Origin of the sequence: Paraburkholderia caffeinilytica (assembly GCF_046030355.1) — a bacterium.
GTDB classification, from domain to species: Bacteria; Pseudomonadota; Gammaproteobacteria; order Burkholderiales; family Burkholderiaceae; genus Paraburkholderia; species Paraburkholderia caffeinilytica_B.
On sequence record NZ_JAQQCQ010000024.1, the window covers coordinates 57,672 to 114,601 of the forward strand.

Here is a 56,930-nt window from a genome sequence, read left to right on the forward strand (position 1 = left end):
AACTTCACGCACGAAGACTGGATTCGCGCGCTGGAGAGCAACATGCTCACGCCGATCGAACTGATCCGCGCGACCGTCGACGGGATGAGCGAGCGCGGCTTTGGGCGCATCGTCAACATCACGAGCTCGGCGGTCAAGGCGCCGATCGACGTGCTCGGCCTGTCCAATGGTGCGCGCTCGGGGCTGACCGGCTTCATTGCGGGACTCGCGCGCAGCAAGGTGGCGGCCTCGGGCGTGACGATCAACAACTTGCTGCCGGGTCTGTTCGACACCGATCGCATCGCCACCACCTTCACGGCGCAAGCCAAGGCGCAAAACATTTCCGTCGACGATGCGCGCAAGCAGCGCATGAAGACGATCCCCGCCGGCCGTTTCGGCAATCGCGACGAATTCGGCCGCGCCTGTGCGTTTCTGTGCAGCGTGCATGCCGGCTATATCACCGGCCAGAACTGGCTGATCGACGGCGGCAGTTATCCCGGTACGTTCTGAGCGGGCACGCTCTGACGCACCCGCATCCTCTTCATTACAACAACGACAATCACAACGGTTTCAGGAGTCTTACGTCATGACCACCCGCATTGCGCTGATTGCGCACGATCACAAGAAAGACGACATCGTCAAACTGGCCGGCGAATACGTCGATACGCTCAGCCGCTGCGAGATCGTCGCGACCGGCACGACGGGCACGCGCATTGGCGATGCGCATGGCCTGAAGGTTGAGCGCATGTTGTCCGGCCCGCACGGCGGCGATCTGCAGATCGGCGCGCAGCTCGCGGAAGGGCGGGTGGACATGGTGATTTTCCTGCGCGACCCGATGACGCCGCAGCCGCACGAACCGGATATCAACGCGCTGGTGCGTGCCTGCGACGTTCACAACATTCCGTGCGCCACCAATATTTCGACCGCGCGCATGATTCTCGACGTGCTGACCTTGCGTCTCACGCAGCAGGTCTGAACCCACGCGCTGGCGCTTCACGATCAAGCTAAGCTGAATGAATCACACATCAAGGAGACATTGATGGTCAAAGCAATCCGATTCGATAAAACCGGCGGCCCGGAGGTCATGAAATGGGTCGACGTCGAAGTAGGCGAGCCAGGTGCGGGCGAGATTCGCATCAGGCAGACAGCGGTCGGCCTGAACTATATCGACGTGTATTTCCGCACGGGTTTGTATCCGCTGCCGTTGCCCGGCGGTCTCGGCATGGAAGCGGCCGGTGAAGTGACGGCGGTCGGCGCGGGCGTGACCGGTCTCAAAGCGGGCGATCGCGTGGCGTATGTTGCGCGTCCGCCTGGCGCCTATACCCAGGAGCGCGTGCTGGCGGCGGCGCAAGTCGTCAAGGTGCCGGACGCGTTGAGCGACGAGCAGGCGGCCTCCGTCATGCTGCAAGGGTTGACCGCGCAATATCTGCTGCGTCGCACGTATCCGGTGAAGGCCGGCGACACGATCCTGATCCAGGCTGCGGCCGGCGGTGTGGGTCTGCTGGCTTGCCAGTGGGCGAAGGCGCTCGGCGCAACGGTGATCGGCACGGTCGGTTCCGATGAAAAAGCCGAAATCGCCAAAGCGCACGGCTGCGATCACGCGATCGTCTACACCCGCGAAAACTTCACCAAGCGCGTGCGCGAGATCACCAACGGCGCGGGTGTGCCGGTGGTGTACGACTCGATCGGTAAAGACACGTTTACGGGCTCGCTCGACTGTCTCGCGCCGCTCGGCATGTTCGTGAGTTTCGGCAATGCGTCGGGGCCGTTGCCGCCGATCGATTCGTCGGAATTCGCCGGACGTGGTTCGCTGTTCTTCACACGCCCCACGCTCTTCACCTATATCGCCAAACGCAGCGACTATGAGGCGATGTCCTCGGAACTGTTCGACGTGCTGGTATCGGGCAAGGTGAAGGCGAGCATCAATCAGCGCTACGCACTGGCCGATGTCGGGAAGGCGCATGCGGATCTTGAAGGACGCCGCACCACGGGTTCGACGGTGTTGCTGCCGTAAGGCGTCTGGCGTAAGCGCTGCGGCCAGGCCGGCGCGCGCAATACCGCAAACCTATACCGTATCAGCACAAGGCCGCTCCATCTAACGATGGAGCGGCCTTTTCCGTTTACGCGATTTTTATACCCCATCTCAGATCTTTGACCAGCCCTTTACGCGGATCGGCATAACGTTCCACCTATCCAAAGTCCGTGAATGGGGAACAAAAATGGATGTGCTGTATGTCGGGGGGCTGGTGCTGTTTTCCGCGCTGACCTTTGCATTGATCGCCGGCTGCGAGAAGTTGATGCAGTTCCGCCGTGGCCAGGGAGCGCGCTCATGAACTGGATTCTCTGGTTGTCGGGCGCGGCGACCGCGCTGCTGTTTGCGTACCTGGTCTATGCGCTGTTGCGCGCGGAGGACATTGAATGAACTCGAACAATGTCCTGCAAACGGGCTTCTTCATCGTCGTGCTGCTGGCAGCCGCCGTGCCGATGGCCCGCTATCTGAGCAACGTGATGGACGGCAGTTCGCGCGTGGTCCGCTTCGGCGGTCCGCTCGAACGTTTGCTGTATCGCATCGCGGGCGTCGATCCGTCGGCGGAAATGAGCTGGAAACACTACGCGATCGCCACGATCGCGTTCAACGTGCTCGGCGTGCTGTTCCTTTACGTGCTGTTGCGCGTACAGGGCTGGCTGCCGGGCAATCCGCAGCAGTTCGGCCCGATGACGGTCGACGGTGCGTTCAATACGGCGGTCAGCTTCGTGTCGAACACGAACTGGCAAGACTACACGCCTGAGCAAACCGTCAGCTATCTGACGCAGATGCTAGGCCTGACGGTGCAGAACTTCCTGTCCGCGGCTACCGGCATCGTGGTGGTGATCGCGCTGATTCGCGGTTTCGCGCGTCACACGACGCAAACCATCGGTAACTTCTGGGTCGACATCACGCGCGTGACGATGTACGTATTGCTGCCGATGGCGGCGATCGTCGCGGCGCTGCTGATGAGCCAGGGCGTGGTGCAGAACTTCAAGGCCTATCAGGATGTGCCGACGCTGCAAACCACCACGTACGCCGCACCGAAGCTCGATGCACAAGGCAATCCGGTAAAGGACGCGAAGGGCAACCCGGTCACGGTCGATACGCCGGTGAAGACGCAGACTATCGCGATGGGTCCGGTCGCATCGCAGGAGTCGATCAAGATGCTCGGCACCAACGGTGGCGGTTTCTTTAACGGCAACTCGGCGCATCCGTATGAAAACCCGACGCCGTTCTCGAACTTCCTGCAGATCTTCTCGATCCTGATCATTCCGGCGGCCTTGGCGCTGGTGTTCGGACGCATGATCGCGGACCGCAAGCAGGGCGTCGCCGTCCTTGCGGCGATGACAATCGCATTCGGCGTGTGCGTGTTTGGTGAGATCAGTGCCGAGCAATCCGGCAATCCGGCGTTGACCGCGTTGCACGTCGACCAGTCGGCGAATGCATTGCAGTCCGGCGGTAATGCGGAAGGCAAGGAAACGCGCTTCGGCATCGCGCAGTCGGGCATCTTCACGGTGGCGACCACGGCCGCTTCGTGCGGCGCGGTAGCGAATACGCACGACTCGCTGACGCCGATCGGCGGCCTCTATCCGATGCTGCTGATGCAACTCGGCGAAGTGATCTTCGGCGGTGTGGGTTCCGGTATGTACGGCATGCTCGTGTTCGCCCTGCTGGCTGTGTTCGTGGCGGGTCTGATGATCGGCCGCACGCCTGAATACGTCGGCAAGAAGATCGAAGCGTACGAGATGAAGATGGTGTCGATCGTCGTGCTGCTCACGCCGCTGCTGGTGCTGGTGGGCACGTCGATCGCGGTGCTGACCGATGCGGGCAAAGCGGGTATCGCGAACCCCGGCGCGCACGGCTTCTCCGAAATCCTCTACGCGTTCAGCTCGGCCGCCAATAACAACGGCAGCGCGTTTGCCGGTCTGACGGTGAGCACGCCGTTCTACAACTGGCTCACGGCGATTGCGATGTGGTTCGGCCGCTTCGGCACGATCATCCCGGTGCTGGCGATTGCGGGCTCGCTCGCCGCCAAGAAACGCATCGGCGTGACCGGCGGCACGCTGCCGACCCATGGCCCGCTGTTCGTCGTGCTGCTGCTCGGCACGGTGCTGCTGGTTGGCGCGCTGACTTATGTGCCTGCGCTCGCGCTCGGCCCTGGTGTCGAACATCTGATGATGATGGGCGCCCATTGAGGCAGCCCTGGCGAATCAATGACCGAACTGACTCAAGTCACGCGATAACGGGATATTCGAGGTTTCAATGACTGAACATAATGCAACCCGGTCCATGTTCGACCCGGCGCTGTTGCGCCCGGCGATCGTGGACTCCTTCAAAAAGCTCACGCCGCGCACGCAGTTCCGCAATCCGGTGATGTTCTGCGTGTACGTCGGCAGTATTCTGACGACCATTCTGTGGATCGCCGCGCTCGGCGGGCAGGCCGAGGCGCCCGCGGGCTTCATTCTCGCGGTCACCTTGTGGCTGTGGTTCACCGTGCTGTTCGCGAACTTCGCGGAAGCGCTTGCCGAGGGCCGTTCCAAGGCCCAGGCCGCGTCGCTGCGCAGCGCGAAGAAAGACGTGATGGCCAAGAAGCTCAACGAGCCGCATCCGAAGTCGCCGATCCGTATTCTGACGGCGTCCGATCTGCGTAAAGGCGACGTCGTGCTGGTCGAAACCGGCGATGTGATTCCGGCCGACGGCGAAGTGATCGACGGCGTTGCGTCGGTGGACGAATCGGCGATCACGGGCGAATCCGCACCGGTGATCCGCGAGTCGGGCGGCGACTTTTCGTCGGTGACGGGCGGCACGCGCGTGCTGTCGGACTGGATCGTCGTGCGGGTCACGGCGAATCCGGGCGAGGCCTTCCTCGACCGCATGATCGCGATGGTCGAAGGTGCCAAGCGTCAGAAGACACCGAACGAAATCGCCCTGACGATTCTGCTGGTCGCGTTGACCATCGTGATGTTGCTGGCTACCGCCACGCTGCTGCCGTTCTCGATGTTTTCGGTCGAAGCGGCAAAAGCCGGTCACGTGGTCACGATTACCGCGCTGGTCGCGCTGCTGGTGTGTCTGATTCCGACCACCATCGGCGGCTTGCTGTCGGCGATCGGTGTGGCCGGGATGAGCCGGATGATGCAGGCCAACGTGATCGCCACCTCGGGCCGTGCTGTTGAAGCCGCGGGTGACGTCGACGTGTTGTTGCTCGACAAGACCGGTACGATCACGCTCGGCAACCGTCAGGCATCGCAATTCGTGCCGGCGCCCGGCTTGACCGAAGAAGCGCTCGCCGATGCAGCCCAGCTTTCGTCGCTCGCCGACGAAACGCCGGAAGGCCGCAGCATCGTCGTGCTGGCCAAGCAGCGTTTCAATATCCGTCAACGCGATATGGCCTCGCTGCATGCGGTGTTCCTCGCGTTCACGGCGCAAACGCGCATGAGCGGTGTCGATCTGCCGGGCCGCGAAATCCGCAAGGGTGCGTCGGACGCGGTGAAGCACTACGTCGAAGCGAATGGGGGCCGTTTCCCGAACGAAGTCAGCGCCGCCGTGGCTGAGGTCGCACGCCGCGGCAGCACGCCGCTGGTGGTCGCCGAGAAAGGCGAGCAGGGCGCACGCGTGCTTGGTGTGATCGAACTGAAGGACGTGGTGAAAGGCGGCATCAAGGAGCGCTTCGCGGAACTGCGCAAGATGGGTATCAAGACCATCATGGTGACGGGCGACAACCGGCTCACGGCGGCAGCGATTGCAGCCGAAGCAGGTGTCGACGATTTCCTCGCCGAAGCCACGCCGGAAGCGAAGCTCGCCACGATCCGCGCTCACCAGGCCGAAGGCCGTCTGGTGGCGATGACCGGCGACGGCACCAATGACGCCCCGGCGCTCGCGCAAGCGGACGTGGCGGTGGCGATGAACACCGGCACGCAGGCGGCGAAAGAAGCCGGCAACATGGTCGACCTCGATTCGAATCCGACCAAGCTGATCGAGATCGTCGAGATCGGCAAGCAGATGCTGATGACACGCGGTTCGCTCACGACGTTCTCGATTGCGAACGACGTCGCCAAGTATTTCGCGATCATCCCGGCGGCGTTCGCGACCACCTATCCGGCACTCAATGCGCTGAACGTGATGCATCTGGCCACGCCGGCCTCGGCGATCATGTCGGCGGTGATTTTCAACGCGTTGATTATCGTGCTGCTGATTCCGCTGGCGCTCAAAGGCGTGCGTTATCGCGCGCTGGGCGCGGCGATCCTGCTGCGCCGCAATCTGCTGATCTATGGTTTGGGCGGGATCATTGTGCCGTTCATCGGTATCAAGCTGATCGATATGGTGCTGGCCGCGTTCGGCTGGGTTTGAGTAGCGGCTGTTCAAGAGGAAAGACTCATCATGAAAAATCTGTTCCGTCCGTTAATCGTGATCTTCGCGGTGCTGACCGCGGTTACCGGCCTCGCTTATCCCGCCGTGATGACCGCGGTCGGTCAGGCGGCCTTCAACAATCAGGCCAACGGCAGCATGCTCGAGAAGGACGGCAAGGTGGTCGGCTCGAAGCTGATCGGCCAGCAGTTCGATGCGCCGCAGTACTTCTGGGGCCGTCTGTCGGCCACTAGCCCGATGCCGTACAACCCGCAGGCGTCAGGCGGTTCGAACCTCGGTCCGACCAATCCGGCGCTGCTCGACGAAGTCAAAGGCCGCATCGACGCCTTGAAGGCTGCCGGCACGGATATGTCGAAGCCGGTGCCGGTCGATCTGGTGACGTCCTCGGGCAGTGGCCTCGATCCTGAGATCAGCCCGGCGGCGGCCGCGTATCAGATCGAACGCGTCGCCAAAGCGCGTAAGCTCGCTCCGAACGATGTGCAGGCGCTGGTCGACCGTTATACGAGCGGCCGTCAGTTCGGCATTTTCGGTGAGCCGCGCGTGAACGTGCTGCAACTGAATCTGGCTCTCGATGAGATGAAACACGGTTGAGTGTCGCTGACGTCGATTGGCGTCGTTGAATGGCCAGGTTTGAGGAGGCGGCGACCGTGGGGTGCCGCCTTCGCCGTTTGCGGCATAGCCGTTGCCGTGCCACCATGCAGGCACTATCGCTCGCCATACTATGAAAACCATTGAGCATGAACCGCCCCGATCCTGACGAACTGCTCGACAAGCTGCAACGTGACGAAGAAAAACGTCAGCGGGGCAGGCTGAAGATTTTCTTCGGCGCGTCGGCAGGCGTCGGCAAGACCTACGCAATGTTGCAGGCCGCGCGGCGCCGTGCCGATGAAGGTGCGGACGTGGTGGTCGGCATCGCCGAAACGCATGGCCGCAGCGAAACCGCTGCGCTGCTCGACGGCCTCGACGTGCTGCCGCTCGCGCATATCGAGTATCGCGGCCGCAAGCTCGGCGAGTTCGATCTCGACGCCGCGCTGGCTCGCAAGCCGCAACTGATTCTCGTCGACGAACTCGCGCATTCGAATGTGCAGGGCGCGCGGCATCTGAAGCGCTGGCAGGACGTCTACGAACTGCTCGACGCCGGCATCGACGTCTACACCACGGTCAACGTCCAGCACCTCGAAAGCCTGAACGACGTGGTCGGCCAGATCACCGGCATCCGTGTGTGGGAGACGGTGCCCGACCGCGTATTCGATCGTGCCGACGAAGTCACGCTGGTCGACCTGCCCGCCGAGGAACTGCTCGACCGGATGCGCGACGGCAAAGTGTATTTGCCGCAGCAGGCCGAGCGCGCGGTGCGCAACTTCTTTCGCAAGGGCAACCTGATCGCGCTGCGCGAACTGGCATTGCGCCGTACCGCGGATCGTGTCGATGCGCAGATGCGGGAATATCGCGCCGATCGCTCGATCCAGCGGATCTGGCAGGCGCGTGAGCGCTTGCTGGTGTGCGTCGGCCCCGGCCCGGAAGCGCCGATGCTGGTTCGCGCGGCGGCGCGCCTCGCCGCCAGCCTGAAGGCCGACTGGATCGCTGTCTATGTGGAAACGCCCGCGCTGCAGCGCTTGCCCGATGCGCGCCGCGAACGCACGCTGAACGCATTGAAGCTTGCCGCCGAACTCGGCGCCGAAACGGCCACGCTCGCCGGTACCGATGCGGCCGCTGCGCTGATCGGCTACGCGCAGGCTCGCAACGTTTCGAAGCTGGTAGCCGGCGCGTCGGCGCGCACCGGTCTCAAGCGCTGGCTGCGCCGGCCGCTCGGCGAGCGCATCGCCGAACGCGCGGGCGATCTCGATCTCACGCTGATTCGCGCGTCGTCGGAACGTGACGGCGCTGAACCTCGCCGCTTGCTGAACACCACCGCCAATGCGTGGCGCGAGGCGTTGAGCACGGCGCGTGAACGCCGTTCGCCGCCGCGCGCCTACGGCTTCGCGCTGGCGATCTGCGCGGCCATTACGCTGCTGTCGAGTCAACTGATCGACCATATCGATCTGACCAACCTCGTCATGCTGTACCTGCTCGGCGTGATCTTCACGGCAGTGAAGCTAGGACGCGGGCCGGGCGTCGTGCTGTCGTTCATGAGCGTGGCCGCGTTCGATTTCTTCTTCGTGCCGCCGCGCATGTCGCTGTCGGTGTCCGATACGCAATATCTGCTGACCTTCTTCGGCATGCTGTTGACGTCGCTCGTCATCAGCCATCTCACGTCGAGCTTACGCCGCGAGGCGAGTGTCGCGCGGCGTCGGGAGCAACGCACCGGCGCGATGTACGCGATGGCGCGTGAACTCGCGGCAGCACTTACCACCGAACAGATCGTCGGCATCGGCAGCCGGCATGTGAGTGAAGTGTTCGGCGCGCGCGTCGCGATTCTGTTGCCGGACAGCGCCGATCAGGTGAAGCAGAAGATCGAGGACCCCGACGCGGCGATCACGCTCGAAGGCGAGATGCTCGATATCGACGTCGGCCAATGGGTCTACGACCAGCAGAAGCCTGCCGGGCAAAGCACCGATACGCTGCCGGCCGCCGCCGCGCTGTACCTGCCGCTGAAGGCGCCGATGCGCACGCGCGGCGTGCTCGCGGTCGTGATGCGCGACGAGCGCGAGCTCGACGTGCCCGAGCAGCAACGCATGCTCGACGCGTTCGCCGCGCAAATCGCGCTGGCCCTCGAGCGTGTGCACTACGTCGACATTGCCCGCGATGCGCTCGTCAATATGGAATCCGAGCGTTTGCGCAATTCGCTGCTGTCGGCGATTTCGCACGACTTGCGCACGCCGTTGACGACGATCGTCGGCTTCTCGTCGATGCTGGCGCAATCGCGCGAGGCGCAGCCCGGCGCGCAGCCCGGCGACGATCTCGTCGAAGCGATTCACGAAGAAGCGCTGCGCATGACCGGCATCGTCACCAATCTGCTCGACATGGCGCGTTTGCAGGCCGGCAGCCTGCAATTGAATCAGCAGTGGACGCTCCTCGAGGAAACCGTGGGCGCGGCGCTGCGGGCGTGCAAACGCGTGCTGGCGAATCATCCGGTGCAAGTGAAGCTGCCCGCGGATTTGCCGTTGCTGCATCTCGATGCGGTGCTGATGGAGCGGCTCTTCTCGAACCTGTTCGAGAACGCGGCCAAATACACGCCGCCGGACACGCCTTTGACGATCGGTGCACAACGTCTCGACGCGGACGGCAAGTCGTTCGTGCGCGTCTCCGTCGACGATAACGGGCCGGGTCTGCCGGCCGGCATGGAAGCACGTGTGTTCGAGAAATTCACGCGTGGCGAGAAAGAGTCGGCCAAGCCGGGCATCGGCCTCGGTCTCGCGATCTGCCGCGCAATCGTGGAAGCGCACGGCGGTACAATCGGCGCGCTCAATCGGATGTCCGCGGATGGCCGTGTCGAAGGCGCGCGCTTCTGGTTCACGCTGCCGGTGGAAACGCCGCCCGCAGCGCCGGATGCGCTTGAAGACGAAGGCGCCGACGCCGTGCCCGACCTCGATTCACCTCTTAACCCGCGTTCCAGGCCTAGCCATGAGTGACCCGAGCATCACCGTCGTCCTGATTGAAGACGAAAAGCAGATTCGCCGTTTCGTGCGAACCGCGCTGGAAGGCGAGGGCATCGTCGTGCATGACGCCGAGACCGGCAAGCAAGGTCTCGTCGAAGCGGCGACGCGCAAGCCCGATCTCGTCATCGTCGATCTCGGTCTGCCCGACACCGACGGCCTCGACGTGATTCGCGAATTGCGTGGCTGGAGCGAGTTGCCGGTCATCGTGTTGTCGGCCCGCACTCAGGAAACCGAGAAAGTCGCCGCGCTCGACGCGGGTGCGGACGATTACCTCACTAAACCCTTCGGCGTGTCCGAACTGCTGGCGCGGATTCGCGCGCATATGCGGCGCCGCAATCAGGGTGGCGCGAATGAATCGCCGCTGGTGCGCTTCGGCGCGGTGACGGTCGATCTGGCCTTGCGTCAGGTGAGCCGCGACGGCGTGGCCGTCCATCTCACACCGATCGAATATCGCCTGCTCGCGACGCTGGTGCGCCACGCCGGCCGCGTGCTGACGCACCGGCAATTGCTGCGTGACGTATGGGGCCCGTCGCATGTCGAGAGCCATCACTATCTGCGCATTTATATGGCGCACCTGCGCGGAAAACTGGAACGCGATCCGGCGCAGCCGGAGCATATCGTCACGGAAACGGGCGTGGGATACCGGCTGGTGGGCGCGGTTTGAGTCTGGCCGAGGCGTCCGCCATGCCCGTGCCGGGTGCTCGCCGCAGCAGGCGGCCGTGCTATTTTGATATAATTACAGTTCGTAAGGACGGCCTTACGCATCCGCTACAAACGGGGACGGCCCCATCTGACCATGGAGCTGTCTCATGTCCTGGATTCTTCTGCTGATTGCCGGTTTGCTCGAAGTCGCATGGGCGGCCGGTCTCAAAACCTCCGACGGTTTCACCCGGCTCTGGCCGTCCGTGTTCACGATCGTGACCGCGCTGGGCAGCTTCGTTCTGCTCGCCATGGCGATGCGGCAGTTGCCGCTCGGCACGGCCTACGCCGTGTGGACGGGCATCGGCGCGGTCGGCGCGTTCATTTTCGGCATCGTCATGATGGGCGAGGCTCTGACGGTCGCGCGAGTGGCGAGCGCGGCGCTGATCGTGATCGGATTGATCGGTTTGAAGCTGTCGTCGGGGCATTGAGCCCGGCTGGCGGCGCCGATTATCGTGTCCGCATGCGCTCGAACCGCGTGCCAATCCCCCGCCATTAGAGTCCGCCATTTGTGCGCCGCTCTGCGTTCTGCGAATTAACGTGGCTATAATGAGATCGAATCCAACCTGAATTTGCCCGCGGCCTATTTGGCGCGGCCGGCTTGGCGCGGGTCTGACGACTTCGGTGCGGCGGCTCCCTTGCCCGTCGAAGCGCCCGGCACGCACAGCGCGCCTGGAGGCGGCCATGCTTGAATCACTTTCGCTCGCTGCGGGCCTCTCATGGGGCAGCGGTCTGCGCCTCTATCTGACAGTCCTGCTGGCCGGCGTGTTCGCACGTCTCGGCCTCATCCATCTCCCGGATACGCTGTCTGCGCTCTCTTCGCCGTGGGTCATCGGTGTCGCCGGCGTGCTGACGGTCACCGAATTTCTCGCCGATAAAATCCCCGCGTTCGATTCCTTATGGGACGCGATCCATACCTTTATCCGCATCCCCGCCGGCGCCGTGCTGGCAGCCGGCGCGCTCGGCCATGCCGATCCTGCGCTGCTGACGGTCGCGGCGCTCGCGGGCGGCACGCTGGCGGGCACCGCGCATCTGGCGAAAGCGGGCACGCGCGCACTGATCAATCTGTCGCCGGAACCGGTATCGAATGTCGTGACCTCGACCGCTGAAGACGGTCTCGTGTTCGGTGGCATGCTGCTCGCGCTGTTTGTGCCGGTGCTGTTCCTGGTGTTGATGGTGGGCTTCCTGATGCTGGCCGGCTGGGCATTGCCGCGGCTGTGGCGCGGAGTGCAGGGCGGTTTTCGCGGGATGGCGACGCACATGGTGTCGCGCTTTGCCAGGAGCAGGCACGATTGAGCGATACGGTAAGGGGTGTGACGGCGCGGGCGGCCACACGGTCGACGCGCCGGTTGGGTGGCGCGGACGTATTGCGTCAGGCTATCCGCATGACGGCACGCGACTGGCGCGCCGGCGAACTGACGATGCTGTTGCTGGCACTGGTGCTGGCCGTCGCGGCGCTGTCGAGTGTCGGCTTTCTGGCTGACCGTTTGCACCAGGGGCTCGAGCGCGATGCGCGGCGCATGATCGCCGCTGATTTCATCGTTCGCGCCGATCATCCGGTCGATCCGCAGTTCGCGCAGCAAGCCAGCGCGCTCGGTCTGAACACCGCCAGCACGGCGATCTTTCCCAGCATGATCAACTCGACCGGCGCGCAGCCGGTCTCGCGGCTGGCCGCGATCAAGGCGGTGTCGCCGGGTTATCCGTTGCGCGGCGCGTTGCGGATCGCTTCGGCGCCGGGTGCGGCGGATCATCCTACTCAATCGATTCCGGCGCCTGGCACGGTGTGGGTCGATCAGGCACTGCTCGACGCATTGAAGCTGCATATCGGCGACGCCGTGAAGGTTGGATCTCGCACCTTCACGATCGGCGCGGTGATTACGCGCGAACTTGACCGTGGCTTCTCGTTCGTCAATTTTTCGCCGCGGTTGATGCTGCGTGCCGACGATGTCCAGTCGACCGGTCTCATTACCTTCGGCAGCCGCGTGACTTATCGCTTGCTGGTGGCGGGTTCGGACGCATCGGTGGCGCGCTTCGCGCAATTCGCGCATGACAAGGTGGACGGCGGCAAGATGCGCGGCGTCGCGCTCGAGTCGTTACAGGACGGTCAGCCGCAAGTGCGTCAGACGCTCGACCGCGCGAGTCATTTCCTCACGCTGGTCTCGCTGCTCACCGCCTTGCTCGCGGCGGTGGCGATCGCCATGGCCGCGCATCGGTATATGCGCCGGCATCTGGACGGCTGCGCGGCGATGCGCTGTCTCGGTGTCAGCCAGGCCACGCTGCGTGCGTTATTCACGCTTGAGTTCGTGGGGCTGGGCTTGATCGGCGGCGCGCTTGGCGTGGCGCTCGGTTATCTGGGGCATATGGCGTTGCTCACGTGGCTCGGCAGTCTGATCGACGTCGTGCTGCCGTATCCAACCGTATGGCCGGCGCTCGAAGGTATCGCGGCCGGTCTTGTGTTGTTGCTCGGTTTCGCGCTGCCGCCGCTGTTGCCGCTGACGCGCGTGCCGCCGGTGCGCGTGCTGCGCCGCGAATGGGGCGAGGCGGGGCGCACCGCCTGGGCCGCGTACGCGCTCGGCATCGTGTTGTTCGCCGCGCTACTGATTGTCGCCGCGGGCGAGTTGAAGCTCGGCGGCATCGTCGCGGGTGGCTTTGCCGGCGGCTTGCTGGTGTTCGCGTGCATTGCGCGGCTGGCGCTGTGGGGCGCCTCGCGTGTGGTGCGCAGCGAGCGCGTGAATGCGGGCATCGGCTGGCGCTACGCGCTGGCGTCGCTGGAGCGGCGCGGTGGTGCGAGTGCGTTGCAGATCACCGCGCTCGGCATCGGCCTGATGTGCCTGTTGCTGATCGCGATGACGCGCAACGACCTGGTGGCCGGCTGGCGTAAATCGACGCCGCCCGACGCGCCGAACGAATTCATCATCGATATCCAGCCCGACCAGCGCGACGCCGTCACGCAGTATCTGAGCACGCACGGCGTGCCCGGCACGGTGCTCTCGCCGATGGTGCGCGGCCGGCTGATTGCGATCAACGGCAAGCCAGTCAATCCGGATTCGTTCAAGGGCGACGATGCGAAGCGTCTCGTCGACCGCGAGTTCAATCTGTCGTACACGACCGAATTGCCCGACGACAACCGTCTTTCCGCCGGCACCTGGTATGGCGACACGAAGACGTCGCAGATTTCGATCGAGCAGGGGCTGGCGAAGCTGATCAACGTCAAGCCCGGCGATACGCTGCGCTTCGACGTGACGGGCCTGCAAATCGATGCACCGGTGACGAGTGTGCGCAAGCTCGACTGGGGCTCGTTCAAGGTCAACTTTTTCGTGCTGATGCCGCCTGCCGCCTTGCAGGATTTCCCGGCGACGTTCATCACGAGTTTCCATTTGCCGCCGGAAAAACAGTCGACGATCGACGGGCTGATCGCCGCCTATCCGAATCTCACGGCCATCGACACCGGACCGATTCTGGCGCAGGTGCAGCGCGTATTGCAGCAGGTGATCGGCGCGGTGCAGTTCCTGTTCGCGTTCACGCTCGCGGCCGGCGTGCTGGTGCTGTACGCGGCGCTTGCCGGCACTCGCGATGAGCGTATGCGAGAATCCGCGCTGCTGCGCGCGCTGGGGGCCTCGCATCGTCAGGTACGCGCGGTACAGATCGCCGAGTTCGTGGCGGTGGGGGCGCTGGCGGGGTTGATGGCGGCGCTCGGTGCGCAGGTGATCGGCTGGTTACTGGCGACGCGCGTGTTCGAGTTTTATCTGACGTTCAATCCGTGGCTGTTGCCCGCAGGTATCGCGGCCGGCATCGCCTGCGGGGGCGTGGGTGGCTGGCTCAGCTTGCGGCATGTGCTGGCGCGGCCTGCGCTGCAATCGCTGCGGGATGCGTGATTTTTCTTTCTTGTTTTTGTGATTGGGTATGAGCGATCTTAACGACGAAGTGACCGCGGCACAGCCGACGGCCTTCGAACTGGTGGGCGGTGAAGCGCGCGTGCGCGAGCTGGTCGACCGGTTTTATGACTTGATGGATCTCGAAACGGAATTCGCCGGGATTCGCGCTTTGCATCCCGAATCGCTCGATGGCTCGCGCGACAAGTTTTTCTGGTTCCTGTGCGGATGGATGGGCGGCCCCGATCATTACATCAGCCGGTTCGGCCATCCCCGGCTGCGCGCGCGGCATATGCCGTTTCCGATCGCGTCCAGCGAGCGGGATCAGTGGCTTCGCTGCATGGCGTGGGCGATGGAAGATGTTGGGCTTGCCGAGCCGTTGAGGGAGCGGTTGCTGGCGTCGTTCTTCGAGACCGCGGACTGGATGCGCAACCGCAATGGTTGAGCGGGCAGCGGGGACGGAAACGGCGGAGGCGCGCGCGGTCCTGGATTGCTGGTTCGGCGCTCCGGATGCCCCCACTTTCGGCGAGGCGCGCAAGCTCTGGTTTTCCCGCGACGACGCCTTCGATGCGATGCTGCTGGAACGTTTCGGGGCACTGATCGACAAGGCGCGCGCAGGGTCTCTCGACAGCTGGACGGAAACGCCGCTCGGCGCGCTAGCGCTGATCATCGTGCTGGATCAGTTTTCCCGCAATTGCCATCGCAACTCATCGCGCGCTTTCGCTGCCGATCATCAAGCGCTGCACATCGCGCAACAGATGATCGCCAGCGGCGCCGATCGTTTATTGCCGACCGCGCATCATCGCGCGTTCGCGTATTTGCCGTTCGAACATGACGAAACGCTTGCCAGCCAGCACGAATCGCTGCGCCTGTTCAAACAGCTGAAGGCGGAGCCGGGTGGAGCGTCCTACTACTCGTCTGCGGTCAGGCACGCCAGAATCATCGAACGTTTCGGACGTTTTCCGCATCGCAATGCGCTGCTCGGGCGCCAGTCGACGGCTGAAGAAATGGCTTTTCTGAAGGAACCCGGTTCGTCGTTTTAGGTCTGAAGGCGGCACGCAGGCACGCAGGCACGCAGGCACGCAGGCACGCAGGCACGCAGGCACGCAGGCACGCAGGCAGGGGCAAGGTGCTATCTGCACGCCATGTGCTAATCGCCACGCGCGGGCGTTGCCGGTGTCCGCACAAAGACACGCAGCAACTCGTCGGTATCGCCGGGGCGCGCACCCGACCAGAACAGTTGCCAATCACCCGCCGGCATACGTGCATTGTCGCGGCGGCTTTGCTGGATCAGCCACGTGCACTCGGTGGTTGCGGTATTCGTGGTCGGTTGATGCTCGATGCCGGTGTAGTAGTACAGCATCGGCGCTTCGGATTCACCGAGGTCCGTGCTGGCCATGCAATCGCCATCGTTCCACTCGATATTCAACCGGCTACCGAGATTTTCGAACACGGAACGGTAGCTCTTCGCATAGTCGAGCCACGGCAGCAGCAGCGTGCTCACCAGTCCCCACGTGAGAATCGCGCCCGCACACCAGCTCAGCACGCCACGCCATTTGCCGGTGTGTTTGAACACCGGCAGCAGCCATAGCCAGCCGAGCGTCATCAGCAGGGCGGGCGCGATCAGCCCCGGCTTGACCGGCAACACCCAGTCGAGCGATAACCAGCGGCCGAGCCGGTGCAGCGACGCATGCGTGTTGGCCGGATCGCTCATGATCGACCAGATGATCCACGCGAGCGCGGCCGCGCTGCCGAACAACACGCGGCTCGCCATGTCCCAGCTTGCGTGCAGAGACCGCGGCAGCTTTTCGATGCCTTGCGTCGCCACCAATGCGAGCGGGGCGATGAACGGCAGGATGTACAGTTCGCGCACCGTTGCCGAGGCTTGCAGGACAGCGAAACCGATGCCCGCGAAAATCACCGGCAGCGCCACGCGCGGATCGCGCCAGCGGCGCCACCCGCCGCTGGCGAGCGCGGCCACGGCAAGCGGTACGACCGGAAAGCCGACGCTCAGCACGGTACGCAGCACGAACAGACGGCTTTCGTTTTCAGAGCCGAGTTCCGCTACCGAAAAACCGAAGAAGCGGCCGATGTTGTTGTCCCACAGCCAGACCTTGAAGAGCGCTTCGGAGCGCAGATAGAAACAGATCGGCCAGATCAGCGCGAAGGGCGCGCAGACCAGCACGGCGACGCTGAGCGCTCCTGCAAAGCTGCGGGTGCGGCAGGCGGGATACAGCATCAGCACCGCGACAGTGGTGGCGCCGAACACGAGCGGCACGAACAGACCCTTGGCCAGCAATGACACGCCCACGCCCGCGCCGAACATCGCCGCGCCGCTCAGCATGGCGTGGCGCCGGCGGCGTGCGTCGCCCCGTAGCAGGCGTGCTTCGTCGCGCAGATGCACGAGTACGAGTTCGAACAATCCGCAGAAACCGATCGCGGCGCCGGCCATCAACGCGACGTCGGTCATCATGTCGTGCACGTGCTTGATGACGACGAGCGTGCTCGCGAACAACGCCAGCGTGCCGATGATACGGATATCGAACCAGTTCGATGCCGCCACCGCGCGGCGGGCGACGCGTGCCGTGTAGTAGACGGTCAGCCCGGCGAAGAGCGCGCTCGCGAGGCGCGCGGCGTCATGCAAAGGCAGATAGCGGCCGAACATCCACGCGAGGCCGGCGGCGACCCAGTCATAGATCGGCGGTTTTTCGACGAAGGGCTGGCCGGCGTTGGTGGGCACGACCAGATCGCCGGTGTCGAGCATGTGCTGGATGATCCCGAACGTGTAGGTCTCGTCCTGCTTCCACGGCTCGTGGCCCAAAGTACCGGGCAGGAGCCACGCGCAAAGGATTGCCAGCACGGCCAGCCACGTCAACGGACGGACAGCCGCGAGCGCGTGCAAGCGCCGGGCGCCACGCGAAACGGGCGCTACAGTGCCGGGCGCGGAGGGGCCGGCAGGGGCGGCGGGTCTTGTGGGCGCTGCGGCTGCGGTAGTGTGGCCGGTTGGCAAGACGGCGCCGGATTCGGCAGCGTGTAGCGAGCTTTGGGACGCGTCCGGCGCGCCATCGGCGGGACCGGCTGGTGCAGGCGTCGCAACCGCGACGTTCCCCGCGCGCCAGGGCGCGGATCGGTTTTCGTACATGAGAATCTCTGGTCGCCGTACGCGGCGACGTGGGCCACGGACTTATGTTCTGGCTATGCGTCCCACATGGGCGCATGCGATCGCTGGGATTGTAGTCCCAGTTTATTACGGCTGATTACAGAAAAAGCGTGGGATAACGTGGTCGGACGAACGGATTGCGTCGATTCCTCGTCAGATTGACGGGAATGAGGGCGGGAAAGGAGAGGAGCGGAGCGGCCGGCGGAAACCACCCGCCGCAAGATCAGCGCGCGATATTCAGCGTCCGCCGGTGACGTCGAGCAGTGCGCCCGTCACGTACGAAGCGGCGTCGCTCAGCAACCAGACGATCGACTCGGCGACTTCGCCGGCGCTGCCGGGACGGCCCAGCGGTGTGGTTGCGCCGAGCTGGGCCGCGCGCTCGGGCTTGCCGCCGCTGGCATGGATTTCGGTATCGATCAGGCCGGGGCGCACTGCGTTCACGCGCACGCCCTGCGGGCCGAGTTCCTTGGCGAGGCCGATCGTCATGGTGTCGATGGCGCCTTTCGAGCCGGCATAGTCGACGTATTCGTTCGGCGAACCCAAACGCGAGGCCGCCGACGAGATGTTCACGATCACGCCACCCGCTCCCCCACGCGTGGTCGACATCCGGCGCGCGGCTTCACGCGCGCACAGATACGCGCCGAGCACGTTGACGTCGAACATGCGCTTCAGACGCGCGAGGTCCATATCCGCGAGCTGGCTCGTGGGCGCAACGATCCCGGCATTGTTGACGAGCGCATCGAGCCGGCCGAACTTTTGCTGGAGCGCGTCGAACATCGCGATCACGTCGGCTTCACTGGCGACGTCGCCGGCAATCGGCAACGCCTGGCCGCCGGCGCGTTCCACTTCAGCCGCCGTGTCCTGCGCGGCCGCGAGGTTCCGCGCGTAATTCACGCCGACCGACCAGCCGCGTGCGCCCAGCAAACGCGCGGTCGCGCGGCCAATGCCGCGGCTGCCACCGGTGATCAGAACGGCTTTCGTCATTGCAACCTCATCGTTCGGGCGGGGGCCGCGGGAGCGTGCGGCCGGTGTTCGTTCAGACGGTCGGAGAGGCGCGTCTGGCGGCGATCAAACGGCGATCAAACGGCGATCAAACGGCGATCAAACGGCGATCAAACGGCGTCGCGCTTGATGGCCCATTTGTCGCTGGCGGGCGGCTGATAGCGTTGCAGCTTGTCGATCAGCGCAACCGGATCGGCATCCTGTTGCAGGATGTCGAAATAGGTCTGCCGCATGAAGCCTTCATCTACCGTGTGTTTGAGCAGCGCGATCAGCGGATCGTAGAAGCCGTCGATATTCAGCAGTGCCACCGGCTTCTGGTGATAGCCGAGCTGCGCCCACGTATAGACCTCGAACAGTTCTTCGAGCGTGCCCGCGCCGCCCGGCATCGCGACGAAAGCATCGGACAGGTCGGCCATCATCTTCTTGCGATGATGCATGTCGGGCACCACATGCAGCTCGGTCAGGCCGTTGTGGCCGACTTCCTTGTTGAGCAGCAATTCGGGAATCACGCCGATTGCGCGGCCGCCTTCGGCCATTACCGTGTCGGCGATCACACCCATCAGACCGACCTTGCCGCCGCCATAGACCAGCGCGAGATCGGCCTGCACCAGCGCGCGGCCGAAAGCGCGCGCGGCTTCGGCGTACAACGGTCTGGCTCCGTCGGAGGAGCCGCAATACACACACACCGACTTCATACTCAAACGTCCTTCGGTTCGTTGCGGGGCGCGGCGCCTTCCTTCGGCGGCAGGTAGTCGTAGAACTCGCGTTTGGGCAGCTTGCCGGAGACGAGGTCGTCGAAAATCTGCCGCGAGCGTCCGCGCAGGTAAGGCGCCATCAGCGAGACGATCTGCACGCTCACCTGATGCAGTTCCGCGCGAATCGTTTCCTGCTCGTTGTACTTGCGCGGGTTCATCACGAACTGATACGACAGCCAGTACGTGCCGATCACGCCGACATTGGTGGCGATCACGTGCAGCTCTTCGGGCGTGGCGACCATTTCGCCGTCGGCCACGAGTTGCTCGCAGAACTGGCTGGCAAAGCGCACCTTGTGGCTGATGATCTGCTTGAAGTGCGTTTCCAGCGTGCGGTTGCGCGCCAGCAGATCGTTCAGGTCGCGATACAGGAAACGATAGCGCCAGGTGAAATCGACCATGTACTGCAGGTACGACCACATCTCGTCGATCGTCGCGCGGTGATCGTCGGGAAAACGCAGACGCTTTTCGATCTCCTGCTCGAACTGGCCGAAGATGCTGTTGATGATGTCGTCTTTGTTGCGGAAGTGGTAGTACAGGTTGCCTGGACTGATTTCCATTTCCTCGGCGATCGTCGTCGTCGTGACGTTCGGCTCGCCGATTTCGTTGAACAGTTTCAACGACAGTTCGAGGATCCGTTCGCGGGTGCGGCGGGGAGGTTTGGCTTCCATGTCGTCCGGCCCTGGTTACGCCGGGCTGGGCGCATGGCGGCGTGCCGCTATTGCGTGATCCACCCGGACGCGGTTGGTATAGTGGAGCGCCCCAAACCTGCCGCTGCGCGGCAGGCCCCCCGAAGGGGCAGGAAAACCTGGGACGGCCCGGCGTTTTCCTGTGTGAGACTATCGGACGATTATAAACCGACCGTTCTTATACCAAGCGGATACTCAGGGTTTTCATTTTTCGGGACCTTGGCAGAGGGTATCAGGCGGTGCTTCGGGGCGAATTCATCGCCACGCTCACAGCCACGCCGTGACCCAGCGCACGACCAGCGGCCCGACGATCAACCCCCACGTCATCAGACACATGCCGAGCGCGACCATCACTGCCGCGCTGCCGAGATCTTTGGCCCGGCGTGACAACTCGTGGCGTTCGAGCGAAATCCGGTCGATGGCCGCCTCGACGCTCGAATTCAGCAATTCGACGATCAGCACCAGCATCACCGAGCCGAGCAGCAATACGCGTGACACAGGATCGACCGGCACCAGCACGCCGCACGGAACCAGAATCGCGGCGAGCGTGAGTTCCTGACGGAATGCGCTTTCCTCGCGGATCGCCACGCGAAAGCCGGCAAGCGAATTTTTCATCGCGTGCCATGCGCGGGTCAGGCCGCGATTGCCCTTGTAGGGGTTGAAGGGGAGCGGGGCGAACGGATCGTCTGGGCTGAGCGGTTCGTTGTGGGCATCGCTCTCGATGCTCCCGGGGCTCTCGCGGCTCGCGCCGTTCATGCCGTGAACGCCATTCGCCTGGTCGACATGATTCGACGTGTCGTGCTCGCTCACGTCGTCGAACGGCTCGCGGTTAGTGCTGTCGGTGTTGGCATCGACGGCGTGCAGCGCGCCGTTCGACACATGCGCCGCAGTGGAGTGTCGGGTTCGCATAAACGGCTCGGCGCGTCGCATCACGCGGCGGCGCTTTCCTCGCGATACGACGTGCGCGGCAACGGCTTCAGATGGGCCGCGAACTGTTCGGACGCCGCTGCCCACGAGAAGCGTTCGGCCCACGCGCGTGCATGGCTGCGCTCGATTTTCAGCGCTTCGAGGCACGCTTCGCGCAAGTCTTCGTGCATGGCGCCCGCGCCGCCGTCGCCGAGCACGTCGATCGGGCCGGTTACCGGATACGCCGCGACCGGCGTGCCGCAGGCCAGCGCTTCGAGCAGCACGAGTCCGAAGGTATCGGTGCGGCTCGGGAACACGAATACGTCAGCGGCGGCATAGACCTTGGCCAGTTCGGCTTGCGTCAGCACGCCCAGATAATTCGCTTGCGGATAACGCGACTTCAGTTCGGCCAGCGCCGGGCCTTCGCCCGCAACCCACTTCGAGCCAGGCAGATCGAGCTTGAGAAACGCCTCGACATTCTTTTCGACCGCCACACGCCCTACGTACAGAAAGATCGGCCGCGCGGTGTTGAGGACCTTCGAGTCCATCTGATGAAAGATCTCGAGGTCGACGCCGCGCGTCCACAACACCACGTTGGTGAAGCCGAATTTCTCGAGGTCAGCCTTGACCACGGGCGTGGGCGCCATCACCGCCAGAGACGCCTTGTGGAACCAGTGCAGAAACTTGTAGGTGAGCGCGATGGGAATGCCGAAACGCGCCTGCACGTATTCGGGAAAGCGCGTGTGATAAGCGGTGGTGAACGGCAGCTTGTGCTTGATCGCATAGGCGCGCGCGGCCATGCCGAGCGGGCCTTCGGTGGCGATGTGCAGCGCGTCGGGCGCGAATTCGTCGATGCGCTGATGGAGCTTGCGGCGCGGCAGCAGCGACAGGCGAATCTCCGGATAGGTCGGGCACGGAATCGTCTTGAATTCGAGCGGCGTCAGCAGATCGACCTGGTGGCCGAGCGCGGTGAGTTCGCGGGTGGTGTTTTTCAGCGTGCGCACGACGCCATTGACCTGCGGTTCCCATGCGTCGGTGACGATCATGATCTTCATCGGTTTCGGCCCAATAGAAGTGGAGAGGGACTACGCGGTCGCCCGGGCCTTTTGCACGCCGACTTCCGGGGCGCGCATCACAGTCCAGTAGATCACCTTGAGTTCGCCTTCATACGTCTCGACGAGCGCCGACAGGCTTTCGACCCAATCGCCGTCGTTGCAATACAGCACACCGTCGATCTCGCGGATTTCGGCTTTGTGAATGTGTCCGCAGACCACGCCGTCGCAACCGCGGCGGCGCGCTTCGTCGGTCATTACGCGCTCGAACGAGGAGATGAAATTCACCGCGTTCTTCACCTGATGCTTCAGGTACTGCGACAGCGACCAGTACGGAAAGCCGAGCCGGCTGCGGATCCGGTTGAACCAGCGGTTCAGGATCAGGATCATCGTGTAGAGCGTGTCGCCGAGATAGGCGAGCCATTTGGCGTGCTGGATCACGCCGTCGAACAGATCGCCGTGCACGATCCACAGGCGCTTGCCGGCGAGCGTGGTATGGAACGCTTCGCCGCGCACGTGGATGTCGCCGAACGCCAGGTCGCAGAACTGCCGCGCGGCTTCGTCGTGATTACCCGGCACGTAGATCACCTGCGTGCCTTTGCGCGCTTTGCGCAGCACCTTCTGCACGACGTCGTTGTGCGCCTGCGGCCAGTACCAGCCTTTTTTCAACTGCCAGCCGTCGATGATGTCGCCCACGAGGTACAGGTATTCCGACTCGTTGTGACGCAGGAAGTCGAGCAGATATGGCGCCTGACAACCGCTCGAGCCGAGGTGGATGTCGGACAGCCAGATGGTGCGATAGCGGTGCGGTTCGGCGTGCTCGTCGTCGTGCCGGGCGGCCTGTGTGTCGAGCGGCAGTGACGGCACAGGCAACGGCCGTCCGTGGCTAGGGTTGGGTTCCGGGCGGAACGCGACAGGGTCGACGCTCGGGCCGGTCTGGCGGAACAGGGAAGTCGCGGACGTTTTGGGGTCCATGGCTCACGCGTCGAGTTGCGGTGCCCGTATTGCGCCAGCCGCGCGTGACCCTGCCGTGACAGTCACGAGAAGTTCTTATTACTGTGGCGGAAGACAACGTGCAGACGGAGCCTGTGGCGAGCGGCAATCGCAGTCAGGCGAGCGCGAACCGCGAACGCGGCGGCGTGAATGGCGAGGCGGTCAGTGAGGATCAGTGACCTGTCGGTGAGCTTACTGTGCGACGCTGACGACGCGCGTGCCGGCGAGGCGATCATGCAGGAATTGACGTTGCGGATCGAAGCGGCCGGTGGCGGCCCACAGCACGAACCAGATCGCGGCGATCACCAGCGTTTGCGGCACGGCGAGGTTCAGCAACGGATGCAGCGCGAGCGGCGGTAAAAACCACAGCCACGCCAGCACGTAACGGACGATCGCGCGTCCCGTGGACAGCGGCGTGCCGTCAGCGGCGACGACGCGCAGGCGCCAGGTTTTCATCGGCAGCGTCTGGCCGCTATGGGTCCAGAACCAGACGAAATACAGACCGACCACGAGGCCGATCCACGCGGCGAGCAGATTGTGATGGGTGAGGCCGTTGCGCTGCTGCGTCAACGTGCTGAAAAGATAGCCGGCAAGGAACACAACGCCGAACAGGATCACGGCTTCGTAGAGCAGCGCGGCAAGGCGCCGGCGAACGGTGGGCGCGGTGCCGGACGAGTCGGCGGGTAGTGTCGAGGTGGCGAGTGGCTGGGACACAGTGGGGCGCGGGTCAGGAGCCGTTGAAGATCGACGGCGCCTCGGCCGGCGAAACCGGCACCGGCGTGGCGGGCACGAAGCTGCCTGCAGCGGGAATTGCCGGTGTGACGACCGGGCTCGGCAATGGCGCGGCCGCCGCGGCACTCGCTGCTGCGACACTGCTCGCGCCGTGCTCCCGGGCATTGACCAGACGGTCGAGGCCCTTGATCTCGGTCTTGCCGGACGGCGGCGCGCTCACGACGCTCGGCCGCCGCTTACGCTCGCTCGCGGCGAGCCGCTCCTTCTGCTCTTCCGGCAATTGCTGATAGGCCTTCCATGCATTCTGGCGGGTTTCGCGCGGCAACTCTTTCGACACCTGATAGTTTTCGCGGGCGACGCGTCGTTGATCGGGCGTCATGCGCACCCATTCAGTCATTCGGTCATGCAGGCGTTTTTGCGCATCGGGCGACAACTTCGGGTAACGCGACGCGATCTTGATCCATTTTCGCTTGCGTTCGTCGCTGAAGGAATCCCATGCGCTGGCGAACGGCGCGAGCGCAAGGTGGTCGGCCGAGCTCAGGTGCGACCACGCCATCGGGCTATTGTTGTTGGACAGGCTGGGTAGGTCTACGGCGAGCGTAGGCGCGGGTGCTTTGGCGGTCGCGTTGCCGCCTGCGGAGGGTGCGCTGGCGGTCGACGGGTTCGGATAAAAGCGCGGATACGTCGCGGCAAACGACACCAGGGCCGCGATCGCGCATCCGAAAACAACGGCCAAGCCGCGCTTGTAACTCACCCGAAGAATCTCCCGCTCAGTGGGCGCGTGATAGGTACGCGTTGAAACCGTGATCGAGATAGGCATTGAGCGGCAAGTCGTCGCTTAGCATGGCTGCATCGATATCGGCGAGTTCGGCAGTGCGTTGCTGGTCTTCCCAGTAGGCAATGCCCACGAGGCTGACGACCAGCGCGACGAGCGGCCAGGCGAGCGCAAAGCGGCGCAGCGGCGAACGGCGGCGCTGCGGCATCTCGATCTGCGGCATACCGGAGGGCATGCCGGCACCGGCGAAGGCGGGCACGAACACCAGGGCGCTCACGGTCTCGGGTTTCTTGCGAGCGAGCGCGGCGCGGCGCGCCACAGCGAGCCGGTCGACGGTAGCGGGCGGAATACTGGCGGCGGTTTCGTCGAGCGCGCGGCGCACCTGGCGGGCGAACTCGAGTTCTTTGGTTTCTAGGGAGCTCATAGGGTGATTCCTTTAGCCTTGAGCGCTTGCGCCAGCGTGTGGGTGGCCCGCGAGCAGTGCGTTTTCACACTGCCTTCGGAGCAGCCCATCGCGGCGGCAGTCTCGGCGACATCCATATCTTCCCAATAACGCATGAGAAACGCCTCCCGTTGACGTGCCGGTAACTTTTGGATCTCGTCGTCGATTAACTGTAAGACCTGTTCGCGTTCGAGTTTCTGTTCGTTGCTTTCCGAGCCCGCTGAACCTTGCTGCGCCTCGAATGTTTCGAGTGGGTCGAATTCGTCGTCGTCGGCGTTGCCGAGCGAGGAAAACAGACTAACCCAAGTATTGCGCACTTTGGCACGACGGAAATAGTCGTGCATCGCATTCTGGAGAATACGCTGAAACAGCAGCGGAAGTTCGGCGGCCGGACGGTCGCCGTATTTTTCGGCGAGCTTGATCATCGCGTCCTGCACGATATCGAGCGAGGCGTCGTCGTCCCGCACGGCGTAGACCGTCTGCTTGAATGCGCGCCTTTCGACGCCCGCCAGAAAATCGGCGAGTTCCTTGTCTGATGCCATCCGTTTGGGGGTCGGCGCAGCGTGCGTGCGCGTAATCGGTCGAAAAATGTCGTAAAACTCGCGGATGCTAACAAACTTTCGCGTCGCTGGGGCGAAACCCGCCCTCCCTTCTATCTCTATAACAAGGTTTCGGTCGTTTTTGACCCATGACGGGATGCGCAGGCAGGGCGTCGGGGCAATATTTGCTTGACCGCGCGGACATCTGCGGATATCGTCGCTGGTTCGCAACATAAGTGACTTGTCTCAATTGAGGTGTGGCCCAAGAAGCTCACCTGTCAACTGGACGCGCCGCTTGAACCCGAGCCACAAGCCCGGCAGAGAGCACCCGATCAATTTTTTGCCGAAAATTCGAAAGGTGAATAAATGAATATGCCCAGCGCGGAATTCTCCACGTCGGATACGACCCTCCATCCTCAAGCTGACTCTATCGGCGCCACCGTGCTCATGAAGGCACTGGCCGACGAAGACGTCGAGTTTATCTGGGGCTATCCCGGCGGCTCGGTACTCTACATTTACGACGAGCTGTACAAGCAGGACAAATTCCAGCACGTCCTCGTGCGCCACGAACAAGCCGCAGTCCACGCCGCTGACGCCTATGCGCGTTCCACCGGCAAAGTGGGTGTGTGCCTCGTGACCTCCGGCCCCGGCGTCACCAATGCGGTGACCGGCATCGCCACTGCCTACATGGATTCGATTCCCATGGTGGTGATCAGCGGCCAGGTGCCGACTGCTGCGATCGGCCAGGATGCGTTCCAGGAGTGCGATACGGTCGGCATTACGCGTCCTTGCGTGAAGCACAACTTCCTCGTGAAGGACGTGCGCGACCTCGCCGCTACCGTCAAGAAAGCTTTCTACATCGCCCGTACCGGCCGCCCCGGCCCGGTGCTGATCGACATTCCGAAAGACGTGTCGAAGATGCCGTGCCAGTACGAGCCGCTCAAGAGCGTTTCGCTGCGCTCGTACAACCCGGTCACGAAAGGCCACTCCGGCCAGATCCGCAAGGCGGTTGCCTTGCTGCTGTCGGCCAAGCGTCCGTATATCTATACCGGCGGCGGCATTATCCTCGCGGACGCATCGCGTGAGCTGAACCAGTTCGCCGATCTGCTCGGCTATCCGATCACCAATACGTTGATGGGTCTGGGCGGCTACCGCGCGAGCGACAAGAAGTTCCTCGGCATGCTCGGCATGCACGGCACGTACGAAGCCAACATGGCGATGCAGCACTGCGACGTGCTGATCGCGATCGGCGCGCGCTTCGACGACCGTGTGATCGGCGACCCGGCGCACTTCGCGTCGCGCCCGCGCAAGATCATCCATATCGACATCGATCCTTCCTCCATCTCCAAACGCGTCAAGGTCGACATTCCGATCGTCGGCGACGTGAAGGAAGTGCTGAAGGAGCTGATCGAGCAGTTGCAAACGGCCGAACATGGCCCGGACACCGCGGCGCTCGCCGACTGGTGGAAGGACATCGAAGCCTGGCGCGCCAAAGACTGCCTGAAGTTCGACCGCAAGAGCGACATCATCAAGCCGCAGTACGTGGTGGAAAAGGCGTGGGAACTGACCGACGGCAATGCCTTCGTGTGTTCCGACGTCGGTCAGCACCAGATGTGGGCGGCGCAGTTCTATCGCTTCAACAAGCCGCGCCGCTGGATCAACTCCGGTGGCCTCGGCACGATGGGCTTCGGCCTGCCGGCGGCGATGGGCGTGAAGATGGCGCACCCGGACGACGACGTGCTCTGTATCACGGGCGAAGGCTCGATCCAGATGTGTATCCAGGAACTCTCGACCTGCAAGCAGTACGAGACTCCGGTGAAGATCATTTCGCTGAACAACCGCTATCTGGGCATGGTGCGCCAGTGGCAGCAGATCGAATACAGCAAGCGCTATTCGCATTCGTACATGGATGCGCTGCCGGATTTCGTGAAGCTCGCCGAAGCGTACGGCCATGTCGGCATGCGCATCGAACGCACGGCCGACGTGGAACCGGCGCTGAAGGAAGCGCTGCGCCTGAAAGATCGCACGGTGTTTCTCGATTTCCAGACCGATCCGACCGAAAACGTCTGGCCGATGGTCCAGGCCGGCAAGGGCATCACTGAGATGCTCATGGGTTCGGAAGATCTATAACGACGGTTTCTCGTGCCGGCTTCGTCATGCGCGCCTCCACAAAGGGCGCTGGCGGACGAAGCGGCGCGAAACCGCTCGCATACATCGATAAAACATCTGGAAGAAGCGAAACATGAGACACATTATTTCTGTCCTGCTGGAAAACGAACCGGGCGCGTTATCACGCGTGGTGGGGCTGTTCTCGGCACGCGGCTACAACATTGAAACCTTGACGGTGGCTCCGACCGAAGATCGTTCGCTGTCGCGCATGACCATCGTCTCCATTGGCTCGGACGACGTGATCGAACAGATCACGAAGCATCTGAACCGCCTGATCGAGGTGGTGAAAGTGGTCGACCTTACCGAGGGCGCCCACATCGAGCGCGAGCTGATGTTGATCAAGGTGAGGGCGGTCGGCAAGGAACGTGAGGAGATGAAACGGATGTCGGATATTTTCCGCGGCCGGATCATCGACGTCACCGAAAAGACCTACACGATCGAACTGACGGGCGCGAGCGACAAGCTCGATGCCTTCATCGAAGGGATCGACGCGACTGCGATTCTCGAAACCGTCCGTACGGGCAGTTCGGGCATTGGCCGCGGCGAGCGCATCCTGAAGGTTTGAGGCGCGCGCTGAGTTGCGCTTCTGGGTTGCGTTTCAGGTTGCGTGATCAACCGTCTCGATCGAAGCCGGGCAGTGCGTTTAAGAACCCGGCCAAGCAACACACCATTCGCAGTATTTGTATTTCACTGATTTCACCGAATTTAGCCAAGGAACCGACATGAAAGTTTTCTACGACAAGGACGCCGACCTCTCCCTCATCAAGGGCAAGCAAGTCACCATCATCGGCTATGGCTCGCAAGGCCATGCTCACGCGCTGAACCTGAAGGAAAGCGGCGTGAACATCACGGTCGGTCTGCGCAAAGGCGGCGCATCGTGGAGCAAGGCTGAGAACGCCGGCCTGCAAGTCAAGGAAGTGGCGGAAGCCGTCAAGGGCGCGGACGTCGTCATGATGCTGCTGCCGGACGAGCAGATCGCTGACGTCTACGCCAAGGAAGTGCACGCCAACATCAAGCAAGGCGCGGCGCTGGCCTTCGCACACGGCTTCAACGTGCACTACGGTCAAGTGATCCCGCGTGCGGATCTGGACGTGATCATGATCGCGCCGAAGGCGCCGGGCCACACGGTTCGCGGTACGTATGCGCAAGGTGGCGGCGTGCCCCACCTGATCGCCGTGGCGCAAGACAAGTCGGGCGCAGCGCGTGACATCGCTTTGTCGTACGCAGCAGCGAACGGCGGCGGCCGTGCCGGCATCATCGAAACGAACTTCCGCGAAGAAACGGAAACCGACCTGTTCGGCGAACAAGCCGTGCTGTGCGGCGGTACGGTCGACCTGATCAAGGCCGGCTTCGAAACGCTGGTGGAAGCGGGTTACGCGCCGGAAATGGCGTACTTCGAATGCCTGCACGAACTGAAGCTGATCGTCGACCTGATCTACGAAGGCGGCATCGCGAACATGAACTACTCGATCTCGAACAACGCCGAATACGGCGAATACGTGACGGGTCCGCGTATCGTGACGGCTGAAACGAAGAAGGCGATGAAGGCCGTGCTGACGGACATCCAGACCGGCGAGTACGCAAAGAGCTTCATCATCGAAAACAAGGCTGGCGCACCGACGCTGCAATCGCGCCGCCGTCTGACGGCCGAGCACCAGATCGAAACGGTGGGCGCGAAGCTGCGTTCGATGATGCCGTGGATCGCTGCGAACAAGCTGGTCGATCAGTCGAAGAACTAAGAAGCCTTTTACGGCATCTTGACCGGCGCGGCGCCTCGTCGCAGCAGCCGGTAATGCAAAAAGCCGTCCAAGGGTGCTGAACCCTGGGCGGCTTTTGCTATCCTACGGTTTTACAAAAATACAGAAGCCATCCATGAATTACCCTCATCCGATCATCGCGCGAGAAGGCTGGCCGTTCATCGCCATCGCGGCCGTCGTTGCATTACTGGTTCATGCCTTCGCGGGATTCGGCTTTGCATGGCTGTTCTGGCTGATCCTGATCTTCGTCGTGCAGTTCTTCCGCGATCCGGCACGGCCGATTCCGACTCAGGCGAACGCCGTACTGTGCCCGGCGGACGGCCGCATCGTCGCCGTCGAAACAGCGCATGATCCGTATGCCAATCGTGAAGCGCTGAAGATCAGCGTGTTCATGAACGTTTTCAATGTCCACTCGCAACGCTCGCCGGTGGATGGCGCGATCTCCAAGGTCGAATATTTCCCGGGCGCGTATCTGAATGCCGCCGTGGATAAGGCTTCGACCGAAAACGAACGCAATGCGGTAGTGATCGAAATGGCCGGCGGCCAGACGGTGACGTCGGTGCAGATCGCCGGTCTGATTGCGCGGCGCATTCTTTGCTACGTCCGCTCAGGTGAGCCGCTCACGCGTGGTCAGCGTTATGGATTTATCCGTTTTGGCTCGCGTGTCGACGTGTACCTGCCGGTTGGCAGCCGTCCGCGTGTGTCGATCGGCGAGAAGGTTTCCGCGTCGTCCACGATCCTCGCTGAACTATAAGCGGCACCTGGGAGGTTTTCCGAATGGCCGCATTCAAACCGCGTCGACCCCGCAGCAGTGGACCACTGCCGCGTCCGTTCCGCCGTAACAAGCCGATCGTGACGGAGTCGCCGGCAGTCGATAGCCGGCGTGCTCAGCGTCAGCAGTTTCTGAGGAAGCGCGGCATTTACCTGTTGCCGAACGCCTTCACCACCGCCGCACTTTTTTGCGGCTTTTTCGCCGTGGTGCAGGCGATGAACGTGCGCTTCGAAATCGCGGCAATCGCGATCTTTGTGGCGATGGTGCTGGACGGCATGGACGGCCGGGTCGCCCGCATGACGCATACGCAAAGCGCGTTCGGCGAACAGTTCGACAGTCTTTCGGACATGGTGTCGTTCGGTGTGGCGCCGGCGCTCGTGATGTACGAGTGGATTCTGAAGGATCTCGGCCGCTGGGGCTGGCTTGCCGCGTTCGTCTACTGTTCGGGTGCGGCGTTGCGTCTCGCGCGCTTCAACACGAACATCGGCGTGGTCGACAAGCGCTTCTTCCAGGGCATGCCGAGCCCCGCAGCAGCGGCACTGATCGCCGGTTTCGTGTGGCTCGCCACCGACAACCGCGTGCCGCTCAAGCTGGTATGGCTGCCGTGGGTCGCTTTCGTGCTGACTATCTACGCGGGTGTGACGATGGTGTCGAACGCGCCGTTCTACAGCGGCAAAGCGCTCGACGTGCGGCATCGCGTGCCGTTCGGCGTGATTCTGCTGGTGGTGGTGGCGTTCGTGCTGGTGTCGTCCGATCCGCCGCTGATGCTGTTTGGGCTGTTCGTGCTGTACGGTCTGTCGGGCTATGTGTTCTGGGGCTACCAGGCGTTGCGGGGCAGGGCGAATCCGGCGCGTTCCGTGGCGCGGGACAGATAACGGCGCAGCTTCGTTGCATGAGCGTGACATGAGAAAACGGCAGCCTTCGCAGGCTGCCGTTTTTCGTTGCCGGGCCGGTCCGGTTGCGCGCGGCAGGCAGGTCTGACGCCAATTGCACGGCGACGGGAATGCCGCTATAGTCGTTGGATGAGTGCGTTCAGGTTCCCATTTGAGCTGCAGCACGAGCCTCAACAAGCTGGTGCGCCACGGGTGCGCTAGTGCTGGCGCATCCAGCGCGCTGATCGCTTACCGTTTTCCGCCCTCCGTCTGCCTCGTCTGTGGTTGATAGCGTCGCCAACGGTGGCGCGAACGCCCGAATTCCAATATCCGATCCCCACAATTGAACGACTCCTCAGGAGACCCGACATGGCCGACAAACTGATCATATTCGACACCACGTTGCGTGACGGCGAGCAATCGCCCGGCGCGTCGATGACGAAAGAAGAAAAAATCCGTATCGCGAAGCAGCTCGAACGGATGAAGGTGGACGTGATCGAAGCGGGTTTCGCGGCCAGTTCGAATGGCGACTTCGATTCGATCCACACCATCGCGGGTCTGATCAAGGACAGCACGATCTGCTCGCTGGCCCGTGCCAACGACAAAGACATTCAACGCGCGGCGGACGCACTCAAGCCGGCCGATCATTTCCGCATCCACACGTTCATTGCAACGTCGCCGCTGCATATGGAAAAGAAGCTGCGCATGACGCCGGATCAGGTGTTCGAGCAGGCGAAGCTCGCGGTGCGTTTCGCCCGCAAATTCACGGACGACGTCGAGTTCTCGCCGGAAGACGGCAGCCGTTCGGACATGGATTTTCTCTGCCGCGTGCTCGAAGCGGTTATCGCCGAAGGCGCGACCACGATCAACATCGCCGATACGGTCGGCTATGGTGTGCCGGAGCTGTATGGCCAGCTCGTGAAGACGCTGCGCGAGCGTATTCCGAACTCGCATAAGGCCGTGTTTTCCGTGCATTGCCATAACGACCTCGGCATGGCGGTGGCGAACTCGCTGGCCGGCGTGCAGATCGGCGGCGCGCGTCAGGTCGAGTGCACGATCAATGGCCTCGGCGAGCGCGCGGGTAATACCTCGCTCGAAGAAGTCGTAATGGCGGTGAAGACCCGCAAGGATTACTTCGGCCTCGAAATCGGTCTCGATACGACGCAGATCGTGCCGGCTTCGAAGCTGGTGTCGCAGATCACCGGTTTCGTCGTGCAGCCGAACAAGGCGGTGGTCGGCGCGAACGCATTTGCGCACGCATCCGGCATTCACCAGGACGGCGTGCTGAAAGCGCGCGATACGTACGAAATCATGCGTGCCGAAGACGTAGGCTGGAGCGCGAACAAGATCGTGCTGGGCAAATTGTCGGGCCGCAATGCATTCAAACAGCGTTTGCAGGAATTGGGTATCGCGCTCGATAGCGAAGGCGAGTTGAATACTGCGTTCGCACGCTTCAAGGAACTGGCCGACCGCAAGTCGGAAATCTTCGACGAAGACATCATTGCGATCGTCACCGAGGAGTCGGCTGAAGCGCAGGAGAAGGAGCACTACAAGTTCCTGTCGCTGTCGCAGCATTCGGAAACCGGCGAGCAGCCGCACGCGAAGATCGTGTTCTCGGTCGAAGGTAAGGAGGTGACCGGGGAGGCGCGCGGCAATGGTCCGGTGGACGCCACGCTCAATGCGATCGAAACGGAAGTGGGTAGCGGTTCGGAATTGCTGCTGTATTCGGTGAACGCCATTACCACCGGGACGCAGGCGCAAGGCGAAGTGACCGTACGGCTGTCGAAGAGCGGGCGCATCGTCAATGGCGTGGGCACTGATCCGGATATCGTCGCGGCTTCCGCGAAGGCGTATATCTCGGCGCTGAACAAGCTGCATTCGAACTTTGACAAGTTGAATCCGCAGCGCTCGGAGTAGTGGGAGTGGGGCGCGCCGGCTGCGTGCCCGCTAAACCGAGATGGAGAAGAAGCCCTGCGCCCTGAAAAGCGCGGGGCTTCTTGTTTTTGTGGTGTTTCCTTCTGGTGAGCATCTCGCTGAAAACTCACCAGGCTTCCGGTTTCGAGGCGGTTGCGTTTCGTGCGCCCACGCGACGGTGGTGAGCAGAAAGTGTGCTCAGAACAGGCTGCGGCGATCCGGATCGTGCAACGGGTCAGGGGTTTTCTGCGTGAGCCGCACAATGCCCTGCTCGTCGAAATAGAAGCTGTACATCATGTACCAGACGTTGTCCTCCAGATAGCGATACGTCCAGACCTCGCGCTTCATCAGCGGGAAATATGACGTTTCGACCGGGCGGCCGAAGTTCACCAGCACGTCGCTCTTCGTCCACTTGCCGATTTCCGCCCGGTAAAACTCGTTGGGCTGAAGCACCTGGCGTACGGTGACGATTTTTCCGGATGCGTCGATGTCGGCGGCGGTGGTGGTTTCGCCCATCGGCTGGGTCGGCCACATCAGCCGTTTACCGCCGTTCGGCAGGTCGTAGCTTTCACGCGGCGCGCCGAGGCGTGCGACGATGGTCGATTCGTCCGCGCCCTGGCTATATTGCTGCCAGGGTTGCACGCAACCGGCGAGCGTCACCGTGAGCGTGAGCGCGCTCAGGCAGACGAACGCGGCGCGGCGCAGGCGTGCTGCGGGCGGCGCTTCGATCGAGGCCGCCGTGGATGGGTGGCGGTTGAACATGACTTCCTCCGATGGCATTTGAGTAGCGGTTTTTATCATCGAGACGCATTATTTTGACACGGGAGGCAGCAAAAGATTTGCGCATCGTGCAAGGTGCCGCTGGAAGCACAGTAACGGATTCGCCGGCTTGCTTATTCCGTGCGGAACGCCCTATGATCCGCGCTTCGACGAATCCAGCGGGGCAATGACGATGGCGAAGTGGCAACGGGCGGCAGCAGCGGCGGTCGTGGCGCTGGCGGCGATTTCGACGGCCGCGGCGGCTTATGCCGCGGGAGAGGCGGCATCTGGACCGGCAGGCAAGCCGGTGGCGCGGCCCACGGGCACACCGATCCAGTTGGCGCTGATCGAAGGCATGTCCGGCCCATTCGCGAATGCGGGCGCGGCGGTGGAGCGCAATTTGCGCTTCGGTGTCGAACAGGTGAATGCAGAAGGCGGCGTGAAGCTCCCCGACGGCGCGCACCCGCTCGAACTGGTTGTGCTCGACAGCAAGGGCAGCGCCGAGGAGGCGCTCGTGCAACTGCGCGCGGCCGCCGACCGCCATATCGGCTATGTCATGCAAGGCAACAGCTCGGCGGTCGCCGCGGCGCTGATCGGCGCGATCGACAAGCAGAACAGCCGTGAGCCGGGCAACCGCGAACTATTCCTCAATTATTCAGCCGACGATCCCGCCCTGACCAACGCCAATTGCAGTTTCTGGCACTTCCGCTTCGACGCGCATGCGGGCATGCGCATGGATGCGCTGGCTGACGTGATCCAGCGCGACAAAGCGGTGAAGAAGGTCTATCTGCTGAACCAGGACTACAGCTTCGGCCACGACGTCAGCGGTCTCGCGCGTTCGGCCTTGGCGGCGAAGCGGCCGGATATTGCGGTCGTCGGCGACGAATTTCATCCGATTGGCCGTGTGAAGGACTTCGCACCGTACATCGCCAAAATCCGCGCGAGCGGCGCGGATGCGGTGATCACAGGCAATTGGGGCAACGACCTGACGCTTCTGGTCAAGGCGGCGCGCGAGCAGGGGCTGGACGCCCGTTTTTATACCTTTTACGGCAACAGCCTCGGGGCGCCTGCCGCGTTGGGCGACGCCGGCGTCAAACACGTGATCGCGGTCGCGGACTGGCACCCGAACGCCGGCGGTGCGGCCTCCGACGCCTGGTACGCGGCGTTTCGCGCCCGTTTCCCGGCTGCTCAGGACGACTACCCGGTGCTGCGCATGCCGCTGATGATCGAAACCCTCGCCGCGGCGATGAACCGCGCCGGCAGTGCCGACCCGACGGCCGTCGCCCGGGCATTGGAGGGCATCAGGTTCGACAACGGCTTCCATGCATCGTGGATGCGCGCCGAGGACCATCAGCTGATCCAGCCCCTTTACGTGATGGAAATGGATAAGGCCGGCACGCCGGGCGTCAGGTTCGACAACGAAGGCTCCGGGTATGGTTTCCGCACGGTGCTGGCTGTGGCGCCTGAGCGCACGGCGCCGCCGACCGTGTGCAAGATGAAACGGCCGTAAAACGGCCTTTGAGCAAACTCAGTCGCCCGTGATCCTGTCCGGCACAGCAGGGTCCGCGGCCGGATTGGGCTGTGCTACAATACGCGTCCCGTTGTATGGCATGGCATAAAAATATGCCTATACGGGTAACCCACGGCACGGCCTTTCTTCCGTGACCGCCTGTCTAGTTCTCAAGGAAATCGACATGTCCGCAGTTGAAACAAGCAAGAAGTCCGAAGTCGTTGCGCAATTCGCACGCGCAGCTAACGACACCGGCTCCCCCGAAGTTCAGGTCGCGCTGCTCACGACCCGCATCAACGAACTGACCGTTCACTTCAAGGCACACACGAAAGATCACCACAGCCGCCGCGGTCTGCTGCGCATGGTGAGCCGCCGTCGTAAGCTGCTCGACTACCTGAAGGGTAAGGACGCGGATCGTTACCGCGCACTGATCGAGAAGCTGGGTCTGCGTAAGTAATCGGCCAGTCGTTCAGCAAGATGCCTGTGTCAGTTCCACTGATACAGGCATTTTGTTTTTGCACGGTGCGCTTCATGTGATGCGCACTGCCTGCCGGTCGCGGTAGCGTGACGATTCATGCGGTGGCCAGCAGGAAAACAGCAGTAAAAATGCAGCAAAAATAGTAGAAATACGGCCGGGCTTCAGGGCAGAGCTTTGTGTCATTCCAGCGGTTCGCGCGCGTACACAACGTAGGGCGTGGTTCTCTGGAATGGCATAACACTACTCTTCCCCTGTGGCGCCGGTCCTGGCGTTGCCGCGCCGCTTCTGGTCCGCGCGGCATAACGAAGAGGAAAAGCAATGACTATGTTCAATAAGATCGTCAAAGAATTTCAATGGGGCCAACATAAGGTTCGCCTCGAAACGGGCGAAATCGCTCGTCAGGCAAGCGGCGCGGTGATCGTCGACGTCGAAGACACCGTTGTGCTGGCTACTGTGGTCGGCGCCAAGACTGCCAAGGCGGGCCAGGACTTCTTCCCGCTGACCGTCGATTACCTCGAAAAGACCTACGCTGCAGGCAAGATCCCCGGCGGTTTCTTCCGCCGCGAAGGCCGCCCGTCGGAAGGCGAAACGCTGATCTCGCGCCTGATCGACCGTCCGCTGCGTCCGCTGTTCCCGGAAGGCTTCTACAACGAAGTCCAGGTCGTGATCCACGTCCTGTCGCTGAACCCCGAAATCCCCGCTGACATCCCCGCGCTGATCGGCGCGTCGGCGGCGCTCGCCATTTCCGGTCTGCCGTTCAACGGCCCGGTCGGCGCAGCACGCGTGGCCTATATCAACAACGAATACGTGTTGAACCCGACGCGTCCGCAAATGAAGGAATCGGCGCTCGACCTGATCGTCGCCGGTACGGAACGCGCGGTGCTGATGGTGGAATCGGAAGCCCAACAACTGACCGAAGAAGTGATGCTCGGCGCCGTGGTGTTCGGTCACGACCAGATGCAGATCGCGATCAACGCGATCCACGAACTGGTTCGCGAAGGCGGCAAGCCAGAATGGGACTGGAAGCCGGCTGCGAAGAATGAGCCGCTGATCGCACGCGTGTCGGAACTGGCGCAAGCCGATCTGCTCGCCGCTTACCAGATTCGCGACAAGCAAGCCCGTTCGGCCAAGCTGAAGGAAGTCTACGCAGCGACGTCGGCCAAGCTGGAAGAAGAAGCAGCGGCAGCTGGCACGGTTGCAGCAGACAAGGCGAGCGTCGGCAACGTGTTGTTCGACATCGAAGCGAAGATCGTCCGTACGCAGATCCTGAACGGCGAACCGCGTATCGACGGCCGCGACACGCGCACCGTGCGTCCGATCGAAATCCGTACCGGCGTGCTGCCGCGTACGCACGGCTCGGCACTGTTCACGCGTGGCGAAACGCAGGCTATGGTGGTCGCAACGCTGGGCACCAAGGGCGACGAGCAGAACATCGACGCGCTCGAAGGCGAGTACCGCGAACGCTTCATGCTTCACTACAACATGCCTCCATTCGCGACCGGCGAAACGGGCCGCGTCGGTTCGCCGAAGCGCCGTGAAATCGGTCACGGCCGTCTGGCCAAGCGCGCGCTGGCTGCATGCCTGCCGAGCGCCGACGAATTCGGCTACTCGATTCGTGTCGTGTCGGAAATCACTGAATCGAACGGTTCGTCGTCGATGGCTTCGGTGTGCGGCGGCTGCCTCGCACTGATGGACGCCGGCGTGCCGATGAAGGCGCACGTCGCCGGCATCGCCATGGGCCTGATCCTGGAAGGCAATAAGTTTGCCGTGCTGACCGACATCCTCGGCGACGAAGATCACCTCGGCGACATGGACTTCAAGGTGGCGGGTACGGAACAAGGCGTGACCGCGCTGCAGATGGACATCAAGATCCAGGGCATCACCAAGGAAATCATGCAGGTCGCCCTCGCGCAAGCGAAGGAAGGCCGTATGCACATCCTCGGCAAGATGACCTCGGCGGTGTCGGGCGCGAACACGGTGCTGTCGGACTACGCACCGCGCATGATCACCATCAAGATCAATCCGGAAAAGATCCGCGACGTGATCGGCAAGGGTGGTTCGGTGATCCGCGCGCTGACCGAAGAAACCGGCACGACGATCGATATTTCGGACGACGGCGTCGTCACCATCGCCAGCACCAGCAGCGAAGGGATGGCCGAAGCGAAGAAGCGTATCGAGAACATCACGCTGGAAGTCGAAGTGGGTCAGGTGTACGAAGGCACCGTGCTCAAGCTGCTCGATTTCGGCGCGATCGTGAACATCCTGCCGGGCAAGGACGGTCTGCTGCACATCTCCGAAATCGCCAACGAGCGCATCAAGGACATCAACGACTATCTGAAGGACGGCCAGCAGGTGAAGGTCAAGGTCATCCAGACGGACGAAAAGGGCCGCGTGCGTTTGTCGGCCAAGGCGTTGCTGAATGAAGGTGCAAACGGCGCGCCGCAAGGCGAACCGACGCCGCAGTAATGCGGTAGCAGGGCGACGGCCGGCAGCGCGAATGCGCGCCGGCCGTTTTTCATGAGGGGTGCAGGGTGGATTGCGTTGCAAGCAGGCACGAGAGACGCAAGCAGGTGCAAACCGGCATAAGCAGGTACTCTGTTTGCATGAAGCGCTTCGTCGCGGCTCAGGCGGTTCTCGCCAATTCGTGCCAGTAAGCAACGCAATCCAATCTTGGAGTTGACGCAGATGAAAGCGATCGAAATCACCGAATTTGGCGCGCCGGAAGTCCTCAAACTGGCGGAGCGGCCCACGCCGCAGCCGAAAGCAGGCGAGGTGCTGATCAAGGTGGCGGCCTCAGGCATCAACCGTCCGGACGTGTTCCAGCGCAAAGGTGGCTATGCGCCGCCGCCGGGTGCGTCGGACCTGCCGGGGCTAGAAGTGGCGGGTGAGATCGTCGGCGGCGCCATCGACGAGAAGAACAATCCGTTCGGTCTGAAAATCGGCGATCGTGTGTGCGCGTTGCTGGCTGGCGGCGGCTATGCGGAATATGCCACGGCGCCGCTGTTGCAGTGCTTGCCGGCACCCACCGGATTGTCGGATGTCGAGGCTGCTTCACTGCCGGAAACATTCTTCACGGTGTGGAGCAATGTGTTCGACCGTGCGCAGCTCGGCAAGGGTGAGGGTGCGCCGAACGAGACGCTGCTGGTGCAGGGCGGCTCGAGCGGCATCGGCGTGACAGCGATCCAGATTGCGCATGCGCTGGGTTTTCGCGTGTTCGCCACGGCCGGGTCGGATGAAAAGTGCCGCGCCTGCGAGGCGCTCGGTGCTGAACGTGCGATCAACTACAAGAGTGAAGATTTCGTCGAAGTCATCAAATCGCTGACGAATGATCGCGGTGTCGATGTGATCCTCGACATGGTGGCGGGCAGTTATGTGCCGCGTGAGTTGAGTGCGCTTGCCGACGGCGGGCGTATCGTGCTGATCGCTCTGCTGGGCGGTGCGAAGGCCGAACTGAATCTGAACGAAGTGTTGCGCCGCCGTCTGACGGTAACGGGTTCGACGTTGCGTCCGCGGCCGATCGAGTTCAAGGCGAAGATCGCCGCGCAGTTGAAAGAGCGCGTGTGGCCGCTTCTCGAAGATGGCCGCATCAAGCCCGTGGTGCATCGTGTGTTTCCGGCCGCGCAAGCCGCTGAAGCGCACGCGCTGATGGAAAGCAGCGCGCATGTCGGCAAGATCGTGCTGACTTGGGGTCAGGACGCTTGACACGGTCGGTTTGACCCGATCCACCCCACGCAGTAAAATTGCGCGTTTTGCGCACGCCGCATGAATCCGAAAGGCGGGCTGTAAGCGCAAACCAAGTCCGCCGCTAATACAAGACGAGACGATGTCGAAACAACGAGCCAAGCTGGTAGTCGGTAACTGGAAGATGCACGGAAGCCTCGCCGGGAACGCAACGCTGTTGCAGGCCGTGGCGCAAGGTGCGGGCGAATTGCCGGCTGACGTGCGCGTCGGTGTCTGCGTGCCGTGCCCTTATCTCGCGCAGACTCAATCGTTGCTGGAAGGCAGCAAGGTCGTGTGGGGCGTGCAAGATGTCTCCGCGTTCACGCATGGCGCCTATACCGGCGAAGTGGCAGCGCAGATGGTGGTGGATTTCGGCGCCACACTCGCGATCGTTGGGCACTCGGAGCGCCGTGCTTACCATCGTGAAAGCGCGGAGTTGGTGGCGGTGAAGACGCAGCGTGCGCTGGAAGCGGGTTTGACCCCGATCGTGTGTGTCGGCGAAACGCTCGAAGAGCGTGAGGCCGGTTCCACGGAGCAGGTGGTCGGCGCGCAACTGGATGAAGTGCTGGCAAAGCTGTCGGTGGCGGATGCGGCGCGTATCGTTGTCGCGTATGAGCCGGTCTGGGCGATCGGCACCGGCAAAAGCGCGACGTCGGATCAGGCGCAGGCCGTGCACGCGTTCCTGCGTTCGCGTCTGGCGGCAAAGGGTGCGACGGTGGCGGCGGATGTACCACTGTTGTATGGCGGCAGTGTGAAGCCGGAGAACGCGGAAGAATTGTTCCGTCAGCCGGATATCGACGGTGGCCTGATCGGCGGCGCGTCGTTGAAAGACCAGGATTTCCTGGCGATCTGCAAAGCGGCGGCTGCGACAAGCGTCGCCGGTTAAGCAGGGCGCCTTGGCGAGGATGACCCAATCCCGCGCGGCACACTTTGTGTGGCGCGGTTAAATAAAGACTCAGGTGAGTGTGATGCTGTATTTGAAAACATTGATTATCGTCGTTCAGCTGTTGTCGGCACTCGGGGTCATCGGCCTTGTCTTGCTGCAACACGGCAAAGGCGCCGATATGGGCGCTGCTTTTGGTAGTGGCGCGTCGGGCAGCCTGTTCGGCGCGACCGGTTCGGCAAACTTTTTGTCGCGTACCACGGCCGTCCTCGCCGCCGTATTTTTTGTAACGACATTGACGCTTACGTACCTCGGCGCGTATCGTGCGAAACCGTCCGCAGGCTTGCTGGGCGCGGCTGTGACCGCACCGGTCGCGGCTTCCGCTGCGGCCGCACCGGCAGGTGGCTCGGCAGTGTTGCCGGCGTCGGCTGCATCCGTCCCGGCTACGGATGTGCCGAAATAAATTTTTCGTTCAAAGTGCTTTTGTGCGTTGAACAAACTGTTTAGACCAGTTACAATCTAAGTCTTGAAGCGATTCGCGGGTTTTATAAGTTGTTTTCCCGGATTGCAGTTAGTGCCGACGTGGTGAAATTGGTAGACACGCTATCTTGAGGGGGTAGTGGCGAAAGCTGTGCGAGTTCGAGTCTCGCCGTCGGCACCAAATGTTATCTAAATGCCAGCCGCTTGCTTCGCTTCGGCTGGCATTTTCACTTCTGACGCGCGGCTTGCGTTGGGCTTGCGGCTTGTGCATTGCCGAAGTGATTTCGCGTCAGGAGTGCTATGCTCTTGGCGGCATTCAGAACCAACCGATAGAGGATAGTCTTGAACCTCGCAGCCTATTTCCCCGTCTTGTTGTTCCTTATTGTGGGCACCGGTTTAGGCGTAGCACTGGTCAGTATTGGCAAGATCCTCGGTCCCAACAAGCCCGATACCGAGAAAAACGCACCATACGAGTGCGGCTTCGAAGCATTCGAAGATGCGCGCATGAAGTTCGATGTGCGCTACTACCTCGTCGCCATTCTCTTCATCATTTTCGACCTTGAAACCGCGTTCCTGTTCCCGTGGGGTGTGGCCCTGCGCGACATCGGCTGGCCTGGCTTCATGGCGATGATGATTTTCCTGCTCGAATTCCTGTTGGGCTTCGCCTATATCTGGAAGAAGGGCGGCCTCGACTGGGAATGATGGATTAATCGCCGGTTTGCGTGGGTGGCCAAGGCTTGCCGCCCCGTCTGGAGTGGAAAGCAAATGAGTATCGAAGGGGTCTTGAAGGAAGGGTTTGTCACCACGACGGCTGACAAACTGATCAACTGGACGCGCACCGGCTCGTTGTGGCCGATGACGTTCGGTCTCGCGTGCTGCGCGGTCGAGATGATGCATGCGGGCGCTGCCCGTTATGACCTTGACCGTTTCGGCGTGGTGTTTCGTCCAAGTCCGCGTCAGTCGGACGTGATGATCGTCGCCGGCACGCTGTGCAACAAGATGGCGCCGGCTCTGCGCAAGGTCTACGATCAGATGGCCGAGCCGCGCTGGGTGATTTCGATGGGCTCGTGCGCGAACGGCGGCGGCTACTACCACTATTCCTATTCGGTAGTGCGCGGCTGTGACCGGATCGTGCCGGTCGACGTCTACGTGCCGGGTTGTCCGCCTACTGCGGAAGCGCTGGTGTATGGCGTGATCCAGTTGCAGGCCAAGATCCGCCGCACCAATACAATCGCCCGTCAATAAGGCCAACGCCTCCCCCACAATATGGCAAGCAAACTCGAGACCCTGAAAGCGAACCTCGAGGCGGCCTTTGGCGGCCTCCTGTTGAGCACCACCGAGGCAATCGGTGAGTTGACGATCGTCGTGAAGGCGAGCGACTACATCAATGTGGCAACGCGTCTGCGCGACGACCGCTCGCTCGGTTTCGAGCAGTTGGTCGATCTATGCGGCGTCGACTATCAGACCTACGCCGACGGCGCCTACGACGGTCCGCGTTTCGCGGCCGTTCTGCATTTGTTGTCGGTGCAGAACAATTGGCGTCTGCGTCTGCGCGTGTTCGCACCGGACGACGAAGTGCCGATCATTGCGTCGGTCGTCGATATCTGGAATTCGGCCAACTGGTACGAGCGCGAAGCATTCGACCTGTACGGCATCGTCTTCGAAGGCCACCCGGACCTGCGCCGCATCCTGACCGACTACGGTTTCATTGGTCACCCGTTCCGTAAAGACTTTCCTGTCTCCGGCTACGTCGAAATGCGTTACGACCCGGAAGAAAAGCGCGTCGTCTATCAGCCTGTGACGATCGAGCCGCGGGAAATCACGCCGCGCGTGATCCGCGAGGATCGCTATGGCGGTCTGAAACACTAAGAGAACGCCATGGCAGAGATCAAGAACTACACGCTCAACTTCGGCCCTCAGCATCCGGCAGCGCACGGTGTGCTGCGCCTTGTGCTCGAACTCGACGGCGAAGTCATCCAACGCGCCGATCCGCACATCGGTCTGCTGCATCGCGCGACCGAAAAGCTCGCGGAAACCAAAACTTTCATCCAGTCCGTGCCGTATATGGACCGTCTCGACTACGTGTCGATGATGGTCAACGAGCACGGCTACGTGATGGCGATCGAAAAGCTGCTCGGCATTGAAGTGCCGGTGCGCGCGCAGTACATCCGCGTCATGTTCGACGAAGTCACGCGGGTGCTGAACCACTTGATGTGGATTGGCGCACACGCGCTCGACGTCGGCGCGATGGCCGTGTTTCTGTATGCCTTCCGCGAACGCGAAGACCTGATGGATGTGTACGAAGCGGTGTCCGGCGCACGGATGCACGCAGCTTACTATCGTCCGGGCGGCGTATATCGCGATCTTCCTGACGTCATGCCGCAATATAAGGCGTCGAAGATTCGCAATGCGAAGGCGTTGTCCAAGATGAACGAGAACCGCCAAGGTTCGCTGCTCGACTTCATCGACGATTTCTTCACGCGTTTCCCGAAGTGCGTCGACGAATACGAAACGCTGCTTACCGACAACCGAATCTGGAAGCAACGTCTGGTCGGTATCGGCGTGGTCAGCCCGGAACGCGCGCTGAACCTCGGTATGACCGGCGCGATGTTGCGCGGCTCGGGTATCGAGTGGGATCTGCGCAAGAAACAGCCGTACGAAGTCTACGACAAGCTCGATTTCGACATTCCGGTCGGCGTAAACGGCGACTGTTATGACCGATATCTGGTCCGCGTCGAAGAAATGCGTCAGTCCACGCGGATTGTGAAACAGTGCATTGAGTGGCTGCGTAAGAATCCGGGCCCGGTGATGGTCGACAATCACAAGGTTGCGCCGCCGTCGCGTGTCGGCATGAAGTCGAACATGGAAGATCTGATTCACCACTTCAAGCTCTTCACGGAAGGCTTCCATGTGCCGGAAGGCGAGGCATACGCCGCTGTCGAACATCCGAAGGGCGAGTTCGGTATCTACCTGATCTCGGACGGCGCGAACAAGCCGTATCGCCTGAAGATTCGCGCGCCGGGTTATGCACACCTGTCCACACTCGATGAAATGGCGCGCGGTCACATGATCGCCGACGCCGTGACGATCATCGGTACGCAGGACATCGTGTTCGGCGAAGTGGATCGCTAGGACGTATTCATCCGCGCGCGTCTTCAGGTTGTACCGAAGCGCGCGTCAAGCAAAGGAACGCCGGGTCTGTCGCAACATGCAACGCGCGACGGGTTTTCGTTCGGTAGGAATTGAAAGAGTCGTGTCTGAAAATGATCTCAGCTGAAGGCCTGAAAGAAATCGATCGTGCGATCGCGAAGTATCCCGCCGATCAGAAACAGTCCGCCGTGATGTCGGCGCTGGCTACCGCTCAGGAAGAGCATGGCTGGCTGTCGCCCGAACTCATGCAGTTCGTCGCGGACTATCTCGGCATGCCGGCGGTCGCCGTGCAGGAGGTGGCTACCTTCTACACGATGTATGAGACCTCGCCGGTCGGCAAATACAAGATCACGCTCTGCACGAACCTGCCGTGCCAGCTCGGCCCGGACGGCGGCTCCGACAGCGCCGCTGAATATCTGAAGCAGAAGCTCGGCATCGACTTCGGCGAAACCACGGCTGACGGCAAGTTCACCTTGAAAGAAGGTGAGTGCATGGGCTCGTGCGGCGATGCGCCGGTGATGCTGGTGAACAACCATCGCATGTGCAGCTTCATGAGCCGCGCGAAGATCGACCAGCTGCTCGAGGAACTTTCGAAATGACGTCTTTACACGATCGTCACATCAAACCGCTGATTCTCGCCGGCCTGAACGGCGACAACTGGCATCTCGAAGACTATGTGGCGCGCGGCGGTTACGCCCAGCTGCGCCGCATTCTGGAAGAAAAGATTCCGCCCGAGCAGGTGATTGCCGACGTCAAGGCGTCGGGTCTGCGTGGCCGCGGCGGTGCGGGTTTCCCGACCGGCCTGAAGTGGAGCTTCATGCCGCGCCAGTTCCCGGGCCAGAAGTACCTCGTCTGCAATTCGGACGAAGGTGAGCCGGGCACGTTCAAAGACCGCGACATTCTGCGTTTCAATCCGCACTCGCTGATTGAAGGCATGGCCATCGGCGCGTACGCGATGGGCATCACGGTCGGCTATAACTATATCCACGGCGAAATCTGGGAAGTCTACAAGCGCTTCGAAGAGGCGCTGGAAGAAGCCCGTCGCGCTGGATTCCTCGGCGACAACATCATGGGTTCGGGCTTCTCGTTCGAACTGCATGCGCACCACGGTTACGGCGCCTACATTTGCGGCGAAGAAACCGCGTTGCTCGAATCGCTCGAAGGCAAGAAAGGCCAGCCGCGCTTCAAGCCGCCGTTCCCGGCGAGCTTCGGCGTGTACGGCAAACCGACCACGATCAACAACACCGAGACGTTCGCTGCCGTGCCGTTCCTGCTCGCGATCGGTCCGCAGAATTATCTTGAAATCGGCAAGCCGAATAACGGCGGCACGAAGATCTTCTCGATCGCAGGCGACGTCGAGCGTCCGGGCAACTATGAAATTCCGCTCGGCACGCCGTTCGCCACGCTGATGGAACTGGCCGGCGGCATGCGCGGCGGCAAGAAAATCAAGGCCGTGATTCCTGGCGGCTCGTCAGCGCCGGTCATCCCGGGCGAAATGATGATGCAGACGGATCTGGATTACGACTCGATCGCCAAGGCCGGCTCGATGCTCGGTTCCGGCGCGGTCATCGTGATGGACGAAACGCGTTGCATGGTGCGTTCGCTGCTGCGTCTGTCGTATTTCTATTACGAAGAGTCGTGCGGTCAGTGCACGCCGTGCCGCGAAGGCACCGGCTGGCTGTATCGCGTCGTGCATCGTATCGAGCACGGGCTCGGCCGTCCGGAAGATCTGGATCTGCTGAACTCGGTTGCTGAAAACATCATGGGCCGCACGATTTGCGCGCTCGGCGATGCAGCGGCCATGCCGGTTCGCGGCATGCTCAAGCACTACTGGGACGAATTCGAATACCACGTCGCCCACAAGCATTGCCTCGTCGGCGGTCACGCCGGTGCGGCAGCGGCGTCGGAAACAGTGGCTGCCTAAGTACGGCAGGTAGTGCACCAGAACACGTCATCCGCGGGATTCATCGCCTGAAACGGGCGATGAACAGGGCGAACGATTGAGCGGTAACAGGTTAAGGAAGATTGACCATCATGGTTGAACTTGAAATAGACGGCAAGAAAGTAGAGGTGCCTGAAGGCAGCATGGTGATCCAGGCTGCGCATAAGGTCGACACGTACATTCCTCACTTCTGCTATCACAAGAAGCTGTCGATTGCGGCCAACTGCCGGATGTGCCTGGTCGATGTCGAAAAGATGCCGAAGGCCGTGCCTGCATGCGCCACGCCGGTGTCGGCGGGCATGATCGTGCGCACCAAGTCGGACAAGGCTGTGAAGGGTCAGCAAGCCGTGATGGAATTCCTGCTGATCAACCACCCGCTGGATTGCCCGATCTGCGATCAGGGCGGTGAGTGTCAGCTGCAGGATCTGGCGGTGGGTTACGGCAAGTCGTCATCGCGCTATAGCGAAGAAAAGCGCGTCGTGTTCCACAAGAACGTCGGCCCGCTGATCTCGATGGAAGAAATGTCGCGTTGCATTCACTGCACGCGCTGCGTCCGTTTCGGCCAGGAAGTCGCCGGCGTGATGGAGCTCGGCATGCTGGGCCGCGGCGAGCATTCGGAAATCACGTCGTTCGTCGGCAAGACGGTCGACTCCGAACTGTCAGGCAACATGATCGATCTGTGCCCGGTCGGCGCGCTGACCAGCAAGCCGTTCCGTTACAGCGCCCGTACGTGGGAACTGTCGCGCCGCAAGTCGGTGAGCCCGCACGATTCCGTCGGCGCGAACCTCGTGGTGCAAGTCAAGAACAACCGCGTGATGCGTGTTCTGCCGTTCGAAAACGAATCCATCAACGAATGCTGGATTTCGGACAAGGACCGCTTCTCGTACGAAGCCCTGAACAGCCCGGAACGTCTCACGCAGCCGATGCTCAAGCAAGGCGGCAAGTGGGTCGAGACCGACTGGCAAACCGCGCTTGAATACGTGGTCAAGGGCCTGAAGGGCATCAAGGGCGACCATGGCGCGAGCGCGCTGGCCGCGCTCGGCAGCGCCCACAGCACTGTCGAAGAACTGTTCCTGTTGAAGCAGCTGGCCCAGGCGGTCGGCACGCCTAACGTCGACTTCCGTTTGCGTCAGTCGGATTTCTCCGCGGCCCTCAACGGTGCACCGTGGCTCGGCACGACGATCGCCGATCTCTCGAACGTCGACGCTGCGCTGGTGATCGGTTCGGATCTGCGCCGCGATCATCCGCTGTTTGCCGCGCGTCTGCGTCAAGCTGCCAAGACCGGCACGAAGCTCACATTGGTGCAAGCCACCAATGACGATGCATTGATTCCGCAAGCCCAGCGCGTCGTTGCCGCACCGTCGGCATGGCTCGACGCACTGGCGGGCATCGCTGGCGCGGTTTCGGAAGCAAACGGCGTTGCATTGCCGGAAGCCTTCGCCGGCACGCAGCCGACGGACGCCGACAAACAGATCGCGAAGTCGCTCGTCACCGGCGAGCACCGCGTGGTGCTGCTTGGCAACGGTGCGGTGCGCCATCCGGATTTCGCCGCGATTCACGCTGCGGCGCAATGGATCGCAGACGCAACCGGCGCGACGCTGGGTTTCCTCACGGAAGCCGCCAACACGGTCGGCGCGCATCTGGTGAACGCATTGCCGGGCGAGGGTGGTCTGAACGCTCGCGAAGTGTTCGAGCAACCGCGCAAGGGTTATGTGCTGCTGAACGTCGAACCCGAGTTCGACACGGCCAATCCGGCGCAGGCTTTGGCCGCGCTGAAGCAGGCTGAAATGGTCGTCGTGATGTCGCCGTTCCAGATTGGCGCTGAATACGCTGACGTCCTGCTGCCGATCGCTCCGTTCACGGAAACGGCGGGTACGTTCGTCAACGCTGAAGGTACGGTGCAGACGTTCAACGGCGTCGTGCGTCCGCTCGGCGACACGCGTCCGGCATGGAAGGTTCTGCGCGTCCTGGGCAGCCTGCTGGGCGTGCCGGGTTTCGAATTCGACACCGCGGAAGAAGTGCGCACGGCAGCCCTCGGCGATGGCGAGATCAAGTCGCGTCTGTCGAACAAGACGGGCGTTGCGGTTGTACGCGGCAAGGCAGCGAAGGCAGCGGAAGGCAAGTTCGAGCGTATCGCCAACGTGCCGATCTACCATGCCGACGCGCTGGTGCGTCGTGCCGAGTCGCTGCATCTGACGGCAGCGGCGCGTGCAGCGAATTCGGTCGGCTTGCCGGCTGCGCTGTTCGACAAACTGGGTTTGAAGGAAGGCGACGCAGTGCGCGTGCGCCAGGGCGAGCAATCGGTGCAGTTGCCGGCCGTGCGCGACGCAAATCTTGCGGAGACGGTCGTCCGCGTATCGGCGGCTACGCCTGCCGGTGCAGCGCTGGGCAGCCTGTTCGGTGAACTGGTGGTGGAGAAGGCGTAAATGAGCTTGTTCGATACGATCAACTCGGGCGGCACCCAGCTTCTCGGTGTGGCATGGCCCACGGTGTGGGCACTGGTGCGCATCCTGGTGGTGGCCGTCGTGATCCTGCTGTGCGTGGCTTACCTGATCCTGTGGGAGCGTAAGCTGATCGGCTGGATGCACGTGCGTCTCGGCCCGAACCGCGTCGGCCCCGCAGGTTTGCTGCAGCCGATCGCCGACGTGCTGAAGCTGTTGCTGAAAGAAGTGATTCAGCCGGCCCAGGCGAGCCGCTGGATCTACATGATCGCGCCGATTATGGTAGTGGTGCCGGCCTTCGCGGTCTGGGCGGTGATTCCGTTCCAGGCGGGTGCGGTTCTCGGCGACATCAACGCGGGTCTGCTCTATGCGATGGCGATCTCGTCGATCGGCGTGTACGGCGTGATTCTGGCGGGCTGGGCATCGAACTCGAAGTACGCGTTCCTTGGCGCCATGCGCGCTGCTGCTCAGATGGTCTCGTACGAAATTTCGATGGGCTTTGCCCTTGTCGTCGTGCTGATGACGTCGGGCAGCCTGAATCTGTCGGACATTGTCGGTTCGCAAGAGCGCGGCATTTTTGCCAGCTACGGCGTGAATTTCCTGTCGTGGAACTGGCTGCCGCTCCTGCCGATGTTCGTCGTGTACTTCATCTCGGGCATCGCCGAAACGAACCGTCACCCGTTCGACGTGGTGGAAGGGGAGTCGGAAATCGTCGCGGGCCACATGATCGATTACTCGGGGATGGCGTTCGCGCTGTTCTTCCTCGCCGAGTACATCAACATGATCGTGATCTCGGCATTGGCTGCAACACTGTTCCTCGGCGGCTGGAGTGCACCGTTCGGCTTCCTGTCGTTTGTCCCGGGCATCGTATGGCTCGTCGCCAAGGTTTTCTTCCTGTTGTCGGTATTCATCTGGGCGCGTGCCACGTTCCCGCGCTATCGCTATGACCAGATCATGCGTCTGGGCTGGAAGGTTTTCATTCCGGTATCCGTGGTGTGGCTCGTCGTGGTCGGCTTCTGGATCATGTCGCCGTTGAATATCTGGAAATAAAGGGCGGATGAACCTATGACCGCAATCCAAAACTTTTTCAAGACCTTCTTCCTGACGGAACTGCTCAAAGGCCTCGCGCTGACCGGACGTTACACGTTCCAGCGCAAGGTGACGGTGCAGTTCCCGGAAGAGAAGACCCCGATTTCGCCGCGTTTCCGTGGCCTGCATGCGCTGCGCCGCTACGAAAACGGCGAAGAACGCTGCATCGCCTGCAAGCTGTGCGAAGCGGTGTGCCCGGCGCTCGCCATCACGATCGAATCGGAAACCCGTGCGGATAACACGCGCCGCACGACGCGTTACGACATCGACCTGACCAAGTGCATTTTCTGCGGTTTCTGCGAAGAGAGCTGCCCGGTCGATTCGATTGTCGAGACGCACATTCTCGAATATCACGGCGAAAAACGCGGCGACCTGTATTTCACGAAAGACATGCTGCTGGCTGTGGGCGATCGCTACGAAGCAGAGATCGCGGCGAACAAGGCAGCCGACGCACCGTATCGTTGAAGCGCTTCTGTTGACGCGGTAAATGCGGCAGTAAATGCAGCAGTAACACGGCCTGTTGTCGGGCCGAGCGCCGCGGCCTGACCGCCGCGGCACGGCGCACCTGTGCGGCTGTTCTGGCGGTTTCGGCCGCTTTTACCCGCCACGTGCCAAAGAACAATGCCTGACGATGGCCTAACGATGAACCGGTAATCATGGAATTCACGACCGTACTGTTCTACATCTTCGCGCTGCTCCTGGTGGTTTCAGGGCTGAAGGTGATCACCTCGCGCAACCCGGTTTCGTCCGCACTGTTTCTGGTGCTGGCGTTCTTCAACGCAGCCGCGATCTGGATGCTGCTGCAGGCCGAGTTCCTCGCGATCCTGCTAGTGCTGGTGTATGTCGGCGCGGTGATGGTGCTGTTCCTGTTCGTCGTGATGATGCTGGACATCAACATCGACGTACTGCGAAAAGACTTCAAACGCTTCGTGCCCATGGCCACGCTGGTGGGCGCGATCATCGTGATCGAGACCGCGCTGATTCTGTGGCACGGCTACGGTGCGACCGCCACCGCGCTGCGTGACACCACGGCCGCCGCAAACGGCATGGGCGACTGGTCGAACACCCGCCTGATCGGCAGGGTCATCTACACCGACTACATCTTCGCGTTCGAAGTCGCCGGCCTCGTGCTGCTGGTGGCGATCATCGCGGCGATCGCGCTGACCACGAGTCACAAGAAAGACAGCAAGCGCCAGAACGTCAGCGAGCAGGTCAAGGTGCGTGCTCAGGACCGTGTGCGCATCGTGAAGATGGCATCTGAAAAGACCGCGGCAACTGTCGCGGCGGAAGAAGCCGCAGCAGCGGCTGCGGCGGCAGCAACGGCCGACTCGGCACCCGCTAAAAACAGCTGAGCGGACAGGAGATAGAAATCATGTTGACCCTTGCTCATTACCTTGTCCTCGGCGCGATCCTGTTTGCGATCAGCGTGGTGGGCATTTTCCTGAACCGGCGCAACGTCATCATCATCCTGATGGCGATCGAACTGATGCTGCTGGCGGTGAACACCAATTTCGTCGCGTTCTCGCATTACCTCGGCGACGTGCATGGCCAGATCTTCGTCTTCTTCGTGCTGACGGTTGCAGCAGCGGAAGCGGCGATCGGACTCGCAATTCTGGTGACCCTGTTCCGTAGCCTCGACACGATCAATGTCGAGGACCTCGATCAGCTCAAAGGTTAATTTCAGGTAAAGCGGTTATGTCAACGACACTCAATGAAAACCTGCTGCTGGCGATCCCGCTGGCACCGCTGGCCGGCTCTCTGATTGCGGGGCTGTTCGGGAAAGCGGTAGGGCGAGCCGGCGCGCATTCGGTCACGATCCTCGGCGTCGCGGTCTCCTTCATCCTTTCGGCCATCGTCTTCTTCCAGGTGATGGACGGCGCGAGTTTCAACGCGACGGTCTATAACTGGATGCAGATCGGCCAGACGAAGTTCGAGGTCGGCTTCCTGGTCGACTCGCTGACGGCGATGATGATGTGCGTGGTGACCTTCGTGTCGCTTATGGTGCACATCTACACGATCGGCTACATGGCTGACGACGACGGTTACCAGCGCTTCTTCTCGTACATCTCGCTGTTCACGTTCTCGATGTTGATGCTCGTGATGAGCAACAACTTCCTGCAGCTGTTCTTCGGCTGGGAAGCGGTGGGTCTGGTGTCGTACCTGCTGATCGGCTTCTACTTCACGCGTCCGACGGCGATCTACGCGAACATGAAGGCGTTCCTCGTGAACCGCATCGGCGACTTCGGGTTCCTGCTCGGCATTGGTCTGCTGTTCGCGTTCGCCGGTTCGATGAACTACGGCGACGTCTTCGCGAAGCGTACCGAACTGGCGGCATTGAGCTTCCCGGGCACGGACTGGGGTCTGCTGACGGTTGCCTGTATTTGCCTCTTCATCGGCGCGATGGGTAAGTCGGCGCAGTTCCCGCTGCACGTGTGGCTGCCGGATTCGATGGAAGGCCCGACGCCGATCTCCGCACTGATTCACGCGGCAACCATGGTGACGGCCGGTATCTTCATGGTGACGCGCATGTCGCCGCTGTTCGAACTGTCGGATACGGCGTTGTCGTTCGTGATGGTGATCGGTGCGATCACGGCGCTGTTCATGGGCTTCCTCGGGATCATCCAGAACGACATCAAGCGCGTGGTGGCTTACTCGACGCTGTCGCAGCTCGGTTACATGACGGTCGCGCTCGGCGCATCGGCCTACTCGGTCGCCGTGTTCCACCTGATGACGCACGCATTCTTCAAGGCGCTGCTGTTCCTCGGCGCGGGCTCCGTGATTATCGGCATGCACCACGATCAGGACATCCGCAACATGGGCGGCCTGCGCAAGTACATGCCGATTACCTGGATCACCTCGCTGGTGGGTTCGCTGGCGCTGATCGGCACGCCGTTCTTCTCCGGCTTCTACTCGAAAGACTCGATCATCGACGCAGTGAAGCTGTCGCATCTGCCGGGTTCGGGCTTTGCCTACTTCGCGGTCGTGGCGAGCGTGTTCGTCACGGCGCTGTATTCGTTCCGTATGTACTTCCTGGTGTTCCACGGCAAAGAGCGCTTTCGCGATCCGAAGCATCCGGAATCGCCGATGGGCGCCGAAGCGGCCGCGCACGCGCATGATGGTCACGGCCATGACGCTCATGGTCATGGTCACGGGCACGACGACCACGCACACGAACCGCACGAAACGCCGTGGGTGGTGTGGGTACCGCTGGTGCTGCTGGCGATTCCGTCGGTGGTGATCGGTGCGATCGGCGTCGGTCCGATGCTGTTCGGAGATTTCTTCCAGCACGGCGTGGCGTTCGACAAGGTGATCTTCATCGGCGAAAACCATCCTGCGGTGCACGAGATGGCTGAAGAATTCCAGGGCTGGGCATCGATGGGCCTGCACTCGGTTTCGGGTCTGCCGGTATGGCTGGCACTTGCGGGTGTGGTGACCGCGTGGTTCCTGTACCTGGTTCGTCCTGATCTGCCGGCTGTCATCAAGCGCGCGTTCGGTCCGATCTACACGCTGCTCGACAACAAGTACTACATGGACAAGATCAACGAAGTCGTGTTCGCGCGGGGCGCCGTGGCAATTGGCCGTGGTCTCTGGAAGGAAGGCGACGTCGTGGTTATCGACGGTATCGTCAACGGCAGCGCACGCTTTATCGGCTGGTTTGCCGGCGTGATCCGCTTCCTTCAATCCGGCTACATCTACCACTACGCGTTTGCCATGATTATCGGCATGTTGGGGCTCCTGACCCTGTTTGTAACGCTCGGCGGCAAATAAGGCGAGGGACACTAATGCACGCTTATCCGATTCTCAGTATTGCGATCTGGTTACCGATCCTCGTAGGTCTCCTGGTCCTGGCTATTGGTTCCGACCGGAACCCGGCTCCGGCGCGCTGGATTGCGCTGATCGGCTCGGTCGTCAGTTTCCTCGTGACGATCCCGCTGATTACAGGTTTTGATTCGAACACGGCCGATCTGCAGTTCGTCGAAAAGGCGAACTGGATCGAGCGCTTCAACATCACGTACCACTTGGGTGTCGACGGCATTTCGATGTGGTTTGTCGTGTTGACCGCATTGATTACGGTGATCGTGGTGATCGCCGCGTGGGAAGTCATCACGAAGAACGTGGGTCAGTACCTTGCTTCGTTCCTGATCCTGTCCGGCATCATGGTCGGCGTGTTCAGCGCAGCGGACGGCATGCTGTTCTACGTGTTCTTCGAAGCGACGCTGATTCCGATGTACATCATCATCGGTGTGTGGGGCGGGGCGAACCGCGTGTATGCGGCGTTCAAGTTCTTCCTCTACACGTTGATGGGCTCGCTGTTGATGCTGGTTGCGTTGCTGTACCTGTACATCCAGACCGGCACGTTCGATCTGGCGACGTGGCAGAACGCGCAGATCGGCATGACGCCGCAGATATTGATATTCATAGCGTTCTTCATGGCGTTTGCCGTGAAGGTGCCGATGTGGCCGGTTCACACGTGGTTGCCTGACGCCCACGTGGAAGCGCCGACTGGCGGCTCGGTCGTGCTGGCCGCGATCATGCTGAAGCTGGGTGCGTACGGTTTCCTGCGCTTCTCGCTGCCGATCGCGCCGGACGCAAGCCACTTTCTCGCACCGGTCGTCATTACGCTGTCGCTGATCGCGGTGATTTACATCGGTCTGGTCGCGATGGTGCAGGCCGACATGAAGAAGCTGGTCGCGTATTCGTCGATCGCGCACATGGGTTTCGTGACGCTGGGCTTCTTCATCTTCAATCAACTCGGCGTGGAAGGCGCGATCGTGCAGATGATCTCGCACGGCTTCGTGTCGGGCGCGATGTTCCTGAGCATCGGCGTGCTGTATGACCGTATGCACTCGCGTCAGATCGCCGACTACGGCGGCGTCGTCAACGTGATGCCGAAGTTCGCGGCGTTCGTGATGCTGTTCTCGATGGCCAATTGCGGCTTGCCGGGTACTTCCGGTTTCGTCGGCGAGTTCATGGTGATTCTGGCTGCTGTCCAGTACAACTTCTGGATCGCGGGCGGTGCGGCGGTTACGCTGATTCTCGGCGCGGCTTACACGCTGTGGATGTACAAGCGCGTGTACTTCGGCGCGATTGCCAACGATCACGTGAAGAGCCTTCTCGACATCAACCGTCGCGAGTTTTTCATGCTGGCAGTGCTCGCTGCACTGACGCTGTTCATGGGCCTGTATCCGAAGCCCTTTACCGATGTGATGCACGTATCCGTGGAAAACCTCCTCTCCCACGTCGCGCAGTCCAAACTGCCGTTGCCACAGTAATGCAGAGCGGAGGAATTTAAAGATCATGCAAAACGCCCCTATGACTGCCCTGTTGCCCGACGCACTGGTGATGCTCGCCGTTGTGGTCGCGTGGCTCAACGACACGTTCGTCGGCCAGGCCGGTCGCCGTACCACGTATTTCATCGCGTTCTTCTCGACGCTGATTGCCGGCATCTGGTTCGCGGTGAACGCGTTCGACCCGCAGGTGCACTACTTCTTCGGCCACATGTATGTGGTGGATTCGTTCGCGAGCGTGATGAAAGCGGTGGTGTCGCTCGGCTACGCGGTGTCGATCGTTTATTCGCGCCGCTACCTCGAAGATCGCGGTCTGTTCCGCGGTGATTTCTTCCTGTTGGGCATGTTCTCGTTGCTCGGCCAGCTCGTGATGATCTCCGGCAACAACTTCCTGACGCTGTATCTCGGTCTGGAACTGATGTCGCTGTCGCTGTACGCCGTGATCGCGCTGCGCCGCGAAGTGCCGCAGTCGAACGAAGCTGCGATGAAATACTATGTACTCGGCGCGCTGGCTTCCGGTTTCCTGCTGTACGGCATCTCGATGCTGTACGGTGCGACCGGTTCGCTCGACCTGAACGAAGTGTTCAAGGCGATCGGCACGAGCCACTATGATCCGAGCGTGCTGCTGTTCGGTGTGATCTTCATCGTGGCGGGCGTGGCATTCAAGATGGGTGCGGTGCCGTTCCACATGTGGGTGCCTGACGTCTATCAGGGCGCGCCGACGGCCATGACGCTGATCGTCGGCGGCGGTCCGAAGGTGGCGGCATTCGCGTGGGGTCTGCGCTTCCTCGTAATGGGCCTGCTGCCGCTCGCGGTCGAATGGCAGCAGATGCTGGTGATTCTGGCGGCGCTGTCGCTGATCGTCGGCAACATTACCGGTATCGTGCAGCGCAACGTCAAGCGCATGCTCGCCTATTCGGCAATCTCGAACATGGGCTTCGTGCTGCTGGGGCTGCTGGCCGGTGTGGTCGACCAGAAGACCACGGGCGCCGCTAACGCGTATGGCTCGGCGATGTTCTACAGCATCGTCTACCTGATTACGACGCTGGGCACCTTCGGCGTCATCATGCTGCTGGCGCGCCGCGATTTCGAAGCGGATACGCTCGAAGACTTCAAGGGCCTGAATCAACGCAGCCCGGTGTTCGCGTTCGTGATGATGATCATGATGTTCTCGCTCGCCGGCATTCCGCCTGCGGTCGGTTTCTACGCGAAGCTCGCGGTGCTGCAGGCCACCATGAATGCCGGGTTGACGTGGCTGACCGTGTTGGCCGTGATCACGTCGCTGTTCGGTGCGTTCTACTATCTGCGTATCGTCAAGCTGATGTACTTCGACGAACCGCAAGACAAGTCTCCGATCCTCGCCGATACGAGCACGCGTGCGTTGCTCGCGCTCAATGGCGTTGCCGTGCTGGTGCTCGGTATCGTGCCGGATCCGCTGTTGAAGGCCTGCCTGCAGGCTATCCAGCACACCCTGTTGCTCTGATGTCGGCTGCAGGTTGGTTTATCGTGTTGTTGGCGCTGGTCGGCGCCAACCTGCCGTTCCTGAATCAGCGTCTCTTCGCCGCCGTGCCGTTGAAAGCGGCGAAGAAGAGCGCCTGGATCCGGATTGCCGAATTGATCGTGCTGTACTTTGCGGTCGGCGCGCTCGGTTTTCTGCTGGAAGCGCGCGCGGGTAACCGCTTCGAACAAGGGTGGCAGTTCTACGCGATCACGTTCGCGTTGTTCGTCGTGTTCGCATTCCCCGGCTTTACCTTCCAGTATCTCGTCAAACGTCGCTGACGGCGTCTCGCCGTCGCGCACCAAGCTGTCCTGAGGTCGCACATGGCTGAACTTCCCGATCACGACGCCGCTCTCACCGAGACCTGTGTTGAGAGCAAAACGATCCATCAAGGGCCATTCCTGACGCTCAAGTGCGATACGGTCCGCTTGCCCGACGGTAAGCAGGCCACTCGCGAGTACGTTCAGCATCCGGGCGCGGTGATGGTGATTCCACTATTCGACGACGGCCGCGTGTTGCTGGAAAGCCAGTATCGCTATCCGATGGGCAAGGTCATGGTCGAGTATCCGGCGGGCAAGCTCGATCCGAACGAAGGCGCGCTGGCCTGCGCGAAACGTGAGCTG

General features: G+C 62.1%; 55 protein-coding genes and 1 tRNA gene (2 of these 56 cut by a window edge). 44 read left to right on the plus strand and 12 right to left on the minus strand.

What is annotated here, in order from left to right; genetic code table 11:
• The 15 genes from PQQ95_RS29080 to PQQ95_RS29150 all read left to right on the plus strand — a co-directional run.
• On the plus strand, positions 1-489 hold the 3' portion of the coding sequence (locus PQQ95_RS29080) for an SDR family oxidoreductase (RefSeq protein ID WP_408443819.1). The gene continues 294 nt to the left of window position 1, outside the view; only the last 489 of its 783 coding nucleotides appear in the window; the start codon falls outside the window, past its left edge; the stop codon is at positions 487-489.
• Positions 490-565: 76 nt separating this feature from the next.
• A complete protein-coding gene (locus tag PQQ95_RS29085) occupies positions 566-955 on the plus strand; it encodes a methylglyoxal synthase (protein ID WP_408443822.1) in 390 nt (129 codons plus the stop codon).
• Between the two features lie 63 nt (positions 956-1,018).
• Complete coding sequence (locus PQQ95_RS29090) at positions 1,019-1,993, plus strand: quinone oxidoreductase family protein (RefSeq protein ID WP_408443824.1); 975 nt, start codon at positions 1,019-1,021, stop codon at positions 1,991-1,993.
• A gap of 205 nt (positions 1,994-2,198) precedes the next feature.
• The gene (locus PQQ95_RS29095; protein WP_120345708.1) at positions 2,199-2,312 is read left to right on the plus strand and encodes a potassium ABC transporter ATPase; all 114 of its coding nucleotides are present in this window, start codon (positions 2,199-2,201) and stop codon (positions 2,310-2,312) included.
• Positions 2,309-2,401 (plus strand): K(+)-transporting ATPase subunit F, encoded by a 93-nt coding sequence (gene kdpF, locus PQQ95_RS29100; RefSeq protein ID WP_007583461.1) that lies wholly within the window; start codon positions 2,309-2,311, stop codon positions 2,399-2,401. Before PQQ95_RS29095 ends, kdpF begins: the two co-directional genes overlap by 4 nt.
• On the plus strand, positions 2,398-4,203 hold the full coding sequence (kdpA, locus tag PQQ95_RS29105) for a potassium-transporting ATPase subunit KdpA (RefSeq protein ID WP_408443826.1): 1,806 nt from the start codon (positions 2,398-2,400) through the stop codon (positions 4,201-4,203). Before kdpF ends, kdpA begins: the two co-directional genes overlap by 4 nt.
• 67 nt (positions 4,204-4,270) lie before the next feature.
• Positions 4,271-6,355: a potassium-transporting ATPase subunit KdpB gene (gene kdpB, locus PQQ95_RS29110; RefSeq protein WP_408443828.1), complete on the plus strand. Its 2,085-nt coding sequence runs from the start codon at positions 4,271-4,273 to the stop codon at positions 6,353-6,355.
• 30 nt (positions 6,356-6,385) lie between these two features.
• Positions 6,386-6,964 (plus strand): potassium-transporting ATPase subunit KdpC, encoded by a 579-nt coding sequence (gene kdpC, locus PQQ95_RS29115; protein WP_408443830.1) that lies wholly within the window; start codon positions 6,386-6,388, stop codon positions 6,962-6,964.
• Between the two features lie 146 nt (positions 6,965-7,110).
• Entirely contained in the window at positions 7,111-9,945 is a 2,835-nt protein-coding gene (locus tag PQQ95_RS29120; protein WP_408443832.1) for a DUF4118 domain-containing protein, read from the plus strand.
• Positions 9,938-10,636 carry a two-component system response regulator KdpE gene (gene kdpE / locus PQQ95_RS29125; protein ID WP_063495267.1) on the plus strand — a complete coding sequence of 233 codons (699 nt, stop codon included), beginning with the start codon at positions 9,938-9,940 and terminating at the stop codon, positions 10,634-10,636. Before PQQ95_RS29120 ends, kdpE begins: the two co-directional genes overlap by 8 nt.
• Before the next feature lie 145 nt (positions 10,637-10,781).
• Positions 10,782-11,102 (plus strand): quaternary ammonium compound efflux SMR transporter SugE, encoded by a 321-nt coding sequence (sugE, locus tag PQQ95_RS29130; protein ID WP_093639567.1) that lies wholly within the window; start codon positions 10,782-10,784, stop codon positions 11,100-11,102.
• Between the two features lie 253 nt (positions 11,103-11,355).
• Positions 11,356-11,967, plus strand: a complete 612-nt coding sequence (locus PQQ95_RS29135) for a DUF4126 domain-containing protein (protein WP_408443834.1) — start codon at positions 11,356-11,358, stop codon at positions 11,965-11,967.
• Positions 11,964-14,546 (plus strand): ABC transporter permease, encoded by a 2,583-nt coding sequence (locus PQQ95_RS29140; RefSeq protein ID WP_408443836.1) that lies wholly within the window; start codon positions 11,964-11,966, stop codon positions 14,544-14,546. Before PQQ95_RS29135 ends, PQQ95_RS29140 begins: the two co-directional genes overlap by 4 nt.
• A 28-nt stretch (positions 14,547-14,574) precedes the next feature.
• Positions 14,575-14,988 (plus strand): group II truncated hemoglobin, encoded by a 414-nt coding sequence (locus tag PQQ95_RS29145; RefSeq protein WP_408443839.1) that lies wholly within the window; start codon positions 14,575-14,577, stop codon positions 14,986-14,988.
• The gene (locus PQQ95_RS29150; protein WP_408443842.1) at positions 14,981-15,586 is read left to right on the plus strand and encodes a DUF924 family protein; all 606 of its coding nucleotides are present in this window, start codon (positions 14,981-14,983) and stop codon (positions 15,584-15,586) included. The genes PQQ95_RS29145 and PQQ95_RS29150 overlap by 8 nt, the downstream gene beginning before the upstream one ends.
• Positions 15,587-15,693: 107 nt before the next feature.
• On the opposite strand, the gene PQQ95_RS29155 is transcribed toward PQQ95_RS29150, so the two are convergent.
• The 11 genes from PQQ95_RS29155 to PQQ95_RS29205 form a co-directional block, all read right to left on the minus strand.
• Positions 15,694-17,685 carry an ArnT family glycosyltransferase gene (locus PQQ95_RS29155; RefSeq protein ID WP_408443845.1) on the minus strand — a complete coding sequence of 664 codons (1,992 nt, stop codon included), beginning with the start codon at positions 17,683-17,685 and terminating at the stop codon, positions 15,694-15,696.
• Between the two features lie 255 nt (positions 17,686-17,940).
• The gene (locus PQQ95_RS29160; protein WP_408443848.1) at positions 17,941-18,687 is read right to left on the minus strand and encodes an SDR family oxidoreductase; all 747 of its coding nucleotides are present in this window, start codon (positions 18,685-18,687) and stop codon (positions 17,941-17,943) included.
• Between the two features lie 128 nt (positions 18,688-18,815).
• Entirely contained in the window at positions 18,816-19,400 is a 585-nt protein-coding gene (locus tag PQQ95_RS29165; protein ID WP_408443851.1) for an LOG family protein, read from the minus strand.
• 2 nt (positions 19,401-19,402) lie between these two features.
• On the minus strand, positions 19,403-20,128 hold the full coding sequence (locus tag PQQ95_RS29170; RefSeq protein WP_408443853.1) for a TetR/AcrR family transcriptional regulator: 726 nt from the start codon (positions 20,126-20,128) through the stop codon (positions 19,403-19,405).
• Positions 20,129-20,413: 285 nt separating this feature from the next.
• Positions 20,414-21,055 carry a diacylglycerol kinase gene (locus PQQ95_RS29175; protein ID WP_408443856.1) on the minus strand — a complete coding sequence of 214 codons (642 nt, stop codon included), beginning with the start codon at positions 21,053-21,055 and terminating at the stop codon, positions 20,414-20,416.
• 20 nt (positions 21,056-21,075) lie between these two features.
• A complete protein-coding gene (locus PQQ95_RS29180; protein WP_408443859.1) occupies positions 21,076-22,107 on the minus strand; it encodes a glycosyltransferase family 4 protein in 1,032 nt (343 codons plus the stop codon).
• 30 nt (positions 22,108-22,137) lie between these two features.
• Positions 22,138-23,079, minus strand: coding sequence for a UDP-2,3-diacylglucosamine diphosphatase (locus PQQ95_RS29185; protein ID WP_408443862.1), 942 nt, complete (start codon positions 23,077-23,079; stop codon positions 22,138-22,140).
• A gap of 210 nt (positions 23,080-23,289) precedes the next feature.
• A complete protein-coding gene (locus PQQ95_RS29190) occupies positions 23,290-23,811 on the minus strand; it encodes an RDD family protein (protein WP_408443865.1) in 522 nt (173 codons plus the stop codon).
• A gap of 13 nt (positions 23,812-23,824) precedes the next feature.
• Positions 23,825-24,583 carry a DUF3106 domain-containing protein gene (locus PQQ95_RS29195; RefSeq protein WP_408443866.1) on the minus strand — a complete coding sequence of 253 codons (759 nt, stop codon included), beginning with the start codon at positions 24,581-24,583 and terminating at the stop codon, positions 23,825-23,827.
• 16 nt (positions 24,584-24,599) lie between these two features.
• On the minus strand, positions 24,600-25,028 hold the full coding sequence (locus tag PQQ95_RS29200; RefSeq protein WP_408443869.1) for a DUF3619 family protein: 429 nt from the start codon (positions 25,026-25,028) through the stop codon (positions 24,600-24,602).
• A complete protein-coding gene (locus tag PQQ95_RS29205; RefSeq protein WP_054034971.1) occupies positions 25,025-25,588 on the minus strand; it encodes an RNA polymerase sigma factor in 564 nt (187 codons plus the stop codon). Before PQQ95_RS29205 ends, PQQ95_RS29200 begins: the two co-directional genes overlap by 4 nt.
• Before the next feature lie 363 nt (positions 25,589-25,951).
• Here PQQ95_RS29205 and PQQ95_RS29210 point away from each other — a divergent pair, with 363 nt between their 5' ends.
• From PQQ95_RS29210 to PQQ95_RS29235, 6 genes are all read left to right on the plus strand, one after another.
• The gene (locus tag PQQ95_RS29210) at positions 25,952-27,715 is read left to right on the plus strand and encodes an acetolactate synthase 3 catalytic subunit (protein WP_408443872.1); all 1,764 of its coding nucleotides are present in this window, start codon (positions 25,952-25,954) and stop codon (positions 27,713-27,715) included.
• A 112-nt stretch (positions 27,716-27,827) separates the two neighbouring features.
• On the plus strand, positions 27,828-28,319 hold the full coding sequence (gene ilvN / locus PQQ95_RS29215) for an acetolactate synthase small subunit (RefSeq protein WP_011487482.1): 492 nt from the start codon (positions 27,828-27,830) through the stop codon (positions 28,317-28,319).
• Positions 28,320-28,476: 157 nt separating this feature from the next.
• Positions 28,477-29,493: a ketol-acid reductoisomerase gene (gene ilvC, locus PQQ95_RS29220; RefSeq protein ID WP_408443874.1), complete on the plus strand. Its 1,017-nt coding sequence runs from the start codon at positions 28,477-28,479 to the stop codon at positions 29,491-29,493.
• 133 nt (positions 29,494-29,626) lie between these two features.
• Positions 29,627-30,265, plus strand: a complete 639-nt coding sequence (locus PQQ95_RS29225; protein ID WP_408443877.1) for a phosphatidylserine decarboxylase — start codon at positions 29,627-29,629, stop codon at positions 30,263-30,265.
• A gap of 23 nt (positions 30,266-30,288) precedes the next feature.
• Positions 30,289-31,158 carry a CDP-diacylglycerol--serine O-phosphatidyltransferase gene (pssA, locus tag PQQ95_RS29230; RefSeq protein WP_408443879.1) on the plus strand — a complete coding sequence of 290 codons (870 nt, stop codon included), beginning with the start codon at positions 30,289-30,291 and terminating at the stop codon, positions 31,156-31,158.
• Between the two features lie 366 nt (positions 31,159-31,524).
• Positions 31,525-33,072 (plus strand): 2-isopropylmalate synthase, encoded by a 1,548-nt coding sequence (locus PQQ95_RS29235; protein ID WP_408443881.1) that lies wholly within the window; start codon positions 31,525-31,527, stop codon positions 33,070-33,072.
• Positions 33,073-33,267: 195 nt separating this feature from the next.
• Here the strand turns inward: PQQ95_RS29235 and PQQ95_RS29240 are convergent, their stop codons facing one another.
• Positions 33,268-33,831 carry a hypothetical protein gene (locus tag PQQ95_RS29240; protein WP_408443883.1) on the minus strand — a complete coding sequence of 188 codons (564 nt, stop codon included), beginning with the start codon at positions 33,829-33,831 and terminating at the stop codon, positions 33,268-33,270.
• A gap of 184 nt (positions 33,832-34,015) precedes the next feature.
• On the opposite strand from PQQ95_RS29240, the gene PQQ95_RS29245 reads away from it, so the two are divergent.
• From PQQ95_RS29245 to PQQ95_RS29355, 23 genes are all read left to right on the plus strand, one after another.
• Complete coding sequence (locus PQQ95_RS29245; RefSeq protein WP_408443972.1) at positions 34,016-35,338, plus strand: branched-chain amino acid ABC transporter substrate-binding protein; 1,323 nt, start codon at positions 34,016-34,018, stop codon at positions 35,336-35,338.
• A 184-nt stretch (positions 35,339-35,522) separates the two neighbouring features.
• Positions 35,523-35,795 carry a 30S ribosomal protein S15 gene (rpsO, locus tag PQQ95_RS29250; RefSeq protein ID WP_011487489.1) on the plus strand — a complete coding sequence of 91 codons (273 nt, stop codon included), beginning with the start codon at positions 35,523-35,525 and terminating at the stop codon, positions 35,793-35,795.
• A gap of 339 nt (positions 35,796-36,134) precedes the next feature.
• Positions 36,135-38,282, plus strand: coding sequence for a polyribonucleotide nucleotidyltransferase (pnp, locus tag PQQ95_RS29255; RefSeq protein WP_408443886.1), 2,148 nt, complete (start codon positions 36,135-36,137; stop codon positions 38,280-38,282).
• A 219-nt stretch (positions 38,283-38,501) separates the two neighbouring features.
• Positions 38,502-39,518, plus strand: coding sequence for an NAD(P)H-quinone oxidoreductase (locus tag PQQ95_RS29260; RefSeq protein ID WP_408443888.1), 1,017 nt, complete (start codon positions 38,502-38,504; stop codon positions 39,516-39,518).
• Positions 39,519-39,639: 121 nt separating this feature from the next.
• Complete coding sequence (tpiA, locus tag PQQ95_RS29265; protein ID WP_408443890.1) at positions 39,640-40,422, plus strand: triose-phosphate isomerase; 783 nt, start codon at positions 39,640-39,642, stop codon at positions 40,420-40,422.
• An 82-nt stretch (positions 40,423-40,504) separates the two neighbouring features.
• Positions 40,505-40,882 carry a preprotein translocase subunit SecG gene (secG, locus tag PQQ95_RS29270; RefSeq protein WP_054034962.1) on the plus strand — a complete coding sequence of 126 codons (378 nt, stop codon included), beginning with the start codon at positions 40,505-40,507 and terminating at the stop codon, positions 40,880-40,882.
• Positions 40,883-40,995: 113 nt separating this feature from the next.
• Positions 40,996-41,080 (plus strand) — tRNA-Leu (locus tag PQQ95_RS29275).
• 161 nt (positions 41,081-41,241) lie between these two features.
• Entirely contained in the window at positions 41,242-41,601 is a 360-nt protein-coding gene (locus tag PQQ95_RS29280; RefSeq protein WP_007175615.1) for an NADH-quinone oxidoreductase subunit A, read from the plus strand.
• Between the two features lie 63 nt (positions 41,602-41,664).
• Positions 41,665-42,144, plus strand: a complete 480-nt coding sequence (locus tag PQQ95_RS29285) for a NuoB/complex I 20 kDa subunit family protein (RefSeq protein WP_006052903.1) — start codon at positions 41,665-41,667, stop codon at positions 42,142-42,144.
• Between the two features lie 21 nt (positions 42,145-42,165).
• Positions 42,166-42,768 carry an NADH-quinone oxidoreductase subunit C gene (locus PQQ95_RS29290; RefSeq protein ID WP_408443892.1) on the plus strand — a complete coding sequence of 201 codons (603 nt, stop codon included), beginning with the start codon at positions 42,166-42,168 and terminating at the stop codon, positions 42,766-42,768.
• A gap of 9 nt (positions 42,769-42,777) precedes the next feature.
• Positions 42,778-44,031 carry an NADH-quinone oxidoreductase subunit D gene (locus PQQ95_RS29295; RefSeq protein ID WP_408443895.1) on the plus strand — a complete coding sequence of 418 codons (1,254 nt, stop codon included), beginning with the start codon at positions 42,778-42,780 and terminating at the stop codon, positions 44,029-44,031.
• 131 nt (positions 44,032-44,162) lie between these two features.
• On the plus strand, positions 44,163-44,648 hold the full coding sequence (nuoE, locus tag PQQ95_RS29300; protein WP_054034960.1) for an NADH-quinone oxidoreductase subunit NuoE: 486 nt from the start codon (positions 44,163-44,165) through the stop codon (positions 44,646-44,648).
• Entirely contained in the window at positions 44,645-45,973 is a 1,329-nt protein-coding gene (nuoF, locus tag PQQ95_RS29305; protein ID WP_408443897.1) for an NADH-quinone oxidoreductase subunit NuoF, read from the plus strand. The genes nuoE and nuoF overlap by 4 nt, the downstream gene beginning before the upstream one ends.
• Positions 45,974-46,083: 110 nt before the next feature.
• A complete protein-coding gene (gene nuoG / locus PQQ95_RS29310) occupies positions 46,084-48,417 on the plus strand; it encodes an NADH-quinone oxidoreductase subunit NuoG (RefSeq protein WP_408443900.1) in 2,334 nt (777 codons plus the stop codon).
• Positions 48,418-49,482: an NADH-quinone oxidoreductase subunit NuoH gene (gene nuoH / locus PQQ95_RS29315; RefSeq protein ID WP_408443903.1), complete on the plus strand. Its 1,065-nt coding sequence runs from the start codon at positions 48,418-48,420 to the stop codon at positions 49,480-49,482.
• A gap of 15 nt (positions 49,483-49,497) precedes the next feature.
• On the plus strand, positions 49,498-49,986 hold the full coding sequence (gene nuoI / locus PQQ95_RS29320; RefSeq protein WP_012432383.1) for an NADH-quinone oxidoreductase subunit NuoI: 489 nt from the start codon (positions 49,498-49,500) through the stop codon (positions 49,984-49,986).
• 191 nt (positions 49,987-50,177) lie between these two features.
• On the plus strand, positions 50,178-50,873 hold the full coding sequence (locus PQQ95_RS29325; RefSeq protein WP_408443906.1) for an NADH-quinone oxidoreductase subunit J: 696 nt from the start codon (positions 50,178-50,180) through the stop codon (positions 50,871-50,873).
• A 20-nt stretch (positions 50,874-50,893) separates the two neighbouring features.
• Positions 50,894-51,199, plus strand: coding sequence for an NADH-quinone oxidoreductase subunit NuoK (gene nuoK, locus PQQ95_RS29330; protein ID WP_013339863.1), 306 nt, complete (start codon positions 50,894-50,896; stop codon positions 51,197-51,199).
• A 17-nt stretch (positions 51,200-51,216) separates the two neighbouring features.
• Positions 51,217-53,289 (plus strand): NADH-quinone oxidoreductase subunit L, encoded by a 2,073-nt coding sequence (gene nuoL, locus PQQ95_RS29335; RefSeq protein WP_408443908.1) that lies wholly within the window; start codon positions 51,217-51,219, stop codon positions 53,287-53,289.
• A 14-nt stretch (positions 53,290-53,303) separates the two neighbouring features.
• Positions 53,304-54,794 carry an NADH-quinone oxidoreductase subunit M gene (locus PQQ95_RS29340; RefSeq protein WP_408443910.1) on the plus strand — a complete coding sequence of 497 codons (1,491 nt, stop codon included), beginning with the start codon at positions 53,304-53,306 and terminating at the stop codon, positions 54,792-54,794.
• 25 nt (positions 54,795-54,819) lie between these two features.
• Positions 54,820-56,292, plus strand: coding sequence for an NADH-quinone oxidoreductase subunit NuoN (gene nuoN / locus PQQ95_RS29345; RefSeq protein ID WP_408443913.1), 1,473 nt, complete (start codon positions 54,820-54,822; stop codon positions 56,290-56,292).
• Complete coding sequence (locus PQQ95_RS29350; RefSeq protein WP_408443916.1) at positions 56,292-56,588, plus strand: DUF2818 family protein; 297 nt, start codon at positions 56,292-56,294, stop codon at positions 56,586-56,588. The genes nuoN and PQQ95_RS29350 overlap by 1 nt, the downstream gene beginning before the upstream one ends.
• Positions 56,589-56,630: 42 nt before the next feature.
• On the plus strand, positions 56,631-56,930 hold the 5' portion of the coding sequence (locus tag PQQ95_RS29355) for an NUDIX domain-containing protein (RefSeq protein WP_408443918.1). It continues 285 nt past the right edge of the window; the window shows 300 of its 585 coding nt (coding positions 1-300); its start codon is at positions 56,631-56,633; its stop codon lies beyond the right edge, outside the window.

Excerpts from the sequence above, each read along its gene's own strand:
- PQQ95_RS29085 (WP_408443822.1), top strand. The coding sequence starts at position 566 with ATGACCACCCGCATTGCGCTGATTGCGCACGATCACAAGAAAGACGAC.
- PQQ95_RS29090 (WP_408443824.1), top strand. The coding sequence starts at position 1,019 with ATGGTCAAAGCAATCCGATTCGATAAAACCGGCGGCCCGGAGGTCATG.
- PQQ95_RS29095 (WP_120345708.1), top strand. The coding sequence starts at position 2,199 with ATGGATGTGCTGTATGTCGGGGGGCTGGTGCTGTTTTCCGCGCTGACC.
- kdpF (WP_007583461.1), top strand. The coding sequence starts at position 2,309 with ATGAACTGGATTCTCTGGTTGTCGGGCGCGGCGACCGCGCTGCTGTTT.
- kdpA (WP_408443826.1), top strand. The coding sequence starts at position 2,398 with ATGAACTCGAACAATGTCCTGCAAACGGGCTTCTTCATCGTCGTGCTG.
- kdpB (WP_408443828.1), top strand. The coding sequence starts at position 4,271 with ATGACTGAACATAATGCAACCCGGTCCATGTTCGACCCGGCGCTGTTG.
- kdpC (WP_408443830.1), top strand. The coding sequence starts at position 6,386 with ATGAAAAATCTGTTCCGTCCGTTAATCGTGATCTTCGCGGTGCTGACC.
- PQQ95_RS29120 (WP_408443832.1), top strand. The coding sequence starts at position 7,111 with ATGAACCGCCCCGATCCTGACGAACTGCTCGACAAGCTGCAACGTGAC.
- kdpE (WP_063495267.1), top strand. The coding sequence starts at position 9,938 with ATGAGTGACCCGAGCATCACCGTCGTCCTGATTGAAGACGAAAAGCAG.
- sugE (WP_093639567.1), top strand. The coding sequence starts at position 10,782 with ATGTCCTGGATTCTTCTGCTGATTGCCGGTTTGCTCGAAGTCGCATGG.
- PQQ95_RS29135 (WP_408443834.1), top strand. The coding sequence starts at position 11,356 with ATGCTTGAATCACTTTCGCTCGCTGCGGGCCTCTCATGGGGCAGCGGT.
- PQQ95_RS29145 (WP_408443839.1), top strand. The coding sequence starts at position 14,575 with ATGAGCGATCTTAACGACGAAGTGACCGCGGCACAGCCGACGGCCTTC.
- PQQ95_RS29150 (WP_408443842.1), top strand. The coding sequence starts at position 14,981 with ATGGTTGAGCGGGCAGCGGGGACGGAAACGGCGGAGGCGCGCGCGGTC.
- PQQ95_RS29155 (WP_408443845.1), bottom strand. The coding sequence starts at position 17,685 with ATGTACGAAAACCGATCCGCGCCCTGGCGCGCGGGGAACGTCGCGGTT.
- PQQ95_RS29160 (WP_408443848.1), bottom strand. The coding sequence starts at position 18,687 with ATGACGAAAGCCGTTCTGATCACCGGTGGCAGCCGCGGCATTGGCCGC.
- PQQ95_RS29165 (WP_408443851.1), bottom strand. The coding sequence starts at position 19,400 with ATGAAGTCGGTGTGTGTGTATTGCGGCTCCTCCGACGGAGCCAGACCG.
- PQQ95_RS29170 (WP_408443853.1), bottom strand. The coding sequence starts at position 20,128 with ATGGAAGCCAAACCTCCCCGCCGCACCCGCGAACGGATCCTCGAACTG.
- PQQ95_RS29175 (WP_408443856.1), bottom strand. The coding sequence starts at position 21,055 with ATGCGAACCCGACACTCCACTGCGGCGCATGTGTCGAACGGCGCGCTG.
- PQQ95_RS29180 (WP_408443859.1), bottom strand. The coding sequence starts at position 22,107 with ATGAAGATCATGATCGTCACCGACGCATGGGAACCGCAGGTCAATGGC.
- PQQ95_RS29185 (WP_408443862.1), bottom strand. The coding sequence starts at position 23,079 with ATGGACCCCAAAACGTCCGCGACTTCCCTGTTCCGCCAGACCGGCCCG.
- PQQ95_RS29200 (WP_408443869.1), bottom strand. The coding sequence starts at position 25,028 with ATGAGCTCCCTAGAAACCAAAGAACTCGAGTTCGCCCGCCAGGTGCGC.
- PQQ95_RS29205 (WP_054034971.1), bottom strand. The coding sequence starts at position 25,588 with ATGGCATCAGACAAGGAACTCGCCGATTTTCTGGCGGGCGTCGAAAGG.
- PQQ95_RS29210 (WP_408443872.1), top strand. The coding sequence starts at position 25,952 with ATGAATATGCCCAGCGCGGAATTCTCCACGTCGGATACGACCCTCCAT.
- ilvN (WP_011487482.1), top strand. The coding sequence starts at position 27,828 with ATGAGACACATTATTTCTGTCCTGCTGGAAAACGAACCGGGCGCGTTA.
- ilvC (WP_408443874.1), top strand. The coding sequence starts at position 28,477 with ATGAAAGTTTTCTACGACAAGGACGCCGACCTCTCCCTCATCAAGGGC.
- PQQ95_RS29225 (WP_408443877.1), top strand. The coding sequence starts at position 29,627 with ATGAATTACCCTCATCCGATCATCGCGCGAGAAGGCTGGCCGTTCATC.
- pssA (WP_408443879.1), top strand. The coding sequence starts at position 30,289 with ATGGCCGCATTCAAACCGCGTCGACCCCGCAGCAGTGGACCACTGCCG.
- PQQ95_RS29235 (WP_408443881.1), top strand. The coding sequence starts at position 31,525 with ATGGCCGACAAACTGATCATATTCGACACCACGTTGCGTGACGGCGAG.
- PQQ95_RS29240 (WP_408443883.1), bottom strand. The coding sequence starts at position 33,831 with ATGTTCAACCGCCACCCATCCACGGCGGCCTCGATCGAAGCGCCGCCC.
- PQQ95_RS29245 (WP_408443972.1), top strand. The coding sequence starts at position 34,016 with ATGACGATGGCGAAGTGGCAACGGGCGGCAGCAGCGGCGGTCGTGGCG.
- rpsO (WP_011487489.1), top strand. The coding sequence starts at position 35,523 with ATGTCCGCAGTTGAAACAAGCAAGAAGTCCGAAGTCGTTGCGCAATTC.
- pnp (WP_408443886.1), top strand. The coding sequence starts at position 36,135 with ATGACTATGTTCAATAAGATCGTCAAAGAATTTCAATGGGGCCAACAT.
- PQQ95_RS29260 (WP_408443888.1), top strand. The coding sequence starts at position 38,502 with ATGAAAGCGATCGAAATCACCGAATTTGGCGCGCCGGAAGTCCTCAAA.
- tpiA (WP_408443890.1), top strand. The coding sequence starts at position 39,640 with ATGTCGAAACAACGAGCCAAGCTGGTAGTCGGTAACTGGAAGATGCAC.
- secG (WP_054034962.1), top strand. The coding sequence starts at position 40,505 with ATGCTGTATTTGAAAACATTGATTATCGTCGTTCAGCTGTTGTCGGCA.
- PQQ95_RS29285 (WP_006052903.1), top strand. The coding sequence starts at position 41,665 with ATGAGTATCGAAGGGGTCTTGAAGGAAGGGTTTGTCACCACGACGGCT.
- PQQ95_RS29290 (WP_408443892.1), top strand. The coding sequence starts at position 42,166 with ATGGCAAGCAAACTCGAGACCCTGAAAGCGAACCTCGAGGCGGCCTTT.
- PQQ95_RS29295 (WP_408443895.1), top strand. The coding sequence starts at position 42,778 with ATGGCAGAGATCAAGAACTACACGCTCAACTTCGGCCCTCAGCATCCG.
- nuoE (WP_054034960.1), top strand. The coding sequence starts at position 44,163 with ATGATCTCAGCTGAAGGCCTGAAAGAAATCGATCGTGCGATCGCGAAG.
- nuoF (WP_408443897.1), top strand. The coding sequence starts at position 44,645 with ATGACGTCTTTACACGATCGTCACATCAAACCGCTGATTCTCGCCGGC.
- nuoG (WP_408443900.1), top strand. The coding sequence starts at position 46,084 with ATGGTTGAACTTGAAATAGACGGCAAGAAAGTAGAGGTGCCTGAAGGC.
- nuoH (WP_408443903.1), top strand. The coding sequence starts at position 48,418 with ATGAGCTTGTTCGATACGATCAACTCGGGCGGCACCCAGCTTCTCGGT.
- nuoI (WP_012432383.1), top strand. The coding sequence starts at position 49,498 with ATGACCGCAATCCAAAACTTTTTCAAGACCTTCTTCCTGACGGAACTG.
- PQQ95_RS29325 (WP_408443906.1), top strand. The coding sequence starts at position 50,178 with ATGGAATTCACGACCGTACTGTTCTACATCTTCGCGCTGCTCCTGGTG.
- nuoK (WP_013339863.1), top strand. The coding sequence starts at position 50,894 with ATGTTGACCCTTGCTCATTACCTTGTCCTCGGCGCGATCCTGTTTGCG.
- nuoL (WP_408443908.1), top strand. The coding sequence starts at position 51,217 with ATGTCAACGACACTCAATGAAAACCTGCTGCTGGCGATCCCGCTGGCA.
- PQQ95_RS29340 (WP_408443910.1), top strand. The coding sequence starts at position 53,304 with ATGCACGCTTATCCGATTCTCAGTATTGCGATCTGGTTACCGATCCTC.
- nuoN (WP_408443913.1), top strand. The coding sequence starts at position 54,820 with ATGCAAAACGCCCCTATGACTGCCCTGTTGCCCGACGCACTGGTGATG.
- PQQ95_RS29350 (WP_408443916.1), top strand. The coding sequence starts at position 56,292 with ATGTCGGCTGCAGGTTGGTTTATCGTGTTGTTGGCGCTGGTCGGCGCC.